Origin of the sequence: Pseudomonas pudica, assembly GCF_015680405.1 — a bacterium.
In the GTDB taxonomy this organism is placed as follows: domain Bacteria; phylum Pseudomonadota; class Gammaproteobacteria; order Pseudomonadales; family Pseudomonadaceae; genus Aquipseudomonas; species Aquipseudomonas pudica.
This window is the reverse complement of sequence record NZ_JADLJS010000039.1, coordinates 1-54,534: the sequence shown is the minus strand read 5'-3', so window position 1 is coordinate 54,534 and position 54,534 is coordinate 1. Positions and strand designations below refer to the sequence as shown.

Below are 54,534 nucleotides of genomic sequence, written 5' to 3'. Positions count from 1 at the left end.
GAGATGGCTGTGAGCTTGAATTGCTCTGTGTATTTGCCCATAGGTCCCCCAAGGGTTGGATTTTTTGTCCAACTTCTTGGGGGCAGTCCAGGTACGGCGCCGCATTTGAAGTCTGCGCGGCACCTGTGGGAGCGGCCTTGTGTCGCGAAAGGGCTGCGAAGCAGCCCCAAATTTGCAGATCAGCCGCGCGCGTCGCGGTCGCGCAGGCCCAGCAGATACAACACCCCATCCAGCCCCAGGGTAGAAATCGCCTGCTTGGCCGACTGGCGTACCAGCGGCTTGGCGCGGAACGCCACGCCAAGGCCTGCCAGCGACAGCATTGGCAGGTCGTTGGCGCCATCACCCACGGCAATGGTCTGCTCCAGCTGCAAGCCTTCTTCGCTGGCCAGCTTCTGCAGCAGCTCGGCCTTGCGCTGGGCATCGACGATCGGCTCCACAGCCACGCCGGTCACCTTGCCATCGACCACTTCCAGCTCATTGGCGAACACATAGTCGATGCCCAGGCGCGCCTGCACCTGACGGGCAAAATAAGTGAAGCCACCGGACAGGATCGCCGTCTTGTAACCCAGGCGCTTGAGCTCGGCAAACAGGTTCTCGGCGCCCTCGGTCAGGCGCAGCGACGCACCGATCTCGTCCAGCACGCCCACATCCAGGCCCTTGAGCAGGGCCATGCGCTCCTTGAAGCTGGCGCGGAAGTCCAGCTCGCCGCGCATGGCACGTTCGGTGATCGCGGCCACCTGCTCACCTACGCCAGCGGCCTTGGCCAGTTCGTCGATGACTTCGGCTTCGATCAGCGTCGAGTCCATGTCGAACACCGCCAGGCGGCGGTTGCGGCGGAACAGGTCGTCCTTCTGGAAGGCGATGTCGATGCTCAGCTCTTCAGCCAAGGCGAAGAAGTCGGCACGCAGCGCCTGGGCATCGCTCGGCACGCCGCGCACGGAAATCTCGATGGCCGCCTTGCCCTTGTCGGTATCGGCATCCAGCGCCACACGGGCCGACAGGCGCTCGATGCGCTCGATGGTCAGGCCGTACTGACTGATCACCGCACTCACCCGCTGCAGTTGCTCGGGGGTGATCTTGCGGCTGAGCAAGGTGACGATGTGGCGCGCCTCGCCGTGGCCATCGGCCCAGTGCTGGTAGTCCGCCTCGGAAATCGGTGTGTAGCGGGCCTGCAGGTTCAGTTCATGGGCCTTGGCCTGCACGCTCTGCAGCAGGGAGGTGGCCACTTCGTTGTCCGGGATATCGACCAGGATGCCGAACGACAAGGTACCGTGCATGACAGCCAGGCCAATGTCGAGGATGCTCACACCGCCCTGCAGCAGGACGCCGGTGATAGCCGCAGTGAGACCGGGACGATCCTCACCGGTGATGTTGATCAGGACGATTTCGCGCACAACCTGGCTCCGACTTCGATGAAAAATGCGCATTCTACCGATTTTCCGTGACCATCGGGCGCCAACGATACTTTGCCGACAAAACCCGGCTCGCTATACTGCCCCACACTTTCATGCCATTAAGAGCCGAGCTCAGTGAACCGGCCCACGCCCGTCAAAGCAGACAACTTCTTCCTGATGATCTATCGCGCCCTGAGTCAACGTCGCGTGCCATTGGCACTGCGCATCGCCTGCACCAACATTTTCCTGGTGGCGCTGGCGTTGGTGATCTACGCCTGCGTGATGGGCCTGCAGTTCAAGCAGGCCATGCACGAGCAGGCCGATGCCCTGGGCCAGAGCCTGACCACCCAGACCGCCACCTCGGCGACCGAGCTGCTGGTGGCCAACGACATCCTCAGCCTCAACGTGCTGCTCGGCAACCTGGTGAAAAACCCGCTGGTGGCCCATGCGGCGATCTACAGCGTGGACAACCGTATCCTCGCCGAGGCCGGCCAGCGCCCGCGCAACAGCCTGCTGGGCGAGGCCGAAGGCCTCTACCAGACCAAGATCACCTTCCAGGACGTGACCGCCGGGCAACTGCGCATCAGCCTGGACATGAGCCAGTTCCAGCAGCCGATGCTGATCAGCCTGCAGAGCATGGGCATCCTTGCCGCCATCCTGCTGGTGCTGGCACTGACCCTGAGCCTGCGCCAGGGCCGCTTCATCACCCTGCCGCTGCTGCAACTGCGGGTGTGGCTGCGCGACCCGCAACCCTATACCCCGGCCACCGACCGCCAGGACGAGATCGGCGACATCGCCCGCCAGCTGCACGCGCGCCTGGCCCCGCCGCCGCCACCTGAGCCGGAGCCTGAAGAAGACGACGACGAGCAATTCGACGACCTGCACGACGCCATCCCGGCAGCCAAGGCTGCACCGCGCGCCAAGCTTGCCGCTCAGGCAGACGAGGATGACGACGAAGCCTTCGCCGGGCTGCTGGACGACGAAAGCGCGCCCAAGGCCGCCGTGGTCGAATCCGACGAGCCGCAGTACAGCGCAGTGCTCGCCGTGCAGCTGGGTTCGCAGGAGCAGCTGCGTCGCCTGCCGCGCACGCGCCTGACCGAACTGACCGACCGCTACCGCGATTGCCTGGAGCACGCCGCCTCGCTCTACGACGGCGAAACTCACACACTCAACGACGGCAGCACCTTGGTGCTGTTCCACAGCCGCGACTGCGGCGAGGACTACCTGACCAACGCCATCTGCTGCGGCGAGTTGTTGCGCGCGCTGGGCCATGCCCTGCAGATCGAGGTGGCGGACAGCGGCATTACCCTGCAGTTGCAACTGGGCCTGGCCCTGGGCAACGACCTGCAAGGGCTGGAGCTGGTAGACCTGCTGATGGCCGAAAAGGCCCAGGACGCGTTGGCGCTGTCGCAGCACAGCCGCAACCTGTTGCTGGTGGAGCGGCAGATCAGCGATGACACGCTGATTCGCCAGCGCGCCCGCATTCGCCCGATTGCCAGCCCCGAAGGCGCCTGCTGCGTGGAGCGCCTGATGGAACCCTACCCGTCGATGCTGGAGCGACAGTTGGCGCGGATGCACGAACGCCGGGCCTGATACCGGGCTGGCCTCATCGCAGGTCAACCCGTTCCCACAGGGCCTGCACCAACCTGTGGGAGCGGGTTTACCCGCGAAGAGGCCAGCACAGACAGTACAAAAACAGCAGATACGAAAAAGCCCGCATCATTGCGGGCTTTTTCGTATCTGGCAGTTCGATCAGAACCGATAGACTTCCATATCGGTACGAATCGGTGCCGCCATCGGGATCTTGGATTTCTCCGGCGCCTTCTTCACCTGCACCGGCGCAGCCGGCTTTTTTGGCGACTCTTCGGCGATCGCTGGCTGGTTGGCCAACGGCTTGACCGCAGTGCTCAGCTGCTCGGCCAGCTTCTGCAGCAATTGGCCCTGGGCCTGCACCTGCGACGCCTCGCTGCCCGAATGTGGCTGCTCGAGATGAACGATGCGGTTGTCACGCACATGGCCACGGCGATCCAGCAGACGCCATTGAGCATCCAGAATGGCCGGCTGGTCCTTGCCCGAGTCCAGGCGAGTGATCGACAGCAGTACTTGTACATCCGGGTTGAAACCGGCCGCTGCCGGGGCCAGCACCACGCGCTGGCTGTCCAGGCGCCATGCGAGCTGGCGTACCAGGAGCTGGTCGATATCCGACGAAAGGCTGCCGGCCCAACGACCGTCGGTCGCCGAACTCAGGCTGCCATCGGCCTGACGCTGCAGAAATGTCTCACGTTGCAGGTAATCGGCAACCGATACCGGGCCGAGCACCACGGCCATGCCCGCGCTCTGCGAAGGCTGGCCAGGATCACCACTGTCGAGCTGGTACAGGGCAACCGGCTTGTGCATGGTGCACCCGCCAAGGCCCAGCAGGCCAGTCATCAACAGCGCAAATGGAAGGCGCAGAAATTTCATCATCCCATCCAGGCGGTCGCCAAAAGGCCAACCGCAGTGATACACATAGATTCAAACGGGCACACGGCCACGCCGGCACCGCAAGGGCCATATCATCCGCGAAATAACCGTCCGACTCCAGCATTTCTGCCCGGAACGACGCTGAAATTGCCGTTCCAGACATTAAAACCGTTTATGTCGGCACTTCCACCTGCAATCCATCGACCCGCTGGAACCCGCGTGGCAGCTTGCTGCCGCGCCGTCCGCGCTCGCCCTTGTAATGCTCCAGGTCATCCGCTTTCAGAGATAGGGTACGCTTGCCGGCTTGCAATACAAGTGTCGCACCATCGGCAATCACGGCCAGATCGGTAACAAATTCTTCACGGCTGGCTACCCGGTCGCCCGGCACCCCGATGATCTTGTTGCCCTTGCCCTTGCCCAACTGAGGCAGGTCGCTGACCTTGAACACCAGCAGACGGCCTTCGGTGGTCACCGCCGCCAGCCAGTCTTGCTCGCGGTTGGCCACCGGGCGCGGGGTCATGACCTTGGCACCGTTGGGCAGGCTGAGCAGGCCCTTGCCGGCCTTGTTCTTGGCCTGCAGGTCTTCACCTTTGACCACGAAGCCATAACCGGCGTCCGAGGCCACTACGTACAGCGCATCGTCGTCCGGCAACAGCACGCACTCGAAGGTGGCCCCCGGTGGTGGCGTCAGGCGGCCGGTCAGCGGTTCGCCCTGGCCGCGCGCCGATGGCAGGCTGTGAGCGGCCAGCGAGTAGCTGCGGCCAGTGGAGTCGATGAGCACGGCAAACTGGTTGGAGCGCCCGGCGGCGGCGGCCTTGAAGCCATCGCCGGCCTTGTACGACAGGCCGGTGGCATCGATGTCGTGGCCCTTGGCGCAGCGCACCCAGCCCTTTTCCGACAGCACCACGGTAACCGGCTCAGTCGGCATCAGCTCGTTTTCCGACAGCGCCTTGGCCTCGGCACGCTCGACGATAGGCGAGCGGCGGTCGTCGCCATAGGTTTCGGCATCCTTGATCAGCTCGCTACGAACCAGTTTGCGCAGCTTGGCATCGCTGCCCAGCAGGGCGAGCAGCTTGGCCTGCTCTTTCAGCAATTCATCCTGCTCGCCGCGGATCTTCATCTCTTCCAGGCGCGCCAGCTGCCGCAGGCGGGTCTCGAGAATGTAGTCGGCCTGGATCTCGGTCAGGTCGAATCGGGCGATCAGGGCCTGCTTTGGCTGGTCCTCGGTACGGATGATATGGATCACTTCATCCAGGTTGAGGAACGCGGTGAGCAAACCTTCCAACAGGTGCAGGCGCTTCTCCACCTTGTCCAGGCGGTGCTGCAGGCGGCGGCGGACGGTAGCGGTACGGAACTCCAGCCACTCCAGCAGCAGCGCGCGCAAGTTCTTCAGTTGTGGCCGGCCGTCCAGGCCGATGATGTTTACGTTGACCCGATAGCTGCTCTCCAGGTCAGTGGTGGCGAACAAGTGCTGCATCAGTTCATCGGCATCCACGCGGTTGGAGCGCGGGATGATGACGATGCGGCACGGGTTCTCGTGGTCCGACTCGTCACGCAGGTCGGCAACCATCGGCAGCTTCTTGGCCTGCATCTGCGCAGCGATCTGCTCCAGCACCTTGGCCCCGGAGACCTGGTGCGGCAGCGCGGTGACGACGATGTCGCCATCCTCGACGCGGTATACGGCGCGCATGCGGATGGAGCCGCGCCCGCTTTCGTACATCTTGAGGATTTCTGCCCGCGGCGTGACGATCTCGGCCTCAGTCGGGTAGTCCGGCCCCTGGATGTGCTCGCACAGCTGCTCGATGGTGGCCTTGGGCTCGTCGAGCAGACGCACACAGGCCGTGGCCACTTCACGCAGGTTGTGCGGCGGCACGTCGGTGGCCATGCCCACGGCGATACCAGTAGTGCCGTTGAGCAGAATGTTGGGCAGGCGCGCCGGCAGCACGGCCGGCTCCTGAAGGGTGCCGTCGAAGTTTGGCACCCAGTCCACGGTACCCTGACCGACTTCGCTGAGCAGCACTTCGGCGTAGCGCGAAAGGCGGGCTTCGGTATAACGCATGGCGGCGAAGGACTTCGGATCGTCCGGCGCACCCCAGTTGCCCTGGCCGTCGACCAGGGTATAGCGGTAGCTGAACGGCTGCGCCATCAGCACCATGGCCTCGTAGCAGGCCGAGTCGCCGTGGGGGTGGAACTTGCCGAGCACGTCACCGACGGTACGCGCGGACTTCTTGTGCTTGGCATCGGCATCGAGCCCCAACTCGCTCATGGCGTAGACGATGCGTCGCTGCACCGGCTTCAGGCCATCGCCGATGTGCGGCAAAGCGCGGTCCATGATCACGTACATGGAGTAGTTGAGGTAGGCCTGTTCGGTGAAGTCAGCCAGCGAGCGGCGTTCAACGCCGTCCAGGCTGAGTTCCAGTGAGTCGCTCATGCGGGCCTCGTCATTTCAGGTTCTGGCGCAGCAGCATGGTGCCGCCGCGCTGGGAAAATTCAAGTTGTTTCAGGGCACTCATGCCCAGCAATACGGTTTGCCCGTCCAGGCCCGGCACCACGATGGCGCGCACGTCGCGCAGGCGGATATCCCCCAGCTGCAGGCTGGCCAGGCGCGTGCGGTAGCCTTCTGTACGGCCGTTGGCGGTACTGAGCTGCACCGGGCTGCCGCGCTCCAGGCCAAGCTCGCGGCCCAACGCCTCGGGGATGGCCACGTCGGTGGCACCGGTGTCGAGCATGAAATGCACCATCTGGCCGTTGATCGCGCCATCCACCACGAAGTGGCCCTGGCCGTTGCCCAACAGGCGTACCTCGATGAAGCCTTCGCCATGCGACGACTGCACCTGGGCATTGGGGTTGCGCTGGCTGTCTTCCCACTGGCCAAAGAAACGCGTGGCGAGGAACAGTGCCGCCGCCCAGGCGACGATCATCAATACCTTGCCCGCCCGCTTGCCCGGTGCCTGGCTCATGGCTTGGCGCTCCATCCGCCTTCCGGCGCATCGAAGCGCCAGACGATCGGGCGTGCCTTGCCATCGGCGCGGGTGCCGTTGTTGTTGTCGACACCGATCCAGGCGCCCTTGGCATCGATCACCAGTGCCTCGGCCAGGCCGAACGGCTGTTGATAGCGGCGCGACTCGACCAGGGCATCGGCAGCGAACGACCAGCAGCGCTCGACCTTGCCACTGTCGGTATCCCGACGGCAGACCCGGTAGGCGTTACGTTCGAGGGTGAACAGCTTGCCTTCGAACCAGGCCAGGTCGGCGAAATCGCGCGACAGTGCCTGGGCATTGGGCATCTGCGCCGGCTGCATTTCGACGCCAGCCTCGCTCAACAGCACGCAGCTGCGGCCGCAGGTCCACACCGATTGCTGGCGCTCGATGGCCACCAGGCCCCGCCGCTCGCGCTCGGCGGCCAGCCACAGGCGGTCGCCCGCCGGGTTGATCGCCAGGCCTTCGAACAAGGCGTTGAAGTTCAGCAGCATGCCGCTGGCACGGGCCTGGCGAACCATGGCCGGGTCGATCTTCAACCAGTTTGCCTCGCCTTCCAGCGGCAGTTGCAGCACTGCGGCATGCGCCTCGCTGACCAGGTACAGGTTACCCGCCTGGTCACAGCTGATGCCTTCGAAATCCAGCTCGCCACCACGGATATATGACGCCGCCCAGTTACGCGACTTCAGGCCCCACGGCAGGCCACTTTCCGGCACTGCTGGCGGGGTGAAGGTGAGCGGCTGCGCGCGCCAGGTCGGGCTTTGCTGGTCGAAGCGGTAGATACGGTCGTCGTCGCGGTCGGACACGCCCCACAGCCCGCCCCGGCATTCCACCAGGCCAGACAGGTTGCCACCGCGCATGCCTTCGATCGGGTGCTCGGCGTTCAGCTTCAGCTCTGGCCAGTTGCCCGCCAGGCTCGGCAGGGAAACCAGCGCCAGGCAGGCAGCCAGAAGCCGCCGAATCAAACCATGACCTCGGCCAGGTTGCCTTTGGTTTCCAGCCAGCTCTTGCGGTCGCCCGCGCGCTTCTTGGCCAGCAGCTTGTCCATCAGCTCGCAGGTGGCCTGCACGTCGTCCAGGGTCAGCTGCACCAGGCGCCGGGTGTTCGGGTCCATGGTGGTCTCGCGCAGCTGTGGCGGGTTCATTTCACCCAGGCCCTTGAAGCGGGTGACCTGTGGTTTGCCGCGCTTCTTCTCGGCCACCAGGCGATCGAGGATACCGTCACGCTCGGCCTCGTCGAGGGCGTAGTAGATTTCCTTGCCCAGGTCGATGCGGTACAGCGGCGGCATGGCCACGTATACATGCCCGGCCTCGACCAGCGCACGGAAGTGCTGGACGAACAGCGCGCACAGCAGCGTGGCGATGTGCAGGCCGTCGGAGTCGGCGTCGGCGAGGATGCAGATCTTGCCGTAGCGCAGCTGCGCAAGGTCGGTGGCCCCCGGGTCGACGCCAATGGCCACAGCGATGTTGTGCACTTCCTGGCTGGCCAGAACTTCGCCACCGTCCACTTCCCAGGTGTTGAGGATCTTGCCACGCAGCGGCAGGATCGCCTGGAATTCCTTGTCGCGTGCCTGTTTGGCCGAGCCACCGGCGGAGTCACCCTCGACCAGGAACAGTTCGGCTCGCATCGGATCCTGCCCGGCGCAATCGGCCAGTTTGCCGGGGAGTGCCGGGCCTTGGGTGATGCGTTTGCGCTCGACCTTCTTGCTGGCCTTCAGGCGGCGCCCGGCGTTGCTGATGGCCAGCTCCGCCAGCTGCATGCCCAGCTCGGGGTGGGCGTTGAGCCACAGGCTGAAGGCGTCCTTGACCACGCCGGAAACGAAGGCAGCCGCCTCACGCGACGACAGGCGCTCCTTGGTCTGCCCGGAGAACTGCGGGTCCTGCATCTTCATCGACAGCACGAAGGTGATGCGCTCCCAGACGTCTTCCGGCGCCAGCTTCACGCCGCGCGGCAGCAGGTTGCGGAACTCGCAGAATTCGCGCATGGCATCCAGCAGCCCCTGGCGCAGGCCGTTGACGTGGGTGCCGCCCTGGGCGGTAGGGATCAGGTTGACGTAGCTTTCCTGGATGCTGTCGCCGCCTTCTGGCAGCCACAGCAAGGCCCAGTCCACCGCCTCCTTGTTACCGGCCAGGCTGCCGCAGAACGGCTCGTCGGGCAGGCGCTGGAACTCGTTGACCGAATCGACCAGGTAGGAGCGCAGGCCGTCCTCGTAGTGCCATTCGAACTTCTCGCCGGTGGCCTTGTCCTCGAAGCTGACCAGCAGGCCCGGGCACAGCACGGCCTTGGCCTTGAGCACGTGCTTGAGGCGGCTGATGGAGAACTTCGGCGAATCGAAGTACTTGGGGTCGGGGCTGAAGTACACGCTGGTACCGGTGTTGCGCTTGCCGACCGAGCCGACCACTTCCAGTTCGCTGGCCTTGAAGCCATCGGCGAAGGTCATCTGGTATTCGTTGCCGTCACGTTTGACACGCACGCGCACCTGGGTCGACAGGGCATTGACCACCGAGATGCCCACGCCGTGAAGGCCGCCGGAGAACTGGTAGTTCTTGTTGGAGAACTTGCCGCCTGCGTGCAGCTTGGTGAGGATCAGCTCTACCCCGGACACACCCTCTTCCGGGTGGATGTCCACCGGCATGCCGCGACCATCGTCGCTGACTTCCAGCGAGTGGTCGGCATGGAGGATGACCTGCACCGAACGGGCATGACCGGCCAGGGCTTCGTCGACACTGTTGTCGATGACTTCCTGGGCCAGATGGTTGGGGCGGCTGGTATCGGTGTACATGCCCGGCCGCTTGCGGACCGGGTCAAGGCCCGAGAGGACTTCGATGGCGTCTGCGTTATAGGCGCTAGCGCTGGGAGTGGCCATAGGGTCTCGTCGTCAGTCTGGTGAATGCAAAAAAGTCAAAATACAGAAAAATCGAGCGCTGCGTACTGCCCACGGGCAATGCCGGCGAAGGCCAGCAGAGCCGGCAGACGCTCGGCGAAGCCCTGGAAGCTGTGGTCGCCACCGGCCTGGATGCGCAGGGCGCAAGCACGGTAATAGCGCTCGGCGTGGCGATAGTCCAGGGTTTCATCGGCGGTCTGCAGCCACACTTGATAGCGGCTGGCGTCCACCGGGGCTGGTACTTCCAGCTCGGCCAGGGCCTGCACGTGATCGTGGGTCAGCTCCCAGGCCTCACCGGTGTAGTGATTGTGCTGGGTGCCCAGGTAGCCGTCGAAATGCTTGTGCGGTGTTACCGCCGGGTTCACCAGCAGGGCCTTGAGGCCGTGGCGCTCGGCCAGATAGGTGGCATAGTAGCCGCCGAGCGAACTGCCCACCAGCAATGGCGCGCCCAGTTCGGCGATGGCGGCTTCGAGCTGGGCGATGGCCTGCCGTGGGTGGTGGTGCAAAGCGGGCACCCGCAGTTGGGCCGACAGGCCCAGTTGCTGCATCACGGCCTCGAGCTGGCGCGCCTTGGTGGAAAGCGGCGAGCTGTTGAAGCCGTGGATATAGAGGATGGAACCCGACATGCTGCCCCCGGAATCTTTGGCTTCGCGCCCGGTGATATGGGCGCAGGGACGCGCAGTGTAGCGCGTTCGCCGGGTTTTGACGCAGTGTCACGGGTTTCGCAACAATTTCTTCACCGAAGTCGCAACCACAGTTCCCTGTAGGAGCGCGTCTGCAGCCGCAGCTCAATACCCCGGGCTATCGAAGTCGAGCTTCACTTCGAAATCCAGTGCCCGCTCCACCCCGGTCTCCAACCGCCCGTTGGCATGCAGGCGCAACCAGCGGTAGCCCGGCTGCTCCTCGCTCACCTGGAAATCCTCGCTGCGCGCAGCGAACTGGATACAGGTCGACGGCGTAGCCAGCAGGCGCAGGCCGTCGCGCACTTCATCCCATTCCTGATGCACATGCCCCCACAGCAGCGCCCGCACCTGTGGATAACCCTCGACGATATCGAACAGCGCCTGGGCATTGCGCAAGCCGATCGGCGCAATCCAGGCACAGCTGATATCCACCGGCTGATGGTGGAAGCACACCAGGCAATGCCGTTCACCCGCCTCTCGCAAGGCCGCTTCCAGCACTGCCAGCTGGTCATCCTCCAGCAGCCCGTGCGTTGCCCCGGGGACGGCCGTATTGAGCATGACGATGCGCCACGCACCGATATCGGTCACAGCCTGTACCAGCTCCGGCGCCACTTGCGCCATGACTCGGGCCTCGTCATGGTTGCCAGGCAACCAGCGGGTGGGCACGGCAAACGGCGCGGTCAGCTCACGGAACGCTTCATAGGATGCCACACTGGCGTCCTGGGACAGGTCGCCAGTGCACAGCAGCAGGTCGACAAGCGGCTGCTCCCGCCGCACCTGTGCCACTACATGGCGCAGGCTGTCACGGGTATTGAGGCCCAGCATGCTGCCGGCCGGGTCGGCGAACAGATGGGCATCGGTCAGTTGCACCACATGCACGAGGCGCGATTGGTCTGTCTGAGGCAACGGCCGTCTCCTGGAACGGATTCAGCGCGAATTATGGCTGCACAACGGGTGCGAGCAAACACCCACGAACGACCTGCGTCACACTTCAGCGAACGCTCGCCAGTTCGTGACCACAAGCCAGGCAGTGGCTCAGCCATTCACCGAGGAACAAGTTGAGCTGGGCCTTTTCGTCCGGCTGGTGCATGGCCTCGTTCGGATACGGGTAGATGCTGCGCAGGCGCCGGGTGTGTTCGGCACTGACCACTTCGGCCATGCGCGCATCGTGGTACACCTGCACTTCCAGGTGCGGCACCGGCAACCAAGGCAGGCTGTGCTCCTGGCGCACGTGCAGGGTGGTGGTGTACGGGCAGGCCAGCACCACGTCGAGTACCAGCACACCGAGCATCTGATCGCCCTGGGTCATGCCGATGCGGCGCGAGCTTTGGGTGGTGCGCATGTCTGGCAACAGGCGCATCAGCCGGGCGTAGTTGGCCTCGCAGGCTGCCTGCAGCCCGACCAGGTCGACCCGATAACGCTCGCGCAGCAGGTTCACTTCCACATACCTCGTACTTCATCACGGTTCAGCGCCAGCCATTGCAGGCCGATGATGGTCGCCGCGTTGCAGATGCGCCCGTCGCGCACCGCCTGCATGGCATCCTCGAACGACCACACGCGCACGCGAATATCTTCGCCCTCTTCTTCCAGGCCATGCAGGCCGCCCGCCCCTTCGCTGCTGCAGCGTCCGAGGAACAGATGAACGTATTCGTCACTGCCGCCGGGCGACGGGAAGTAACGGGTCATCGGCCACAGGGCGCTGAAAGCCAGGCCGGCCTCTTCTTCGGCTTCGCGATGGGCGACTTCCTCGGGTTGCTCGTCCTTGTCGATAAGCCCGGCCACCATCTCGATCAGCCAAGGGTTGTCGACCTTGTCCAGCGCCCCCACACGGAACTGCTCGATCAGCACCACTTCATCGCGCAACGGGTCGTACGGCAGCACGCACACCGCATCATGGCGCACGAACAGTTCGCGGCTGATCTCGCGGCCCATGCCCCCGGCAAACAATTCGTGGCGCAGGCGTAGCTTGTCGAGCTTGTAAAAGCCCTGGAAGCAGTTGGCCCGCTCGATGATTTCGAAGCCCTTGGGCACTGAGTTCAACGCGTCTGACATGGAAATCCTCATTACCTCGAATACCGCATCGCGCCATCCTACTCTGCACGCCTGCCGGTTTCATCCCTTTCCGGCAACCGTTCGCGCACTCGGGACAGCGCGCCTCGTCTCTGTTAGCTTAGTGGCGAACTGAAGGCCGCGCAGACGGTCAAAGGCCGACTTTTCCCTGTTCTGCAAGGATCCTCATGACACTTGTCAAACTGACGTCCGTGGCTGTGCTGGCCCTGGCCCTGGGTGCCTGCCAAAGCCTGTTCACGCCCAACTACCGGGCGCCGCTCGAGGTCAAGCGTGATGCCTGGGAGCATGTCAAACCCGGCTGCAGTGAAAGCGACTGCCCGCTGGTGAACATCGACATGATCCACTTCCCGGCGTTGCCCAAGCTTGATGGCATCGTCGAGAAACGCCTGCTGCAACTGACCGAAGACAACCAGCGCGGCAACGCACCGGCCACACTGCAAGCCTACGAGCAGCAGTACCTGGCCAGTGCCGATAAGCGCAACAGCAGCTACCTGCAGGCCAAGGTACGCGAGCAGCATGACGGACTGGTGATCATCGAACTGTCCAGCTACCTGGACAGCGGCGGCGCCCACGGCATGCCCGGGCGTGGTTTCATCAACTATTCGCGCAAGCTGGACAAGGTGCTGACCCTGCAGGACATGCTGGTGCCTGGCCAGGAAGACACCTTCTGGAAAACCGTCGAGGAATCACACCGCGCCTGGCTGATCAGCGTAGGCATGGACAAGGACGCCGAGTTCATCAAGACCTGGCCGTTCAAGCAGTCGCCGCACATCGCCCTGACGTACGGCGCGGTGGTGGTCAAGTACGAGGTCTACTCCATCGCGCCCTACTCCATGGGCCACGTGGAGTTGAAGATCCCGTACCCACGCCTGAATGGCGTGCTCAAGCCCGAGCTGTTTCCCGGCCGCGGCTGAAGCTCAACAGCCCGTGCAGTAGCCCTGCCAGCAGCAATGCCGGCAGGGTCGCACCCAGGTCGGGCGCTTGCGCGGCGATCAGATGGTACGCGGCAACGCCCACCGCCCAGGCCAGCAGTGCCTGCCAATGCAAGCCATGCACCTGTACTGGCAAGCGGCGGCGACGGATCACGTAATGGTCCATCAATACCACACCGAACAGCGGTGCAAACACCGAGCCGATCAGCAGCAGGAAATTCTCGTACTGTGCCAGTGGCGCCAGCAGGGCGATCAGGGTGCACAGCACGCCAATGGCCAGCGCCAGGTGCTCGACCTTCAGGCGCACCAGCACACCGGTGGAAACGGCCGCCGAATGAATGTCGGCAAAAGCCTTTTCCGACTCGTCCAGCAGAATCAGCAGCAGTGGAATGCCCATGCCGGCGCCCGCCAAGGCCAGCAGCAGGGCGTTGGCTTCGCCACTGCCGGCGAAGGCCAAGGTGTAGCCCACGCCCAGGCTCATCAGCCAGGTGTTGCCGATGAAGTAGCCCACCACCGTACCGCCGAATACATGTTTGCCGTTACGGGCAAAACGCGAATAGTCGGCGATCAGCGGCAACCAGGACAGCGGCATGGCGATGGCGATATCGAAGCCCACGGCCAGCGACATCGAACCGTCACCGGCACGGTTCCACAGTACGGCCAGGTCGGCCTTGGCGAACAGGTTCCAGGTCAGCCACAGGCAAGCGCCCAGCAGCAGCCAGATGCCCCAGGTGCGCAGCACCTTGCGCACGAACGCCAGCGGCCCACCGACCGCGAGCAAGGTGGCCAGGGCGCCGAAGCACAGGGTCCAGAGCACAGGGCTGTTCCAGGCGCTGGCTTCGCCGAACACCCGCGCGCCCAGAAGGCTGGCGGCATCGCGCATCACGATGATCTCGAACGCGCCCCAGCCCACCAGTTGCAGCAGGTTGAGCAGCGCCGGCAAGCGCGCGCCGTGGCCCCCCAGGCTCAGCTTGAGCGTGCCCATGGCCGACAGGCCGGTATCGCTGCCAATGACACCGGCAGCCCCCAGCAACAGCACACCCACACCGGTGCCCAGAGCGATGGCCAGCACTGCGCCGGCAAGGCCCAGGCCAGGGGCGAGCATGGCGCCGACCTGCAGCACCATCAGGCCGATGCCGAGGGAGAACCATAGCGAGAACAGGTCGCGGGCGCCGAAGATACGCTGGGCGATTGGGACCGGGTGGTCGGGGGAGAATTGGCTGGGTGATGTCATGGTTGGCGCTCGCCGGCAATGTTGTTGGTGTTCCTGGCGAGGACTGCGTCCTCGTATCGCGACACAAGGCCGCTCCCACAAAAACCGCGCTGGCCTCAAGCCTTGCGCAGTCCCTGTGGGAGCGGCCTTGCGTCGCGAAAGGGCCGCAAAGCGGCCCCAGCGGTCTTAGACTTTGTGATACAGCTGGCTGCCTTCCTGGCGGAACCGCTCGGCCTGCTCACGCATGCCTTGCTCGACCGTCACATCCACGGTTTCGATCTTGGCAGCGTATTCACGCACTTCCTGGGTAATCTTCATCGAGCAGAACTTCGGCCCGCACATCGAGCAGAAGTGCGCAACCTTGGCCGATTCCTTCGGCAGGGTCTCGTCGTGGTAGGCACGGGCAGTGTCCGGGTCCAGGCCGAGGTTGAACTGGTCTTCCCAACGGAACTCGAAGCGTGCCTTGGACAAGGCGTTGTCACGAATCTGCGCACCCGGGTGGCCCTTGGCAAGGTCGGCGGCATGAGCGGCGATCTTGTAGGTGATGATGCCGGTCTTCACGTCATCCTTGTTCGGCAGGCCCAGGTGCTCCTTGGGCGTGACGTAGCAGAGCATGGCGCAACCGAACCAGCCGATCATCGCCGCACCAATGCCCGAGGTGATGTGGTCGTAGCCAGGAGCGATATCGGTGGTCAGCGGGCCGAGGGTGTAGAACGGCGCCTCGTCGCAGCACTCCAGCTGCTTGTCCATGTTTTCCTTGATCAGCTGCATCGGCACGTGGCCCGGGCCTTCGATCATGCACTGAACATCGTGCTTCCAGGCGATCTTGGTCAGCTCGCCGAGGGTTTCCAGCTCACCGAACTGCGCGGCATCGTTGGCGTCGGCAATCGAGCCGGGACGCAGGCCGTCGCCCAGCGAGAAGCTGACGTCGTACGCCTTCATGATTTCGCAGATTTCGTCGAAGTGGGTGTACAGGAAGTTTTCCTTGTGGTGCGCCAGGCACCACTTGGCCATGATCGAGCCACCACGGCTGACGATACCGGTGACGCGCTTGGCAGTCAGCGGTACATAACGCAGCAGCACACCAGCGTGGATGGTGAAGTAGTCCACGCCCTGCTCGGCCTGCTCGATCAGGGTGTCGCGGAACAGCTCCCAGGTCAGGTCTTCGGCCACGCCGTTGACCTTTTCCAGGGCCTGGTAGATCGGCACGGTACCAATCGGCACCGGCGAGTTGCGGATGATCCACTCACGGGTTTCGTGAATGTGCTTGCCGGTGGACAGGTCCATGACCGTGTCCGAACCCCAGCGGATACCCCAGGTCAGCTTGGCCACTTCTTCCTCGATAGAGGAACCCAGGGCGCTGTTGCCGATGTTGCCGTTGATCTTCACCAGGAAGTTGCGGCCGATGATCATCGGTTCCAATTCCGGGTGGTTGATGTTGGCCGGGATGATCGCGCGACCACGGGCGATTTCCTGGCGAACGAACTCGGGGGTGATTTCTTTCGGGATGTTGGCCCCAAAGCTGTGACCGGCGTGCTGCTCGTCGAGCAGGCCGGCGGCGCGCGCCTCTTGCAGCTTCATGTTTTCGCGAATGGCCACGTATTCCATCTCGGCGGTGATGATGCCCTGACGGGCATAGTGCATCTGCGAGACGTTGGCGCCGGCCTTGGCACGGCGCGGGTTGCGCACGTGGGCGAAACGCAGCTTGGCCAGTTCGGCATCGTTCAGGCGCTGCTGGCCGAAGTGCGAGCTCAGGCCGGCCAGGCGCTCGGTGTCACCGCGTGCTTCGATCCACGCCGAACGCACATCGGCCAGGCCCTTGCGCACATCGATGACAACGTTGGGGTCGGTATACGGGCCGGAAGTGTCGTAGACCAGCACAGGGGCATTGGACTCGCCACCGAAATCGGTCGGGGTGTCGTCCAGGCTGATTTCACGCATGGGCACGCGGATGTCCGGGCGCGAGCCTTCGACATACACCTTGCGCGAACGCGGGAACGGTTGCACGGACTGCTGATCGACTTGTGCCGATTCGCTGAGGTTGATCGCTTTTTCTTGTTTGGTCATCACAGGCTCTCCAGACGGCTTCCTAGCAGTGGAATGTCGGGGTGAACCTGAAAGGCGCGGACGCACCCTTGATGGGTGCAGTGCCGGATATGAGGGTGCCTGAAGCTGCATGCAGCTGTGACATTCCCGGACCTGGCACAAGAGGCTCCACGGGAAGGCGAGCAATCTTGTTCCCTACGCAGGCGCTAACCTGATCAGGTTCAACGGGATCCGCAACTTTGCGATCTCAGCCTTTGCTTCAAGGCACCCCGACAAGAACATGCGCAGTCTAGACTGGAGTGGTCGGCAAAGCCAAGCGGGTAAATACGCGGATGATGAAAGGCACTCGAGCGATTGTTGCCGGGGGCGCATGGCACTACACTGGCCCGTCGATCGATACTCAACAGTTCAGTAATTAAATTTCGTACAAGGATTGCCTCTATGCTGCGCAAACTCTCACTGGCGATAGCCGTGTCTTGTGCGTCCAACGGAGTGGTCTGGGCAGCGGACGTGCCCCAAACAGTCAAGACCGACCTGGTCAGCGTCTACCAGGAAGCGGTCGACAATAACGCTGACCTGGCTGCAGCCCGCGCCGATTACGGCGCCCGCCGTGAAGTGGTACCACAGGCTCGCGCCGGGTTGCTGCCTAACCTTTCGGCCGGTGCCGAAATGCTGAACACCCGCACCAAGCTGGACGAACCATCGGCCACCAGCAACCGCAGCGGCAATACCTGGAGTGCGACCCTGGCGCAACCTATCTTCCGCGCTGACCGCTGGTTCCAGTTGCAGGCGGCCGAGGCGGTCAACGAACAGGCGGCGCTGGAGCTGTCGGCGACCGAGCAGAACCTGATCCTGCAAACCGCGCAGAATTACTTCGCCGTGCTCCGTGCCCAGGACAACCTGGCCGCGACCAAGGCCGAGGAAGCTGCCTTCAAGCGCCAGCTGGACCAGTCCAACGAACGATTCGACGTCGGCCTCTCCGACAAGACCGACGTGCTGCAATCCCAGGCCAGCTACGACACGGCGCGGGCCAACCGGATCATTGCCGAGCGCCAGGTACAGGATGCCTTCGAGGCCCTGGTAACCCTGACCAACCGGGAATACACGTCGATTCAAGGCGTGGTCCATACCTTGCCGGTGCAGGTCCCTACACCCAACGACGCCAAGGCCTGGGTCGAAACCGCCGGGCGCCAGAACCTCAACCTGCTGGCCACCAACCACGCGGTCGTCGCTGCCGAGGAAACCCTGCGCCAGCGCAAGGCCGGCCATGCGCCGACCCTGGACGCGGTTGCCAAGTATCAGAAGGGTGACAACGACAACTTCGGTTTCACCAACCCCGCACCGGCCCCCGTTTCGCGCTATAGCGGCGACGTCGAGCAGACCAGCATCGGCCTGCAGTTGAACATCCCGATCTACAGCGGCGGCCTGACCAGTTCGCAGGTGCGCGAGGCCTACCAGCGCCTGAGCCAGAGCGAACAGCAGCGTGAAAGCCTGCGCCGCCAGGTGGTGGAAAACACCCGCAACCTGCACCGCGCGGTAAACACCGACGTGGAACAGGTGCAGGCGCGCAAGCAGTCGATCATCTCCAACCAGAGCGCGCTGGAAGCCACCGAGATCGGCTACCAGGTGGGTACCCGCAATATCGTCGACGTGCTTGACGCCCAACGTCAGCTGTACACCTCGGTGCGCGACTACAACAACAGCCGCTATGACTACATCCTCGACAACCTGAGCCTGAAGCAGGCGGCCGGCACCTTGAGCCCGCAGGACCTGCAGGACCTCAAGCGGTACCTGAAGCCGGACTACAACCCGGACAAGGACTTCCTGCCGCCGGACCTGGCGGCTGCAGCGGCAAAGAACTTCGAGCGTCGCCCCTGATATAGGGGTGGATTTTCCGCAGGGTGGGTTTCTTTTGATGGCCTCATCGCCGGCAAGCCAGCTCCCACAGGTTCTCCACTGGCCTTAAGCCTTGTGCAGTACTGTGGGAGCCGGCTTGCCGGCGATGAGGCCAGAAAACCCAACACAGAACTCAGCGGATAAGTGCACCCAGGCCATCGAGCAAGCGCTGCAACGCGCCCTGGTTGGCCCGCATCACCGCCCTGCCCGCTTCGCCAATGCGCTGTGCATCCTGCGGCAATTCGACCAACCGCCGCACCGCTTCGGCCAGCCCGTCGGCATCGTCCACCTGCTGCAGTGCCCCTGCCTCGCGCAGCATCGCGCTGATTTCGAGGAAGTTGAACACATGCGGCCCCATCAGCACCGGCAAGGCCAGCGCCGCGGGTTCAAGCGGGTTGTGCCCGCCGGTCGCCACCAGGCTGCCGCCGACGAAGGCAATGTCGGCCAGGGCATAGAGGAACAGCAGTTCGCCCATGGTATCGCCGAGCAAGACGCGAGTCTGTGCATCGACCGGCGTGCCGGCAGAGCGGCGCACGGTGGTGAACTGTTCGCTGCACAGCGTATGCACCGCAGCGAATCGCTCGGGGTGGCGCGGCACCAGAATCAGCAGGGCATCACCATGCACCTGCAACAATTGCCGATGTGCCTGCAGGATCAACGCATCTTCACCTTCGTGGGTGCTGGCGGCGATCCACACCGGGCGCTGTGCAGCCCCCCACTGTTCACGCAATGCCCTGGCACGCGGCAACAGTTGATCATCGATCTTCAGGTCGAACTTGATCGAACCGGTGACCTGCACGCACTCCGGACGCGCGCCCAGGTCACGAAAACGCTGAGCCTCGGTTTCGGTCTGCACGGCAATCAGACTCATCTCGGCCAGCATCGGCCGGGTCAGCCTGGCAAAACGCCCATAGCCACGAGCCGAGCGCTCAGACAAGCGTGCGTTGGCCAGCGCTACCGGAATGCCACGCTTCGCACACTGGTGGATGTGGTTGGGCCACAGCTCGGTTTCCATGATGATGCCCAGCTTCGGCTGCACATGGTCGAGAAAGCGCCCTGCCGCCCAGGGCAGGTCGTAGGGCAGGTAGCAATGCTGCACGCGCGGTTCGTCGGCGAACATGGCGCGAATGCGCTCGGAACCGGTCGGGGTCATGCAGGTAAGCGTAATCGGCAATTCCGGGTAGGCCTTGAGCAAGGCACGCACCATCGGCGCCGCCGCAATGCTCTCGCCCACCGATACCGCGTGCACCCAGATGCCGCCGCGGCGCATGGCCGGCAGGCTGAAGCCAAAGCGCTCGCCAATGCGTTGACCATAGGCCGGTGCCTTGCGCGCGCGTAGATACAGGCGCAGCGCAACCAGCGGCAGGCCCAGGTGAAACAACAAGGTATAGAGAGTTCTGTTCATGGCCGCGGAGTTTACCCGATCGCGCGCAGGTGCACCGCAAAGCGCTCGGCCAGCCACTGCGCGGCAGGCCCCAGTGGCTCGTCGCGGCGCCAGGCCAGCTCCACCACCAAGGCCGGTGGCTGCCACTCGCTGTCCAGTTCGACCATGTGCGCCTGATAGGTCGGGTACTGCACCACGTGTCGCGGCAGCCAGGCCCAGCCCAGGCCGCGCATCAGCAGTTCGGCCATGGCATAGAAGCTGTCGGCGCGCCATACCTGCGGGCTGATCGCTTCGCCGCCTGGGTAGCCGCTTTGCTGCGGGGCAATCAGCAATTGACGGTGGCGCGCCAGCTGCTGCCGGGTAACCCGGCCTTCGCCGGCGAGCGGGTGGCCGACCGCGCACACGGTGACCATTTCCACACTGCCCAGGGCGCGCCGCTCCAGCGAGGCCGGGATGCTCTCGTGGTGGAAGAACAGGCCAAGATCGGCGCGCCGCTCCACCAGCTTGCGCGCCACATCGCCCTGGGCACCGCTGGCCAGCTGCACCTCCAGAAACGGGTAGCGGCTGGCCAGCTCGTCGAGGCTGTCGATGACCGGCTGGTAGGGCATGGCTTCGTCCTGGGCGACCCGCAACAAGGCCTCCTGCCCGCGCATCAGCGCCAACGCACGGCCATCCAGCCGCTCGCACTGGCGCAACAGTTCACGGGCATCTTCCAGCAGGGCGCTGCCGTTCTCGGTCAGCTTGGGTTGCCGGCCGCTGCTGCGCTCGAACAAGGTGACCCCCAGGTCGGTTTCGAGCAGGGCGATCGCGCTGCTGATCGCCGACTGGGCCTTGCGCTGTTCGCGGGCCACGGCAGAGAACGAGCGCAGCTCCGCAACGCGCAGGAAGGTACGTAGCTGTTCAAGATTCCACTGCTCGGCCATCGACCTATCTCCCCTGGTGATAGGTAATGACTTTACCCCATCCAGGCAACGTCTAGAATGCCCGACCAGTTACCGGAGGAACCCGCCATGAATGCCTACACCTACCTCGCCATCGCCATCTGCGCCGAAGTCATCGCCACCGCTTCCATGAAAGCGGTGAAAGGCTTGAGCACGCCCTTGCCGTTGCTGCTGATGGTAGTTGGTTATGGCATTGCTTTCTGGATGCTGACCTTGGTTGTGCGCAGCATTCCGGTGGGGATCGCCTATGCCATCTGGTCGGGGCTGGGTATTGTGCTGATCAGTGTGGCGGCGCTGGTGATCTATGGGCAGAAGCTGGACGTTCCGGCGATGCTGGGCATGGCCATGATTGTGGGTGGAGTGGTGGTGATTCAGCTGTTTTCGAAAACGGCTGGGCATTGAGGCAGCCCGTACGGGCCTCATCGCCGGCAAGCCAGCTCTCACAGAGTGAATACAGGCCGCTGGGTCAATGCCATCCTGTGGGAGCTGGCTTGCCGGCGATAGGGCCATCACAGGTATACCCTGTATACTTGCCAGCTGTCCCAGTCTTCGAGGTACCGCCATGCCATCCGCCATTTCCACTGACGTGCTGATCGTTGGCGCCGGAGTCGCAGGCCTCTGGCTCAATGCCCGCCTGCGCCGGCTGGGCTACTCGACAGTACTGGTGGAACGCGCCAGCCTTGGCGGCGAGCAGACCATCAAGTCCCAAGGCATCATCCATGGCGGCACCAAGTACGCCCTGCACGGTGCCCTGACCGGCGCCTCGGAAGCCATCGCCGACATGCCGCGACGCTGGCGCGAAGCCCTGAGCGGCAGCGGCGAGCTGGATCTGACCCGCACTCGCCTGCTGTCCGACGCTCACTACCTGTGGTCACCAGGCACCCTGGCCGGCAACCTCACCAGCTTCTTCGCCAGCAAGGCCGTGCGCGGCCGGGTCGACCAGGTGAAGGGTGAGCAACTGCCACCGGCGCTGCAGGACCGCGCCTTCAAGGGCAAGGTCTATCGCCTGGCCGAACTGGTCATCGATGTACCCAGCCTGCTGGCCAACCTGGCCGAACTGGCAGGCGACAGCCTGCTGGCTGGTGAGCGCATCGAGCCACTGCGCGAGGGCGCCGACCTGGTCGGCCTGCGCGTCGACGAGCGCGACATCCGCGCCCAGCGCATCGTGCTCAGCGCCGGCGCCGGCACCGAAGAGCTGCTGCATGCCCTGGGCCTCAACCAGCCAGCCATGCAGACACGCCCGCTGCACATGGTGATGGCCAAGGGTGCCAACCTGAAACCGCTTTACGCCCATTGCCTGGGTGGCGGGCCAAAGCCCCGGGTGACGGTTACCACCCACCCGGCCGCCGATGGCCAGTGGGTCTGGTACCTGGGCGGCGACCTGGCCGAGGCCGATGGTGTTGCCCGCGAACCGGCTGCGCAAATTGCCGCGGCACAGAAAGAAATCGCCAGCCTGCTGCCATGGGTCGACCAGAGCCAGGTGCGCTGGGCCACCCTGCGGGTCAACCGTGCGGAACCGGCGCAATCGGGCCTGGTCCGCCCGGATAACGCCTTCCTCGCCGACCAGCAACGCCTGCTGGTCGGCTGGCCGACCAAGCTGGCCCTGGCACCGGACTTCAGCGACCGGGTCATCAGCCACCTGGAGCGCGACGGTATCCGCCCACAGGCGCAAGCCGACCTGGCCGACCTGCCACGCCCACCGCTGGGCGTACCGGCCTGGGAGCAACTGCTGCCATGAGCCTACCAACCCTGCACGACTTCCATCGCCCCTTGGGCAGCACCGGCCTCAAGGTTTCGCCGCTGGGCCTGGGCACGGTCAAGCTGGGGCGCGACCAGGGCGTGAAGTACCCCACCGGCTTCACCATCCCCGGCGATGACGAAGCCCGCCTGCTGCTGGCCCAGGCCCGCGAGCTGGGTATCAACCTGATCGACACCGCCCCGGCCTACGGCCGCAGCGAAGAGCGCTTGGGCCCGCTGCTGCGCGGCCAGCGCGATGAATGGGTGATCGTCAGCAAGGTTGGCGAAGAATTCGACAATGGCCAATCGCACTTCGATTTCAGCGCCGCCCACACCCGCCGTTCGGTAGAGCGCAGCCTGCAGCGCCTGGAAACCGACCGCATCGAGCTGGTGCTGGTGCATTCCGACGGCAACGACCTGGCCATCCTCGAACAGCAGGAGGTCTACCAGACCCTTGCCGAGCTCAAGCAGGAGGGCAAGATCCTCGGCTTCGGCCTTTCCGGCAAGACCGTCGCCGGCGGCCTGAAGGCGCTGGAGCAAGGCGATTGCGCCATGGTCACCTACAACCTCAACGAACAGGCAGAACGCCCAGTGCTGGACTACGCTGCCGAACACGGCAAGGCCATCCTGGTGAAGAAGGCCCTGGCCAGCGGGCATATCTGTCTGGCCCCGGGCGTTGACCCGGTGCAGGCCAGCTTCGAGCTGCTGTTCGCCCACCCGGGCGTCAGCAGTGCTATCGTCGGCACCATCAATCCGTTGCACCTGGCCCACAACGTGGCCACCGTCGCCCGTATTCTGGGCCAGCATTGAGTTGCCCCAGGCCCACGGGCCCGGACTGACCCGACGCAAGGAGGAGCCTCGTGGCGCGAACGCTGATCCGCAAGAACCCGAGTAACTTCAAGACATTGCCGCTGCATGTCGAGGCCACGCCCGAAGGGCTGATCTACCAGAGCATCGGCATGCCGCTGAACTTCGCCCAGATCCAACAACGGCGCAAGGCCATCCAGCTGCCCGACGTGCAGCGCTTCGTGGTCGAACTGGCCAACCTGGGCGTGTCGGTGCGGCTGACCCTGCATTGGCAGAACCGCGATTACTGGGTGCTGGTACGTCAGCGCCGGCAAGACCGTGGTGATGTAGTACTGAAACTGATTTCCGGCTATGTGCCGGCGCAGGAGCTGAACCTGCCATTGCACACGGCCGTGCAGGAAGTGGCCGAGGAATGCCTGCTGGAAACCCCGGAAGGCTGGCTGGGTGGGCGCTTCAACGAAACCTGGTTGCCGGTGCCCTACGCTGCCGCCCTGCACTACCGCGAAACGCCGCATTTCGTGCTGGCCCCGGAGTCCGGTGCCGCCCGCCCGGTTCACTGCGGCAAGCTGATGCTGCTGGAACGACCACGGGCGTATGTGCACTTGCCAACCGCCTCATTGCAACTGATCTATGACATGCGTTTGCAGGTACCTCGGGACGCCAAGAAGCTCAGCCTGTTCCACGTTGATGAGCGGCTGGAGGGCGACCAACTGGTGGCGCGACTCAACCGCAAACGGCCAGACCTTTACCTGATGCCGTTGGAGGAAGGCCAGCCGCTGGCTGAGCTGTATACCCTGAAGAAGGATGAACTGGTGCCGGCGAGCACGCGCGGGCTCTACCTGGCCGAAAGTTTTGCACGGCAAGAGGGCTGGGTGGTCACGGACGAGCGGGTGCGCTGGAAGGATTGGGTGAAGCAGCAGGGGTTGGTGGAGAGCAAGCCGGTGCGGGCGTCACATCTGCAGCGGTTTGGAGACAAGGCGCGGGAACTGCTGGAGCGGGCGCGTACTTCACTACACAAGTAAGATTCCGAGGCCTGCGCCGCCCCTGCAGGAGCAGCCTTGTGCTGCGAAGAGGCCGGTAGAGCCAAAGAAACACTTTTGCCCTACCGGCCTCTTCGCAGCACAAGGCTGCTCCTACAGGTAATGAGGCAGCCTCAGAGGTTCGATCAGTTCTTGCGAATCTTCTCGACGATCGCCGTGGTCGAGCTGTTTTCGACCAGCCCCAGCACCTTCACGGTACCGCCATAGGCCTTGACGATATCGGCACCCACCACCTGGTCGATACCATAGTCGCCACCCTTGACCAGCACGTCCGGCTTGACCTGGCTCAGCAGGTTCTCCGGAGTGCCCTCGGGGAAGCTGATGACCCAGTCCACCGCCCCCAACCCGGCCAGTACGGCCATGCGCCGGTCGACGCTGTTGATGGGCCGGCCCGGGCCTTTCAGGCGGCTGACCGAGGCATCGTCGTTGACCGCGACGATCAGCCGATCGCCCTGGGCCCGCGCCTGCTCCAGATAGGTGACATGCCCGGCATGCAGGATGTCGAAGCAGCCGTTGGTGAAGACGATCTTCTCTTTGTGAGCCCGTGCGTCGTCGATGGCCAGCAGCAGTTGCTCAAGGCCCAGCACGCCGCGCTCGGAGCCTTCCTCACGCTGGATCGCCCGGCGCAGTTCGGGAGCACTGATCGCAGCCGTACCCAGCTTGCCAACCACGATGCCCGCCGCCAGGTTGGCCAGGGCCACCGCATGGGGCAGGTCCTCGCCGGCAGCGATGGCCGCGGCGAGGGTGGAGATGACGGTATCACCGGCACCGGTCACATCGAACACTTCACGGGCCCGTGCCGGCAGGTGCAGCGCCGGCTGGCCGCTGCGCAACAGGGTCATGCCGTGCTCGCCACGGGTCACCAGCAAGGCGCCCAGGTCCAAGTCTTGAAGCAGCTGCAAGCCCTTGGCGACCAGCTCGGCCTCATCGGCGCAACGGCCGACGATGGTCTCGAACTCGCTGAGGTTGGGAGTGATCAGGCTGGCGCCACGGTATATGGAAAAGTCCTTGCCCTTGGGGTCGGCCAGCACCGGAATGCCCTTGGCCCGCGCCGCCTGGATCAGGCTCTGGTGGTTTTTCAGTGCGCCCTTGCCGTAGTCGGAAAGGACCAGCACCTTGACGCCCTCGAGCAGGCTGTCGACCTCCGCACCCAGCGACAACGGGTCGGTGGCGAACGGTTCCTCGAAATCGATGCGCAGCAACTGCTGGTGACGGCTCATGACCCGCAGCTTGACGATGGTCGGCTGGTGCGCGATGCGCTGGAACACCGAGCGCACGCCTGCAGCCTGCAGGCTGTTGGCCAGGCTGTCGGCAGCCTCGTCCTGGCCAGTGACGCCAATCAGCGAAGCCGGTGCGCCCAGGGCGGCGATGTTCAAGGCAACGTTGGCCGCGCCGCCGGGGCGATCCTCGATCTGATCGACCTTGACCACCGGGACTGGCGCTTCAGGCGAGATACGCGAAGTACCGCCATGCCAGTAGCGGTCGAGCATGACATCGCCGACCACCAGTACCGGGGCTTGATCGAAACGCGGCATGGACAACTTCATGGGCAACCCATATGGAAATAATGAACAGGGGCAGGATATTAGCACAGGGTAGACGACGGCTTTATGGCCAGATCACCCCAGGAAAATTCCCGTGACAATGGGGGCCGCAATGGCCCCGATCAACGAGGGTTCAGGTGATATCGGCCTTGGCCGGCTCATCCAGCCCCATGGCATGCAGGCGGGCATAATGGCCATTGGCCGCAAGCAGCTCGGCATGGGTGCCGCGCTCGACAAGGCGCCCTTGGTCCATGACCAAGATCTGGTCGGCCTTTTCGATGGTCGACAGGCGGTGGGCGATCACCAGCGTTGTACGGCCCTGCATCACATGGTCCAGGGCAGCCTGGATATGCCGCTCGGACTCGGTATCCAGCGCCGAGGTGGCCTCGTCGAGGATCAGCAGAGGCGCGTTCTTCAGCAGTGCCCGGGCGATGGCCAGGCGCTGGCGCTGGCCGCCGGAGAGCAGCACGCCGTTTTCACCCACTTCGGTATCGAAGCCTTTTGGCAGCCGGTCGATGAACTCCTTGGCGTAGGCATCAGCCGCAGCGGCTTCTATGTCGGCGCGGGGGGCGCCGGCCAGGTCGCCATAGGCGATGTTGTTGGCCACGGTATCGTTGAACAGGGTGACATGCTGGGTCACCTGCGAAACATGGCGGCGCAGGTTGCGCAGGCGATAGTTCTCTATCTCCACGCCATCGAGCAGGATCTGTCCCTGGTCGTGGTGATAGAAGCGCGGGATAAGCGCTGCCAGAGTCGACTTGCCGCTGCCAGAGCGGCCGACCAGTGCAATCATCTGCCCTGGCTCGGCGACGAAGCTGATATCGCTCAGCACTTCACGCTCGGTACCTGGGTAGGTGAAGCTCAGGTTGCGCACTTCCAGGCGCCCTTCCACCCGCTCCTTCTCGACGGTACCGCTGTCCACTTCAGGTGCTTCGTCCAGTTGCTCGAAGATGCTCTCGGCACCGGCCAGGCCCTTCTGGATGGTCGAGCTGACTTCCGAAAGCTGACGAATCGGCTTTGGCAACAGGCCGGCGGCCGTAATGTAAGCCACCAGATCACCGGCAGTGGAATCACCGCGCAGGAACAGCACCAGGAACATCAGCGCGGCCATGGCGGTGTAGATCACCAGTTGCAGCATCGGCGTGTACAGCGAGCCGGTCTTGGTCATTTGCAGCTGCTTGTCGGTGTTGCTCTGGCTGGCCTTGCCGAAACGCTGCTCTTCGTAGGCCTCACCGCCAAAGCTGCGCACCACGCGGTAGCCCTGGATAGTTTCCGAGGCAACGTGGGTGACGTCGCCCATGGCCACCTGGATCTTCTTGCTCTGCTTGCGGAATTTCTTGCTGGCGACGCTGACCATCACTGCGATCACTGGCAGGATGGCGACCATCACCAGCGTCAGGTGCCAGTTCATCCACAGCAGGTAGCCGAACAGGAAAACCACGGTCAGGCCTTCTCGGATCACCACCTTGATCGCATCGGTGGCGGCACCGGTGACCATGGTCACGTTGAAGGTGATGCGCGAAATCAGGTGCCCGGAGTTGTGGTTGTCGAAGTAGCGGTTAGGCAGCACCAGCAGCTTGTTGAAGAGTTCCACACGCAGGTCGTGCACCAGGCACAGGGAAACCTTGGCCAGGAAATAGTTGCCGAGGAACGAACCCAGGCCCTGCCACGCGGCGATCAGGATGATCAGCAGCGGTACAGCCTGCAGCAGTTGCAGGTCGCGCAGGTAGGGGACGTTGGGGAACAACACTGCTTCAGGGTTGCTCAGCCCATCAACGAAATACTTCAGAATCCCGGCCAGCATCGGCTGGGTCGAAGCAAAGATCACGAAACCGATGATGCTCAGCAGGAAAATGCCGACATAGGGTTTCACATAGCTCAGCAGCCGGAAGTAGATCTTCAGGCTGGAGGTGTGTTCCGCCGGTCGCGGTGTTTCGGCCATTATCAAGCTCGCTGTTCAGGTTGAACCGGAAATTTTACCACAGGCATCATTTTCGGCACTCCCCCATGGCAGCAACATGGCCAGGCCCACTGGCAGCCAGCTGATGAACCATTCGGCACGTGGCGTACCGGTGAGGCTGGCGGCATCGAACTGCATGGCCAGGGTGGAGTACACCCAGAAACCGAGCAGGATCTTGCCGAACAACGTGCCACGTGCGCGGACGATTTCGCCGAAGGTGTACAGCCACACCATGACCCACAGCAGCATCCCGGGCAGGCCCATCTCCACTGCGATGTGAGTGAACATGTTGTGGGTGTGGTCGAAGTGCTTGCCCACTGCACTCACGTCGTAGGCAGCACCCAAACCAAGGCCGGTCCAGGGATGTGCGGCGATCATGTCGACTACGGCATGGAATATTTCCGGTCGGTAGGACGAGCCGCGCTTGGCGATCAGGTCGTAAACAAAATAGAAGGCCAGACAGGTGGCGATGGCCGCCAGCACGGCAAACACCCGGCTGTGGCGGTCACGGAACCACAACGGGGCCAGGATCACGGTGAGCACCAGGGCCAGGATTGCCCCACGGCTCTGGCTGAGCATGGCAAACAACCCCAAGCACACCAGCGCCACCAGCCACAACAACTGCAGGGCACGTTGCCGCGGCGGCTCGTAAAGCAGGAAAAGCACGGCTGCACCGATGACATAGGCACCCAGGATCGGGTGCGATATTTCGCCGATGCCCTCCAGGCGGGCCAGCAAAGGCATGCCCAGCACGCCGTAGAAATGGATGACCGAAACCATCGCGGCAACGGCCAGCAAGGCACTTCCGGCCAGCAGCAGCTGACGTATGCGGACCTGGCCAAGCTGGCCCAGCAGCGGGAACGCCAGCAGGAACACCAGGATGTAGAGCAGGCGCTTGGCCTCGCGCCCCGGGTTTTCCGCGGCCGACCAGACAAGACTGAGCCCGCTCCACGCCAGCAGCAACAACACACTCCCCCACAAGGCCGGCTGACGCCGCCAGGCCTGCACTATTACTTGCCTTGCGGACCACGCCATTACCAGCGTCGGCAACCACAGGAACAGCACCAGACCTTGTTGATAGACCTTGTTGCTCGGTGCCAGGGCGATAGCTGCCAGAAACCAGACCAGGCCAAACCCCAACCAGGCTCGCGCCCAGTTTTTTTGATACAACATCCTTTCCCCCGATGAATCAAAGACACCATCCAATGGTGCTACAACATTATTTTCGGCATTATTGCCGGTCATTCCGTTCGCCCGACGACAAGGCTCTATTCATGCAATGCTCCCGGCTCCCCCAGGTCGACTTCGATCAGCTGACAAAAGGCGCACAGGTGCTTGAGGCAGATAGCCATGGCGCCAAAGTCTACCTGCTCGCGGATGGTAATTTCCTCAAGGTTTTTCGTAGGAAGCGGCTGATTTCATCTGCACTGCTGCGCCCGTACTCACAGCGCTTCGTCGACAACGCCGCACGCCTTGCACAATTGGGCATCCCCACCCTGAAGGTTATCAGCCAGCACAAGCTCGACCTGCCAGGGCGTACCGCCGTGCTGTACCGCCCGCTGCCAGGGCGCACCTTGTTGCAGATGTCGCGCGATGAAGGTTTCAGCTGGGGGGCCTACCTGCCGCGCCTGATCGAACTGATCCGCCAACTGCATCGCAGCGGCGTGTACTTCCGCTCGTTGCACCTGGGTAATGTGGTGGTCACCCCCGACCAGCAGCTGGGCCTGATCGACGTGGCCGACATGCGCTTCCTGCGCCCGCCGCTGTCGGCGCGCATGATTCGGCGCAATGTGCAGCATATGGTGCGCTACATCGAGCGGGAGAACCTGGGCGACCGCTTCCCCCTTGCCGCCTTCGAGGCAGCCCTGCTGGCGCGCTGAGCGTCAACTGCGCAGCAGGCTCTGCGAGCCGCTGCAGAATGCCTGCCAGGCTTGCTCCGGGGCCAGCGCCTGGCGTTGCCGGGCGGCTACCGCCGGGGCACTGAGCGCCGCACATCGCTCGATAGCCTCGGCCCAGGCATTTTCATTGGCAATGGGCAGGTAGCCACCGGTGTCCTGCAACTGCTCGCGGAACACCTGCAGGTCGCTGCACACCACCGGCACGTCGGCCATGACCGCCTCCTGCACCACCAGCCCCAGGCCTTCGGAGCGCGAAGGCACCAATAGCCAGTCGAATGCCCGGTACAACTGCTGCAGGTCGTCGCGGTGACCGCTCAGGTGAACACGCCCGGCCAAGCCCAGCGCGTCGATACGAGCCTGCAGCACCGCACGCAGAGGCCCTTCGCCAATGATTGCCAATTGCAGGCCCGACTGGCGCGCACTGGCCTTGGCGAACGCCTCGATCAACATCTCGAAACCTTTGCTCTCCACCAGTCGCCCGACCGCGCCCAGCATGACCCCGGCCACCTGTTGCAACTGCAGGGCCTGCCTGGCCGCATCCCGGCTCAACAACGGCTCGGCGAACGCCAGCGGGTCAAGGGCCATGCGCAAGGTCTGCACCGGCCTGCCAAGATCGTGTTCGAGTGATGTGGCAAGCGTCTGCGAAACGGCGGCGATGCTCAGCCGCTCGGCCGGGAACATACGCAGCAGGCGAACGTCACCGGCACTCAGGCGCGTCTTGCCGTGAAACAGCACCTTGGCACGCAACTGCGGAACCTGCTGCAACAACGGCAACACCAATCGCGCCACACCGACACCATCGAGCAGCACGACTTCAGCCTGGGCCTCGTTCAGCGCCTTGCGCAAGCGCATACGCAACCATGGGCGCAACAGGCGCCAGAAGTGCCGCCCTTTCAGCGCCCGTGACGGCATATGCCACTCCCGGGTCGAGCCAAGCCCACAGCAGAGGCCGCTACCCAGCAGCAACCAGTTACTGATCCGGGCATCGGCACCCGCGTGCGACAGTACCTGCCGATGTACCTTGTGGATGGACATGTACGGCGTTCCACCCGCCCACATCATATTGACTATGTTCATGGGCCCTCTCCCGCTCATGTCAGGTGGGACAGCGACTTCATTGAACAAAAATGGTGATTCCCATGCCGATCACGACACCCGCCACCAGCGTCAATGCCAACTTTATCCGATCACGTCTACGACGTTTGGCCTTGCGCTCCACTTCGATGGGCAAGGTCACGTGATTACCAAATCCAGTGTGCAATACTGCATCACCCTCCAAGGTGACCGCTGTCAGGTTTAACTCAGCATAGCGTCGGGAAAGTGCCTTTTCTCCAGCATAGGCGGCAAATGGTGCGCAACGCTGGTAATCGCTCAAACGACGCAGCCCCGGGTTGAGCGAGAACGCCTGCCACTCGGCCTTGTCGGACAGCAGCGGGTAGCAAGGCACCCCGGCGATCACCTGGCGATCACCCAGACGGATGTAAGGGCTGTGGATGGCCAGGTCATGGGCATGACTGCGCAGCCACACCTGCAACAGGTCGGGGCTGACCTCCAGTATGGCCCGGGAGTCTTCGACGAAGCCCTGGCGATAGAAGTGCCAGTCGTCCTCGCAGTGAAAGATGTAGGGCGTCTTGACGTGGCTGTAGGCCAGGTCGATAGACGGAAGCTGGCCCAGTTTTGGCCGGTTGACGAACACCTTGCAGTGGGGTTTCCAGTGCTCAGGCACAGCGGCATGCACGGCATCGTCACCGGAGTCTTCGGTGATGAACACTTCGCGAATGGGCGCGGTATTGTAGCGATCGAAACTCTCAAGGGTATCTTTGAGCAGATCAAACCGCCCACAACTGGTCACGACGAGCGTGACGTCACTCTCATTTGAAAAGCGCACCGGACTCCCTCCGCATTGCGACTATCGACTTCAACGCCCTTTCCTCAGGCGCGAAAGTTCTTATGTTAGATGCCCAGCCTCAGGCGCAGCCGCTGCCATGCAGACAACGGCGGATGGGGCCTGAGCGCCGGGCGCATGTGGTCGACGATGCTACGTCCAACTGCGCCGAAACTGAAACGGGAAACCGCCAGGTGGCGGCCATTTTCTGCAATCTGCCGCGCCAGTTCAGGGTCCGCACGCAAAAGGCGGAGCTTCTCCTGAAGGGTCGGGATGCAGTCATAGAACACCACGTTGTGCATGTCCTGCAGGCCCAGCGCGCGGTTCTCTTCCTCGCCCTGGTCATACGCCAACAGCACACAGCCACAGGCCATGGCTTCGAAATTCTTGATCATGTATTCGCCCATGCCAACGTCGGCACTGACGAAGAAGCGGATCCGGTTGAGCGTATTGCAGTAGTCTTCACCCGACTTGGTCCGGGTGACCACCAGGTTCTCGACGCGGCCCAGCTCGTCCAGCAATGCCTTGCGGCCGCTGTAGGCCACGCTGTTGGTACTGCCGACGAAGGCCAGTTCGATATCGCGCTCACGCCCCTGGTCGGCCAGCAACTGCTCGTCGTAACCCTTGGGCACGAACACGGCGTCGAAACCTTCCTGGCGCAGGCGCTCGCTGACCATATAGCCGGAGCTGATCACCCGCGCCCAGGGCAACTTGCGGTAATGGGCGCTGAACTTGCCGGTGTACTTGCACGGGATGTAGTTCTGGTAGGCATCATGCTCGAGGATGACCAGGTTCGGCACGGTACGGATGAACGCCGCCTGACGGATTTCCTGCTTGAAACGCAGGAAGAAGACAATGCGGTCATAGCGCTCGACCTGCACTTCACGCTTGAAATAGCGGCGCAGGTTGCGCTGGTCTTCGCTGGTCAGCCAGCGCAGGTCGCACTCGCAGTTGGCCGCGACGCCATCGTACAGGCGATCAAGAATCGCCCGCTGTTCCTTCTGCACCAGAAATAGGACTTTCATTGCGTTCCTTGGGCGCTCTGCGCCATCGCGGTCAACCATGGGGGCGCGGCTACAACTCACGCCGCCAGAACAGTTCATGTCGGCGCACGGCCTTGCGGAAGAATTCGTTCTCGCCGTAAGGCGACGGCCGCCGCCCGGCCAGCCAGCGCTGCAACAAGCGACGCAGCCGGCGCTTGAACGGCGCCGGTGGCTGCAGGTCGTGCATCATGCCCAGGGCCATGGCCTTGTCGCGCTGGGTTGCCACGTCCAGTACCAGACTGCAAGGTGCCCACGCCTGAGCGGCGCTCAGCTGCGGTGGCAAGGCCACGCCATCACCACTGTCGCCCATCGGCCAGCGGTCGTTGTCGTGCAGGTGATTGGCGTAGCACAGCAGGGTTTGCGGCTGCCAGGCCAGGCCTTGCAAGGCTTCCAGCACCGCTGCCTGGGCACATATATGGTCGGGGTGCGGGTCGAGCTGCGGGTGCGGCATAACCAGCACCTCTGGCCTGGCCATTTCCAGCAAGGCCCGCAGATCGGCCAGCAGGTTGCGCCAGGTCGGCGCGCCATCGCCGTCGGCCGGCAGCGGGAATGGGTTGAACCGGCGGAAGACGCGAATGTCGGCGAGGTCGGCCTCGCGAGAAGCGGCCGGCTGGTCGGGCGCAGCCTGCATGGCAGGCAGTTGCAGGCAGAAGTAGCCCAGCTGCACGCAACGCGATTCCGCCACACCGGCCCAGCGTGGCACGGCGATACTGTCCCAGGCCCGCAGGCGGCCCTTAAGGCGTGCGGCTTCGGCCTTTGCCAGTCCCATCTTCTGATAGTGTTCGGCCTCGATCTCACCTGCGGTCAGCGTCACTACCCAGGTTTCGTCGGCCTGGCTGTAGAGCCCGTAAGCGGCCAGTTCGGCGTCATCGGCATGCGGCGCGATCACCATCACTCGACGCCGTTGCAGCTCGACCGCCGGGGTTATCCACAAGCGCGGCCGGCCCAACAGCCCACAATGCCGGCCACGCAGGCGCAACGCGCCTGCCTCCAGAGGTGCGGCGAGGCCGGTCAGATTGAGGAAGCGCACGCCATCGACGCCGCGCTCGAAGGTTTGCCGGTCGGCCTGCTCGCCAGCCACCAGCTCGACCTGCGGGTCGAGGAAGCGCCCCAGCCAGCTGCTTTTTACCCGCAGCTCGAGGATCAGGGTGTCGTTGCCCTGCAGCGTGCATTCAGCCTTGAGCAGGCCGCCGCTCAGGGTGGCAGGAACCTCCAGGGTCTGCTCGCCGAATTCGTACGCGTAGTCCTCGCCTGGCGCATAGAACAGGTGGTCGGCAAACCAGGCTTCATGGGCCGCCCACAGCAGCGGCAACAGCAGAAGTGGCAACCACCACCAGCTGAACACCCCTACGGTCACCAGCGCGGCCAGGCCCACCAGCAGGCCCAGGCGCTTGTTGCGCCGGTGGCGCTTGAGCAACTGCTGCTTGCGACTCACGCCTGATACACCGGTACGGGGTTGCACCAGCGGTCCTTGTACTCGCGGTCGGCACGGCCGAACGAGAACCGCAGCGGCTTGTTGCGCGCACGGGCGTCCTCCCAGGCGGCCTGGGTATTGAGGAAGCTCAGCACGCTGCCGGGACTGAAGGCTTTGGTTTCAGGGTCGACACCGCCATTGATGTACTCGACGCTGATCCATTCCGGCGCTTCGACACGGTATACCAGCTGGATGGCGATCGGCTTGCCGTCCAACAGCAGCACCGAGCCGATCAGCAGCTCGCGCAGGCGCTCCAACACCTCGGCCATGCGCTCGGCGCCGGTGGCAGGGAAGCCCCAGCGGCGACGGAACAGGTCGCAGTACATGCTGGCGATTTCCTGCGCGCTGAAGTCGCTGATCGGGCGCACCACACCGCCCGCCTCTTCCAGCAGGCGCAGTTCGCGGCGCTGGTTGTAGCGGAACTTCTTCGACAGGTCTTCGTGGGCGCGGGCCATGGCCAGCTGTTCCTTCTGTGCCTTGAGGCCACTGAAGCGGCCTTGGTTCAGTTCGGACAGGTAGCGCGCGGCATGGCGCAACGGCGCAGCGGCATCGGCGGCCGCCGCCAGGATGATTTCGGCGTTGCCCAGGTCGAACAGAGCCTTTTTCCCGGCACGCTTGAGCACATCCTTGGACAGCGCAAGGTGGCGCCCCCAGGTGGGGATGGCGGCCTTCAGCTCGCCGGCCTGGTGCCAGCCCAGATAACGCACCGGGATCTGTGCCAGGTCCGCCAACTGCTCGACCACCAAAGGATGAGTGGCGACACTGCCACCAAAGCGGGCCCATGCCTCGGCGTAGGCCTTGGCGTCGATAACTTGCCAACCGCGCTCACGGAAGGCCTGGATACGGTTGAGCATCAGGCCTGCCCCACCAGCACACGGACTTGCGGCAGCTGCCAGAAGGCCTCGCGCACCGCCTGGTCGGAAAAGCGTTCACGCAGGCGCTGCAGCATGTGCCCGGCACAGGCCTGGCGCTGCTGCCCATCGAGCATAGCCATGTGCTTCAGGCCCTGAGCCAGTTGCCCCGCATCACCCAGCGGAAACAGTACGCCAACACCCTCGACCACTTCACGGGCACCGCCACAGGCCGTGGCCAGTACCGGTACACCGGCCACCATGGCTTCGAGCAGGACCATGCCGAAGGGCTCATGGTCGGAGCTCAGCGCAAATACGTCGAACGCCTGGAAGTAACGGCGCGCATCCGGCACCTGGCCAAGGAAGTCCACTTGCCCGGCAATGCCCAGCTCGGCAGCCTGGGCCTTGAGCCTGGTTTCCAGGCGCCCCTTGCCGAGAATCGCCAGGCGAGCGCCGGCTGGCAGCCCCGGTAGGGCTTCGGCAAAGCCACGCAGCAGGGTGGCCTGGTCTTTGTCCGGGTGCAGGCGCCCTACGTTACCGACAATCCACGCCTGCGCATCCAGGCCCAAGGCCTGACGGGCCTCGGCGCGTGGCACCAGGGCCGCTTGCAGGGCGTCAATGTCGATGCGGTTGTACAGGGTCTGGATACGCTCTGCCGGCCACTGCGGCAAGCAGCGGCGCATGTCGTCACGCACTGCGTCCGACACGCCCAGCAAGCTCAGGCGCTTGCTGAACAGGTTGGCGAAGATGCGTCGCCCCTTGCGCTCGTAGTCACCGAAAGCGTGGTGCACGCCGATCACCGGCAAGCCGGTGCCCAGCAACGCCACGTAGATCGGCTTGAAGCGATGGGCAATGCAGAAGGCGAAATTGCGCTCGGCCGCGATCCGCCGCAATGCGCGGATGGCGCCGAGTTTCAGGCCGCGCACGGCCTTGGAGCTGAACTCCAGGAACAGCACCTCGTCCGACGCACAGCCAGCCGCTACCTGCGGGTCGGCAGCGCCGGTGAGGAACACCGTGGTGACCTGGTAGCCACGCCCATGGAACAGGCTGGCGTATTGACGGGCGCAGTCCAGGAACGGCCCGTCATAGCCATGGCAGAACTGCAGAATACGCGGCTCAGAGCGGCTGGTCATACGGGGCCGCGCCGTCCTTCACAACCAGGATGTCTTCCATGATCAGGTACTGCAGGTCCGAGCCGAAGAACATGTTCAAGGCGTCGGTCGGCGAGCAGATCATCGGTTCACCACGGCGGTTCAGCGAGGTGTTCAGCGACACGCCGTTGCCGGTCAGGTCTTCCAGCGCCTTCATCATGTCGTAGTAGCGCGGGTTGTACTCGCGCTTGAGCACCTGGGCACGCGAAGTGCCATCCTCGTGGACCACTTCCGGCACGCGGGTCTTCCACTCTTCAGCCACTTCGAAGGTAAAGGTCATGAATGGCGCCGGGTGGTCGACCTTGATCATTTGCGGGGCGACGGTGTCGAGCATCGACGGGCAGAAAGGTCTCCAGCGTTCGCGGAACTTGATCTGCTCGTTGATGCGGTCGGCTACGCCCGGCACGCTCGGGCAACCGATGATCGAACGGCCGCCCAGGGCACGAGGGCCGAACTCCATGCGGCCCTGGAACCAGGCCACCGGATTGCCGTCGACCATGATTTTGGCGATGCGCTGCGGCATGTCGTCGAGTTTTCGCCACTTCGGCGCGTTCGGGTGACGGGCACAGGCGGCAATCACATCTTCGTTGGAGTACGAAGGGCCGAGGTAGACGTGTTCCATCTTCTCGACCGGCACGCCACGGGCGTGGGAAACGTAGGCGGCAGCACCCACGGCGGTACCGGCGTCACCGGAGGCCGGCTGCACGAACAGCTCTTTCAGGTCTGGGCGGGCGATGATCTTCTGGTTGAGCTTGACGTTCAGCGCGCAACCGCCGGCAAAGGCCAGCTTGCCGGTTTCACGCAGGACGTCACCCAGGTAGTGATCGATCATCTGCAGAGCGATCTTCTCGAACAGCGCCTGCATGCTGGCCGCGTAATGGATGTACGGCTCGTCGGCGATGTCGCCTTCACGCTTGGGGCCCAGCCATTCGATCAGCTTCGGCGAGAAGTAGAAGCCCTTGCCCTTCTCTTTATAGCGGCGCAGGCCGATGACGTTGGCGTATTCGGTGTTGATCACCAGCTCGCCGTTTTCGAAGCTGGCCAGGCGCGAGAAGTCATACTTGCTCGCGTCGCCATACGGCGCCATGCCCATGACCTTGAACTCGCCATCGAGCATCTCGAAGCCGAGGAATTCGGTGATTGCGCCGTACAGACCGCCCAGCGAGTCAGGGTCGAAGAATTCCTTGATCTTGTGGATCTTGCCGTTTTCGCCGTAGCCAAAGAAGGTGGTGGCGTATTCGCCCTTGCCGTCAATGCCGAGGATTGCGGTTTTTTCCTTGAAGCCCGAGCAGTGGTAGGCACTGGAGGCGTGGGCCAGGTGGTGCTCGACCGGTTCGATCTTGACCTTTTTCGGGTCGAAGCCCAATTGCTCCAGGCACCAGACGATCTTCTTGCGGTAGCGCTTGTAGCGACGATTGCCCATCAGGATCGCGTCGAGGGCGCGGTCCGGGGCGTACCAGTAGCGCTTGGCATAGTGCCAGCGCGCCTTGCCGAACAGGCTGATCGGGGCGAACGGGATGGCTACCACGTCGACGTCGGATGGCTTGATGCCTGCCTGTTCCAGGCAGAACTTCGCCGACTCGTAGGGCATGCGGTTCTTCGCATGCTTGTCACGCACGAAGCGCTCTTCTTCGGCGGCGGCAATCAGTTTGCCGTCAATGTACAAGGCCGCGGAAGGGTCATGGCTAAGGGCGCCGGACAGGCCAAGAATCGTCAATGCCAAGGGATTAGCCTCTTCATTCGGTAGAAATGCGCCAGCGGCCTCTTGGGCGGGTGGCGGCTAAAGGGCGGGATTATAACGCAAACATGTGCGCAACGCGGCAACCTGTACTGGCCTCATCGCCGGCAAGCCAGCTCCCACAGGTACACCGCCGACCTTGAGGCCCGCGCTGTACCTGTGGGAGCTGGCTTGCCGGCGATGGGGCCGGTACAGGCAAGCAATATTATTCAGCGATCAGCCAGTCCATGCGGAAGCTGCCGGCGGTTTGCGCCAGCTCTTTGGCCAGCCATGGCAGCAGCTCATTGAGCTCTTCTTCCAGCCCCCAGGGCGGATTGGCGATGGCCAGACCTGAGCCGTTGAGCCCCTGCGGGCTGTCCTGGTGGTGCACATACAACTCGACCCGCAGCAGTTTCGGTGCGCCGGTGCTGGTCAGGTCCTGGTAGAAGCGGGCCAGCGAGCGCTGGTCCTTGATCGGGTACCAGATGGCCGCGACGGTCTGGCGCATGCGGCCGATCGCCTCTTTCATGGCGGTAGTGCAGCGCTTGAGTTCGTCAGCCTGTTCGAACGGTGGGTCGATCAGCATGATCGCGCGCTTCTCCTGCACCGGCAGCAAGGCCCGCGGCACGTGCCAGCCTTCGCCCAGGTGCACGACCACGCGCGGGTCTTTCTTCATGTTTTCCTTGAGAAGCGGCCCGTCTTCGGGATGCTTCTCGTTGAGCAGGGCACGGTCCTGCTGGCGCATCAGGCGGCGGGCCAGCTCGGGCGAACCGGGGTAGTAGCGCAGCTCGCCATCGGCATTCAGGCGCTTGATGATGCGCAGATAGTCGCCAGCCATGGCCGGCAGGTCATCGCGATTCCACAGGCGGGCGACACCTTCCAGGTACTCGCCGGTGCGGGTTGCCTGGTCGCCCTGCAGGTCGTAAAGGCCGAGCCCTGCATGGGTATCGATGTAGGCGAACGGCTGCTCCTTGCGCGACATCAGGGCGATGAGGCGGGTCAGCACGATATGTTTGAGGACGTCGGCGTGGTTGCCGGCGTGGAAGGCGTGACGATAGTTCATGGCAACTCCTGCGGGGGTGGCAAGTTTACCTTGCCTTGCAGGCGGAGTCAGGCCTGGCTGCTAATCGGCGGTGACCTCTTCGCGGGTAAACCCGCTCCCACAGGTACCTCACAGAACTTGAGTTCTGTGCAATCCCTGTGGGAGCGGGTTCACCCGCGAAGCAGGCGCCGCCGACTCAACGGGTATTACTTGTCAGCGTGATACGCCGCATCAGCAGTCTCGAAGCGCTTGACCATTGCCTGCGACGGGCTGCCCAGCTTGCTCACCACGATGATGGCGATGCTGGCGAACAGGAAGCCCGGGATGATTTCGTACAACCCAAGGGTGTCGAAGTTCTTCCACAGGATCACGGTCAGTGCGCCAACCACGATACCGGCCAGTGCGCCGTTACGGGTCATGCCTTTCCACAGTACCGAAATCAGCACCACCGGACCGAAAGCAGCACCGAAGCCGGCCCAGGCGTAAGCTACCAGGCCCAGCACGCGGTTTTCCGGGTTGGAGGCCATGGCGATGGCGATCAGGGCGACGGCCAGCACCATCAGGCGGCCGACCCACACCAGCTCGACCTGCGAAGCGCTCTTGCGCAGGAACGCCTTGTAGAAGTCTTCGGTCAGGGCGCTGGAGCACACCAGCAGCTGGCAGCTCAGGGTACTCATTACCGCCGCCAGGATGGCCGAAAGCAGCACACCGGCAACCCATGGGTTGAACAGGATCTTGGCCAGCTCGATGAACACCCGCTCGTGGTTCTCGCTGACCGGGCCTGCCAGGTCAGGATGCGCCGAGAAGTAGGCGATACCGAAGAAGCCCACGGCGCAGGTACCGACCAGGCAAAGGATCATCCAGGTCATGGAGATACGACGAGCGTTGGCGATCGACTTCACCGAGTCGGCAGCCATGAAACGCGCCAGGATGTGCGGCTGACCGAAGTAGCCCAGCCCCCAGCCCATCAGCGAGATGATGCCGATGAAGGTGGCGCCCTTGAACATGTCGAAGTGGGCCGGGTTGACCGCATCGATGGCAGCGAAGGTGGTATCGAAGCCGCCAGTGGAGATCAGCACGATCACCGGAGTGAGGATCAGCGCAAAGATCATCAGCGAAGCCTGCACGGTATCGGTCCAGCTCACCGCCAGGAAACCACCGATGAAGGTGTAGGCGATGGTCGCAGCAGCACCGGCCCACAGGGCCGTTTCGTACGACATGCCGAAGGTGCTCTCGAACAGACGAGCACCGGCAACGATGCCGGAGGCGCAGTAGATGGTGAAGAACACCAGGATCACGATGGCCGAGATGATCCGCAGCAGGCCGCTGTTGTCTTCGAAGCGGCTGGAGAAGTAGTCCGGCAGGGTCAGCGCATCGCCGTTGTGCTCGGTCTGCACGCGCAGACGACCAGCAACGAACAACCAGTTCAGGTAGGCGCCGACAGTCAGGCCGATGGCAATCCAGGCTTCGGACAAGCCGGAGAAGTAGATGGCGCCTGGCAGGCCCATCAGCAGCCAGCCACTCATGTCGGAAGCACCAGCGGAAAGCGCGGTGACCACGCTACCCAGGCTGCGGCCGCCGAGGATGTAGTCGGAAAGGTTATTGGTGGAGCGATAGGCGGCGAAGCCGATCAGCACCATTGCGGCGATATAGACCACGAAAGTGATCGTTAGAGGATTGCCCATGCGTGTGCCCTGGCGTTTGTTTTTATGTCATGCACAACCGCAGCCATGGCGGTTGCACCCAGGCCGCGAATCGTATGCAACAACGCAAAGTGGGTGCAACCATTTTTCATTTGCAAGTTGCACCTCTTCGTGCAAATTCCGACAAATCTGATTTTTTGCTCCTTTTTGGAGCAAAAAGCCCACTTTCAAGAATAAAACGCACCGAAGAGGACCCTTTCAAGGCTGTGGAAATGGTTGCCGGACGAGTTGCACCTTTTCCGTGAAAAATTCGGGTTGCACCTGGTTGCACCCGAATTGTCCTACAGCTACTCTTGGCGTCAGCTTAGGCCACAACCGTGGCAATAACGAGGATAAGAAATGGCGACGACCACCCTTGGGGTCAAACTCGATGACCCGACCCGTGAGCGACTCAAGGCAGCTGCGCAGTCGATTGACCGCACCCCGCACTGGTTGATCAAACAAGCGATCTTCAACTACCTGGAGAAGCTCGAGGGTGGTGCCACCCTTACCGAACTCAACGGCCATGCCAGCAACGTGGCCGACGACGCCGGCGAGATCCAACCCGACCACGGCCACCAGTGCTTCCTCGAGTTCGCCGAGAGCATCCTGCCGCAGTCGGTACTGCGCTCGGCGATCACCGCCGCCTACCGCCGCCCCGAACAGGAAGTGGTACCGATGCTGCTGGAGCAGGCGCGCCTGAGCGCCCCGCTGGCCGAAGCGACCAACAAGATGGCCGCCGGCATCGCCGAGAAACTGCGTAACCAGAAGAGCGCTGGCGGTCGTGCCGGCATCGTCCAGGGCCTGCTGCAGGAATTTTCGCTGTCGTCCCAGGAAGGCGTGGCGTTGATGTGCCTGGCCGAAGCCTTGCTGCGCATTCCCGACAAGGGCACCCGTGACGCACTGATCCGCGACAAGATCAGCACCGGCAACTGGCAACCACACCTGGGCAACAGCCCGTCGCTGTTCGTCAACGCCGCCACCTGGGGCCTGCTGCTGACCGGCAAGCTGGTGTCCACCCACAACGAATCCGGCCTCACCTCCTCCCTCACCCGCATCATCGGCAAGAGCGGCGAGCCGATGATCCGCAAAGGCGTCGACATGGCCATGCGCCTGATGGGCGAGCAGTTCGTCACCGGCGAAACCATCGCTGAAGCCTTGGCCAACGCCAGCCGCTTCGAGTCCAAGGGCTTCCGCTATTCCTACGACATGCTCGGCGAAGCCGCACTGACCGAGCACGACGCACAGAAGTACCTGGCGTCCTACGAGCAGGCCATCCACTCGATCGGCAAGGCCTCCCATGGCCGCGGCATCTATGAAGGCCCGGGCATCTCGATCAAGCTGTCGGCGTTGCACCCGCGCTACAGCCGCGCCCAGTACGAGCGCGTGATGGAAGAGCTGTACCCGCGCCTGCTGTCGCTGACCCTGCTGGCCAAGCAGTACGACATCGGCCTGAACATCGACGCCGAAGAAGCCGACCGCCTGGAGCTGTCGCTCGACCTGCTCGAGCGCCTGTGCTTCGAGCCTTCGCTGGCCGGCTGGAATGGCATCGGCTTCGTTATCCAGGCCTACCAGAAGCGCTGCCCGTATGTGATCGACTATGTCATCGACCTGGCCAAGCGCAGCCGCCACCGTCTGATGATCCGCCTGGTGAAAGGCGCCTACTGGGACAGCGAAATCAAGCGCGCCCAGGTTGAAGGCCTGGAAGGTTACCCGGTCTACACCCGCAAGGTTTACACCGACGTGTCCTATGTCGCCTGCGCCCGCAAGCTGCTGGCCGTGCCAGAGGCCATCTATCCGCAGTTTGCCACTCACAACGCCCACACCCTGTCGGCCATCTACCACATTGCCGGCCAGAACTATTACCCGGGCCAGTACGAGTTCCAGTGCTTGCACGGCATGGGCGAGCCGCTGTACGAGCAGGTGGTCGGCAAGATTTCCGAAGGCAAGCTGAACCGTCCGTGCCGCGTCTACGCACCGGTCGGTACCCACGAAACGCTGCTGGCCTATCTGGTGCGTCGCCTGCTGGAAAACGGCGCCAACACCTCCTTCGTCAACCGCATCGCCGACCACTCGATCTCCATCCAGGAACTGGTCGCCGACCCGGTCGCCAGTATCGAGCGCATGGGCACCCAGGAAGGCAGCATCGGCCTGCCGCACCCGCGCATCCCGCTGCCTCGTGAACTGTATGGCAGCGAGCGGGCCAACTCGGCCGGCATCGACATGGCCAACGAACACCGCCTGGCGTCGCTGTCCTGCGCCATGCTGGCGACCGCCCACAACGACTGGAAAGCCACACCGCTGCTGGCTTGCGCTGCCAGCGAAGGCACAGCCGCACCGGTGCTGAACCCGGCGGACCACCGCGACGTGGTCGGCCATGTTCAGGAAGCCACTGTCGCCGACGTCGACAACGCCATCCAGTGCGCACTGAATGCCGCACCGATTTGGCAGGCCACCCCGCCAGCCGAGCGTGCTGCCATTCTGGAGCGCACTGCTGACCTGATGGAGGCCGAAATCCAGCCGCTGATGGGCCTGCTCATCCGCGAAGCCGGCAAGACCTTCGCCAACGCCATCGCCGAAGTGCGTGAAGCCGTGGATTTCCTGCGCTACTACGCGGTGCAGGCACGCAATGACTTCAGCAACGACGCCCACCGCCCGCTGGGCCCTGTGGTGTGCATCAGCCCGTGGAACTTCCCGCTGGCGATCTTCACCGGCCAGGTAGCCGCAGCGCTCGCCGCCGGCAACCCGGTACTGGCCAAGCCGGCCGAGCAAACCCCGCTGATCGCCGCCCAGGCCGTGCGCCTGCTGCTGGAAGCCGGCATCCCTGAAGGCGTGCTGCAACTGCTGCCAGGCCGCGGTGAAACCGTCGGTGCCGGCCTGGTAGGTGACGAGCGCGTCAAGGGCGTGATGTTCACCGGCTCCACCGAAGTGGCCCGCCTGCTGCAGCGCAACGTAGCCGGCCGCCTGGACAACCAGGGTCGCCCGATCCCGCTGATCGCCGAAACCGGTGGCCAGAACGCGATGATCGTCGACTCCTCGGCACTGACCGAGCAGGTGGTGATCGATGTGGTGTCCTCGGCCTTCGACAGCGCCGGCCAGCGTTGCTCGGCATTGCGCGTGCTGTGCCTGCAGGAAGACTCCGCCGACCGCGTGATCGAAATGCTCAAGGGCGCCATGGCCGAAAGCCGCCTGGGCTGCCCGGACCGCCTCGCCGTGGACATTGGCCCTGTGATCGACGCCGAAGCCAAGGCCGGCATCGAGAAGCACATCCAGGGCATGCGCGAGAAAGGTCGCTCGGTCTACCAGGTGGCCATTGCCGATGCTGCCGAGCTCAAGCGCGGCACCTTCGTCATGCCGACCTTGATCGAACTGGAAAGCTTCGACGAGCTCAAGCGTGAAATCTTCGGCCCGGTGCTGCACGTGGTGCGCTACAACCGTCGCAACCTGGATCAGTTGATCGAGCAGATCAACAACTCCGGCTACGGCCTGACCCTCGGCGTGCACACCCGCATCGACGAGACCATCGCCAAGGTGGTGGAAACCGCCAACGCCGGCAACATGTACGTCAACCGCAACATCGTCGGTGCAGTGGTGGGCGTGCAGCCGTTCGGTGGTGAAGGCCTGTCCGGCACCGGCCCGAAAGCCGGCGGCCCGCTGTACCTGTACCGCCTGCTGTCGACCCGCCCGGCTGACGCGATTGGTCGCCACTTCCAGCAGCAGGACGGCGAAGGCAAGCCTGACCGCGCCCTGCACGAACAGCTGATCAAGCCGCTGCACGGGCTGAAGGCCTGGGCCGAGAGCAATCAACTGGCCGACCTGGCCGCGCTTTGCAGCCAGTTCGCAAGCCAGTCGCAGAGCGGCATAGCCCGCTTGCTGCCAGGCCCGACCGGCGAGCGTAACAGCTACACCATCCTGCCACGCGAGCACGTGCTGTGCCTGGCCGACAACGAAGCCGACCTGTTGGCGCAATTTGCCGCAGTGCTGGCCGTTGGCAGCTCGGCGCTATGGGCCGACAGCGAGCCGGGCAAGGCACTGCGCGCCCGCCTGCCGCGAGAGCTGCAGGCCAAGGTCAAGCTGGTGGCGGACTGGAACAAGGATGAAGTGGCATTCGACGCCGTGATCCACCATGGCGACTCGGATCAGCTGCGCGGCGTGTGCCAGCAGGTGGCCAAGCGTGCCGGGGCGATCGTGGGCGTGCACGGGCTGTCCAGCGGCGACCACCAGATTGCGCTGGAGCGCCTGGTGATCGAGCGGGCGGTAAGTGTGAACACTGCTGCTGCCGGTGGTAATGCCAGCTTGATGACCATTGGCTGAGGCTGAGGGTTGTTGAAGAAAAGGGAGAGCTTCGGCTCTCCTTTTTTATGGGCGTGTTCGCCACAAAATAATCTGCGCCTGTGCGATCGAGCGCCGCCCGCGCGGCGCTTCGCGGGGCAAGCCCGCGCCCTCATTTACTGTGCAAATCTTGAAGAATGTAACGGTCCTGTGGGAGCGGGTTCACCCGCGAAAGGGCCCGTTCAGGCGATATATCAATGAAGCCTTGTAGAGGGCATCTGCCCCAGCATTGGGTTGTCTGCAGGCAGGGTTCATTTTTTGCGGTGTTGCGGCAATCGTTCGAAATCAGGAAAGAGAGCCAAGGCCCTGCACCGATGCCCGCGCTTTCGCCAGAGCCACAATAGGCACCAGCCTTTCGCAGCCTCCGAAGTCAGCATCAGCCCAGTCCACACCCAGTTACTGATACTGGAAGCCAGCATCGGCAACAACAGGATTGTGGATATCGAAGGAACGATAAAAAAGATTCGAAAGGGGATCTGCACCATCGCCAAGTAGACAGCCAACCGGCAACGCATAAAAAACAACGCGCAGGTCGCTATCAACGAAAGCTGCAGAACCAGGCCTAGCCAGACGACTAGCTCCAGCCCTCCTCCCCAGATCTGCATGTTGCTCAATGCGTCCTCGAAATCCGTCCAGAAAGGTATGGCACCTCGCTCCATACTGCGCAAGACATGAAAGCAGATATAGAACGCGTCCATGCCTCCCCAAAACAGAAAAGCGATCGCATGCCAGCTCAAATTCGAGTTCTTCAATATGCTCCCTCTCCGAACCGCGCCGGTATACCGCGCTTTTTAGAAGCGGCCTTGCGCCGCGAAAGGGCCGCAAAGCGGCCACGGTAAATTCTGCGGCGACGCTGCTCAAACCATGGGAGATAGTATGATCAAAGCAAACAGCTGCGCTGCTGTAATTGCGGCAACCAGCAGCATCCACAACCAATTGGACAGCGTGAACCGGCTGTTGGCCACCCCCGCCTCATCCCACGAGCTGAAATTGACGCCTTTCTGCATGGGCATCAGGATGAACAACCAAGCTGCTTGAATGACTACGCCCGCAAAATAAGCCGCCCACGACTGATCATCCAGAATCACACTGGCAGCCACCGAGGCAGCACACATACCGTAATAGCCCAGCGTGAGCCCCATAATGGACCAAGGGTAGGTTCTGCCTGACTCGCGAATATGATCATTCACCCTTCTCAATAATGGGTAGATGAAGAACACTGCAAAAGCGCTTCGCCAGAATGGGCTGACCTTTTCTCCTGTTCTCGCTCCATGCAGCTTCCAGCTCTGATAAAAGCAATACAGCCAGTAAAAACCCAGGGTGAAGAAGGTCATTACGCCAAACTTCACGGGCGAAACTACGAAGAAGGGAAGTTGCTTGTCTTCGGAACCAGTCAAGTCGTTTTTGTGGACATCACTCATCAGAAAAGCCTCATTACGAATACCCAAGCGCACATTCAAGGCCAAATGGCATTCGATCCGCAGTAGTCCAGTTCCGCTCTGACTTGTGGGAAACGTCTCTACATTTTCCTGCGCCTGTTCCGGCCTTTTTCACGGGTAAAACCGCCCCTACAGGTGCAACGTTGATGGCTGGAGCTGCGCAGTACTTGTGGGAGCGGGTTTACCCGCGAAAGGGCCCGAACAGGCAAAACAACAACTGCCCCTCCGCGTGAGCTGTGCGACCAACCACCAGCATCCCGGCGTTCTCAACCCATATCACCCAAACCTATTAACCTCCCCCACCTAACTCTATCCGCCTAGACTCGCAGCATCCCGCCTCAGGACCGCGACCATGCCCGAGACCCTGCTCAGCCCCCGCAACCTCGCCTTCGAGCTCTACGAAGTCCTCGACGCCGAGGCCCTCGCCCAACGCCCACGCTTCGCCGACCACAGCCGCGAAACCTTCGATGCGGCGCTATCAACTGCCCGTACCATTGCCGAGAAGTTCTTCGCCCCGCACAACCGCAAGGCCGACGAAAACGAGCCGCGCTACGTGGACGGCCGCGCCGAACTGATCCCCGAAGTGAAACCCGCCGTCGACGCTTTTCTCGAAGCCGGCTTCCTCAACGCCAACCGCGACTTCGAAGTCGGCGGCATGCAGCTGCCAAGCCTGGTTTCGCAGGCCTGCTTCGCCCATTTTCAGGCGGCCAACGCCGGCACCACGGCCTACCCGTTCCTGACCATGGGCGCGGCCAACCTGATCGAGAGCTTCGGCAGCGATGAACAGAAACGCCTGTATCTGCAGCCGATGATCGAAGGCCGCTACTTCGGCACCATGGCCCTGACCGAACCCCACGCTGGCTCGTCACTGGCCGATATCCGCACCCGCGCCGAACCTGCCGGTGACGGCAGCTACCGGCTCAAGGGCAACAAGATTTTCATTTCCGGCGGCGATCACGAGTTGTCGGAAAACATCGTGCACATGGTGCTGGCCAAGCTGCCGGATGCGCCGCCCGGCGTGAAGGGCATCTCGCTGTTCATCGTGCCCAAGTACCTGGTCAGCGAAAATGGCAGCCGTGGCCCGCGCAACGATGTGCTGCTGGCCGGGCTCTTTCACAAGATGGGCTGGCGCGGTACCACCTCCACCGCGCTGAACTTCGGCGACAACGGCCGGTGCGTCGGCTACCTGGTCGGCCAGCCGCACCAGGGCCTGGCCTGCATGTTCCAGATGATGAACGAGGCACGCATCGGTGTCGGCATGGGCGCAGTGATGCTCGGTTACGCCGGCTACCTGTATTCGCTGGAGTACGCCCGCCAACGCCCGCAGGGTCGGTTGCCGGACAACAAAGACCCGCACAGCCCGGCGGTGCCGATCATCGAGCACAGCGATGTGAAACGCATGCTGCTGGCACAGAAGGCCTACGTGGAGGGCGCTTTCGACCTGGGCCTGTATGCCGCACGCCTGTTCGACGACACCCAGACTGCCAGCGACGACAGCGCCCGTAAGCAGGCGCAGGAGCTGCTCGACCTGCTGACCCCGATCGTCAAATCCTGGCCCTCGACGTTCTGCCTCAAGGCCAATGAACTGGCGATCCAGATCCTCGGCGGCCACGGCTACACCCGCGAATACCCGGTCGAACAGTATTACCGCGACAACCGCCTGAACCCGATCCATGAAGGCACCGAGGGCATCCAGTCGCTCGACCTGCTGGGCCGCAAGCTGGCGCAGAACAATGGCGCCGGCCTCAAGCAGTTGATCCGGTCGATCGCCGCGACCGGCGAGCGCGCCAGCCACCACCCGAACCTCGACCCGCTGCGCCAGCCGCTGGAGCAACTGGTCAACCGCCTGCAAAGTGTGACCCTGGCCTTGCTGGGTGACCTGGCACAGGGCAAAGTCGCCGGCGCCCTCGCCAACTCGGCCCTGTACCTCAAGGCCTTCGGCCACTGCGTGATCGGCTGGCGCTGGCTGGAACAGGCGATTCATGCCGAACTCGGCCTGCTCAAGGGCAACCCCGCCGACCGTGACTTCTACCTCGGCAAGCTACAGGCCGCGCGTTATTTCCTGACTTGGGAAGTACCTGGCTGCCATAATGAGCTGGCATTGCTCGAGGCGCGCGACGACACTTGCCTCACCATGCAGGACGAGTGGTTCTAAGGGGGAGCCACCGTGTACACGGAGGCTTCCACATGTTCGATGCCAGCGCCCTGCTGCGCCAGCGCTTTGCCGCGCTGCGCAGTACGGCCGAGTTGTTTTCCCTGCGCCATGTGAAACAGTCGCACCAGGCGCTGTCGGTTCGCCGCAACGTCGCGGAACCACCCTTCTTCAGCCAGGACGAGGGCGCCATGCTCACCGTGCGGGTGAATGGCGTGGAAGCCTATGCGGCCACCGCCGACCTGTCCCAGGCAGGCCTGCAGCGTGCGCTGGAGCAGGCCGAGGCGCTGGCCCGGCAAATCCTTCGGTACAACCTGCTGGACCTGCGCGAGCAACCGGTGACCAGCGCACGCCACGACCACATTTCGCCCAACTTCGACCAGCCCGTGCCCAACCTCGCCGACTGCCTCGGCCTGCTCGCTGCCGAATCGGCCAGCGTGCCCAAGGACAGCCGCCTGGTGGACTGGCAGGCCAGCCTGGGCCTCAGCCTGGTCGAGCAGACCTACCTGAACTCGGCCGGCGCCGAGTTGCGCCACGCCCAGCGCTTCCTGTTCCCAGGCCTGGGCGTGACCGCCAGCGACGGCCAGGATAGCCAGAGCCGCAGCCTGGGCCGCGACAACTTCGGCCAGCAGGGCGGCTTCGAGATCATCGAGCGCTGCGGCCTGCTCGGCGCGGCCCGCCGGGTGGCCGACGAAGCGCTACAGCTGCTGCTGGCACCGAACACCCCCAGCGGTCCGCGCGACCTGCTGTTGATGCCGGACCAGATGATGCTGCAGATCCACGAATCCATCGGCCACCCGTTGGAGATGGACCGCATCCTCGGCGACGAGCGCAACTACGCCGGCACCAGCTTCGTCAAAGCCAGCGACTTCGGCCACCTCCAATACGGCTCCAGCCTGCTGAACGTGACCTTCGACCCGACCATCGGCGAAGAGCTGGCCAGCTACAGCCATGACGACGACGGCACCCCGGCCAGCAAGCAGTTCCTGATCCGAAACGGCCTGCTGCTACGCCCGCTGGGTGGCGCGCTGTCGCAGTTCCGCTCCGGCCTGGATGGCGTGGCCAACAGCCGCGCCTGCGGCTGGAACCGTGCGCCGATCGACCGCATGGCCAACCTCAACATCGAGCCGGGCGACCAGAGCCTGGATCAGCTGGTGAAGGGCATCGAACACGGCATCCTGATGCGTACCAACCGCTCCTGGTCCATCGACGATGCACGCAACAAGTTCCAGTTCGGCTGTGAATGGGGGCAGTTGATCGAAAACGGCGAGCTCAAGGGCATCGTCAAGAACCCCAACTACCGCGGCATCTCCGCGCAGTTCTGGCGCAACCTGGCGGCGGTCGGCGACAGCAGTACCTTCCAGGTGCTGGGCACGCCCAACTGCGGCAAGGGCGAACCCAACCAGGTGGTGCGGGTCGGCCACGCCTCGCCGGCCTGCGTGTTCCGCCAGATCGACGTATTCGGAGGAGACGCCTGATGAAGCACGCTTTCGAAACCCTGGTCGGGGATGTGCGCAAAGCCCTGCAGACGGGCGAACAATTCACCCTCGGCTACAGCGCCGAACAGTCGCAATTCGTGCGCTTCAACCATGCCAAGGTACGCCAGGCCGGCGAGGTGACCCAGGCCAGCGCGCAACTGAAGCTGATCCACGATGGCCGACAGGCAGAGCAACAGGTGACCTTGAGCGGTGACACGCAACTGGATAGCCAGCGCCTGATCGCTGCCCTGGCGCAACTGCGCCAGACCTTGCCGCTGCTGGCTGTCGACCCCTATCTGCGCCTGGACGAAAATACCTGGAACAGCCACAGCCAGCAGGAGCAGGCGCTGCCCGAACTGAGCGACGTGCTGACCCTGCTCGAGCGTGAAGCCGGCGACCTGGACCTTGTCGGCATCTACGCCGCCGGCCCCATCTGCCGAGGCTTCGCCAGCTCGTTCGGGGCCTTCGGCTGGCATCAGGCCAACAGCTTCAACTTTGACTGGAGCCTGTTCCACCAGAACGGCGAGGCGGTGAAGGCCAACTACGCCGGGCAGGCCTGGAACGCTGACGACTTCACCGCACGCCTGCGCCAGGCGCGGGAGCAGCTGGGTTTCCTTGGCCGCCCGGCCGTCACGTTGAAACCTGGCAGCTACCGCGCCTACCTGGCCCCGGCGGCCATGGACGAAATAGCCGGCATGCTGTGCTGGGGCGGTTTTTCCGCACAGGCCCTGGCCACTGGCAACAGCGCCCTGCAGCGCCTGTACAACGGCGATGCGCGGCTGAGCCCGCTGGTAAGTTTCACCGAGCAGGTCAGCGGCTCGTTGAGCCCGGCGTTTTCCGATGAAGGCTCACCGCGCCTGGATGTGCCGTTGATCCAGCAAGGTGAGGCCGTGCAACGATTGATCAGCGCGCGCAGTGCGGCCGAGTTCGAGCTGCTGGCCAATGGCGCCGATAGTTACGAGTCGCCGTGTGCGTTGAGCCTGGCAGCAGGTAGCCTGCCGAACGAGCAGATTCTGGAGCGGCTCGGTACCGGGCTGTACATCAGCAACCTGTGGTACCTGAACTATTCCGACTTGCCGGCGGCACGCATGACCGGGCTGACCCGCTTCGCCACCTTCTGGGTGGAGAACGGGCAGATCCAGGGCCCGGTGAGCACCATGCGCTTCGATGACAGCCTGTACAGCTTGCTCGGCAGCCAGCTGGAAGACCTGACACGCGAGCGCGAGATGATCCTGTCGACCAGTACCTATGGACAGCGCAGTACCGGGTCGAGTCATTTGCCGGGGGCACTGGTCAAAGGCCTGACCCTGACATTGTGACTAGACTTACCGGCCCTTTCGCGGCTAAAGCCGCTCCCACAGGATCTCCACTGCCCTTGAATGTGGTGATATCCCTGTGGGAGCGGGTTCACCCGCGAAGAGGCCGGCACTGACAAACGAGGAAGTCATGCCCGAACGCACCCCGCTGGACCCTGTCACCGCCCGCTGGATCCCTTGGGTGGTGGCCATCGCCTTCTTCATGCAGTCCCTGGACGGCACCATCCTCAACACCGCGCTACCGGCCATGGCCCGCTCGCTGGCCGAAGACCCGCTGCGCATGCAGGGCGTGATCATCGCCTACATGCTCACCGTGGCCCTGCTGATCCCCGCCTCAGGCTGGATCGCCGACCGCTTCGGCACCAAGCGCATCTTCTTCAGCGCCATTCTGCTGTTCAGCTTCGGCTCGCTGCTGTGCGCCGCCGCCAACAGCCTCGGTTTCCTGATCTTTGCCCGTGTCGTGCAAGGGCTGGGCGGTGCGCTGATGCTGCCGGTCGGGCGGCTGGTGGTCCTGCGTGCCTACCCGCGCACCGAGCTGGTGCGCATAATGAGCTTCATCACCATCCCCGGCCTGCTCGGGCCGCTACTGGGCCCTACGGTTGGCGGCTGGTTGGTGGAAATACTGAGCTGGCACTGGATCTTCCTGCTCAACCTGCCGGTCGGCCTGATCGGCTGCTACGCCGTGTGGAAGTTCATCCCCGACCTGCACGGCGCCGAGCGCACCACGTTCGACGGCCCCGGGTTCCTGCTGTTTGGCGCAGCGATGGTATTGATCACCATCGCCATGGAAGGCCTGGGCGAACTGCACCTGCCGCACCTGCGGGTGATGTTGCTGCTGTTCGCCGGCATGGCCTGCCTGGCGGCCTACTGGCTGCGCGCCGGGCGCGACCCGGAGCCGCTGTTCTCGCCCAGCCTGTTCCGCGTGCGCACCTTCGCCATCGGCATCCTCGGCAACCTGTTCGCCCGTCTGGGCAGCGGCGCCCTGCCGTTCCTGGTGCCGTTGCTGCTGCAGGTGGCGCTGGGCTACTCGCCGGCCCAGGCTGGCATGAGCATGATCCCGCTGGCGGCGGCGGCGATGCTGGCCAAGTCCATTGCCCGGCCACTGATCGAACGTTTCGGCTACCGCATCATCCTCACCGGCAACACCCTGCTGCTGGGCCTGCTGCTGGCCAGCCTGGGGCTGGTGGACGAACAGACACCCTATTGGCTGTTGCTGGTGCAACTCGGTCTTCTGGGTGCAGTGAACTCCATGCAATTCACCGCGATGAACACCGTTACGCTCATCGACCTCGACGACGCCAGTGCCAGCAGCGGCAACAGCCTGCTGTCGGTGGTCGCGCAGTTGGCCCTGAGCCTCGGCGTGGCATGTGCGGGTGCCTTGCTAGGCGGCTTCACCGCGGCGGGCAGCGCCGAGGGTGTGGAAACCACCTTGGGCGCGTTCCAGCTGACATTCGTCACCATCGGCGTGATGGCCATGCTGGCGGCAGCGATCTTCCTGCAGCTGTCGCCGACGGACGGAAGGCGTGCCCGTCGTCCGGAACAACACATGGAGTCGTAGGGCGAATGGCCACGAGGCTGGTAGACTGTGCGGCATTTTTCGCTTCGCACCGCAGGCCCGCCTCGTGACCACCGAACCCACCGCCTTTGCCACCTTGCCGCTGTCCACTGCCATGCTGGCCAACCTGGACGCCCTCGGCTATGCCTCGATGACATCAATCCAGGCCCAGAGCCTGCCGGTCATTCTCAAGGGCCAGGACCTGATCGCCCAGGCCAAGACCGGCAGCGGCAAGACCGCCGCCTTCGGCATCGGCCTGCTCAACCCGATCAACCCGCGCTACTTCGGCTGCCAGGCGCTGGTGTTGTGCCCCACCCGCGAACTCGCCGACCAGGTGGCCAAGGAGCTGCGCCGCCTGGCCCGCGCCGAGGACAACATCAAGATCCTGACCCTGTGCGGCGGCGTTTCGCTGGGCCCGCAGATCGCTTCGCTGGAACACGGCGCGCACATCATCGTCGGTACCCCAGGGCGCATCCAGCAGCACCTGGACAAGGGCACCCTGGTGCTCGACGGGCTGAACACCCTGGTGCTGGACGAAGCCGACCGCATGCTCGACATGGGCTTCTTCGATGCCATCGCCAGCATCATCGGCAAGACCCCGTCGCGCCGCCAGACTCTGCTGTTCTCGGCCACCTACCCGGCGGGCATCAAGCAACTGGCCGCTGATTTCATGCGCAACCCGCAGCAGGTCAAGGTCGAGAGCCTTCACGCCGACAACCAGATCGAGCAGCGCTTCATCGAGATCGACCCGCAACAACGCCTCGAGGCCGTCACCCGCGTGCTCGGCCACTACCGCCCGCAGTCCTGCGTGGCATTCTGCTTCACCAAGCAGCAGTGCGAGGATGTGGTCGCCCACCTGGCCGCCAAGGGCATCGTGGCCCAGGCCCTGCATGGCGACCTGGAGCAGCGCGACCGCGACCAGGTGCTGACCATGTTCGCCAACCGCAGCACCTCGGTGCTGGTGGCTACCGACGTGGCCGCACGCGGCCTGGACATCGATGGCCTGGACATGGTCATCAACGTCGAACTGGCGCGGGACGCGGAAATCCATGTGCACCGTGTGGGCCGCACCGGTCGTGCCGGCGAAAAAGGCATCGCGGTCAGCCTGGTGGCACCGGCCGAAGGCCACCGCGCCCAGGCCATCGAAGACCTGCAGAAGAGCCCGCTGCGCTGGGACCAGCTGGACAGCCTGAAGCACAAAGGCGGCGAGCCGCTGCTGCCGCTGATGAGCACCTTGTGCATCGCCGCCGGGCGCAAGGACAAGCTGCGCCCGGGTGACATCCTCGGGGCGCTGACCGGTGATGCAGGCATCCCCGGCAAGCAGGTGGGCAAGATTGCGATCTTCGATTTCCAGGCGTTCGTCGCCGTGGAGCGACCGCTGGCCAAGCAGGCCATGCAGCGCTTGAACAGCGGCAAGATCAAGGGGCGCTCCCTGAAAGTCCGCATCGTCTGATGATTTTTGGGGCTGCTCTGCAGCCCAGCGCCGGCAAGCCAGCTCCCACACCGACCACGCTGCCCTCAAGGCCTGTGCAGTCCCTGTGGGAGCT

43 protein-coding genes and 1 riboswitch are annotated in these 54,534 nt (G+C 63.7%); of the genes, 15 read left to right on the top strand and 28 right to left on the bottom strand.

The annotated features are described in order from the left end of the window. Window positions 1-179: 179 nt before the first annotated feature. Window positions 180-1,394: a phosphoserine phosphatase SerB gene (gene serB / locus IRZ77_RS21495; RefSeq protein WP_181381631.1), complete on the bottom strand. Its 1,215-nt coding sequence runs from the start codon at window positions 1,392-1,394 to the stop codon at window positions 180-182. 135 nt (window positions 1,395-1,529) lie between these two features. Between serB and IRZ77_RS21490 the strand changes: the two genes are divergently transcribed. Beyond that, complete coding sequence (locus IRZ77_RS21490; protein ID WP_046613347.1) at window positions 1,530-2,987, top strand: AhpA/YtjB family protein; 1,458 nt, start codon at window positions 1,530-1,532, stop codon at window positions 2,985-2,987. A 159-nt stretch (window positions 2,988-3,146) separates the two neighbouring features. On the opposite strand, the gene IRZ77_RS21485 is transcribed toward IRZ77_RS21490, so the two are convergent. The 9 genes from IRZ77_RS21485 to IRZ77_RS21445 form a co-directional block, all read right to left on the bottom strand. Continuing rightward, on the bottom strand, window positions 3,147-3,857 hold the full coding sequence (locus IRZ77_RS21485; RefSeq protein WP_108480757.1) for a PqiC family protein: 711 nt from the start codon (window positions 3,855-3,857) through the stop codon (window positions 3,147-3,149). Between the two features lie 172 nt (window positions 3,858-4,029). Beyond that, window positions 4,030-6,288, bottom strand: coding sequence for a DNA topoisomerase IV subunit A (gene parC / locus IRZ77_RS21480; RefSeq protein WP_046613350.1), 2,259 nt, complete (start codon window positions 6,286-6,288; stop codon window positions 4,030-4,032). A gap of 10 nt (window positions 6,289-6,298) precedes the next feature. Next, entirely contained in the window at window positions 6,299-6,817 is a 519-nt protein-coding gene (locus IRZ77_RS21475) for a retropepsin-like aspartic protease family protein (RefSeq protein WP_046613351.1), read from the bottom strand. Further along, entirely contained in the window at window positions 6,814-7,800 is a 987-nt protein-coding gene (locus IRZ77_RS21470) for an esterase-like activity of phytase family protein (RefSeq protein ID WP_196174405.1), read from the bottom strand. The genes IRZ77_RS21475 and IRZ77_RS21470 overlap by 4 nt, the downstream gene beginning before the upstream one ends. Beyond that, entirely contained in the window at window positions 7,797-9,701 is a 1,905-nt protein-coding gene (gene parE, locus IRZ77_RS21465) for a DNA topoisomerase IV subunit B (protein WP_196174403.1), read from the bottom strand. Before parE ends, IRZ77_RS21470 begins: the two co-directional genes overlap by 4 nt. A gap of 35 nt (window positions 9,702-9,736) precedes the next feature. Then, window positions 9,737-10,345 carry a YqiA/YcfP family alpha/beta fold hydrolase gene (locus tag IRZ77_RS21460; protein WP_003258136.1) on the bottom strand — a complete coding sequence of 203 codons (609 nt, stop codon included), beginning with the start codon at window positions 10,343-10,345 and terminating at the stop codon, window positions 9,737-9,739. Window positions 10,346-10,507: 162 nt separating this feature from the next. Then, window positions 10,508-11,308: a 3',5'-cyclic-AMP phosphodiesterase gene (gene cpdA, locus IRZ77_RS21455; RefSeq protein WP_196174401.1), complete on the bottom strand. Its 801-nt coding sequence runs from the start codon at window positions 11,306-11,308 to the stop codon at window positions 10,508-10,510. An 85-nt stretch (window positions 11,309-11,393) separates the two neighbouring features. Beyond that, complete coding sequence (locus IRZ77_RS21450) at window positions 11,394-11,846, bottom strand: DUF1249 domain-containing protein (RefSeq protein WP_016501905.1); 453 nt, start codon at window positions 11,844-11,846, stop codon at window positions 11,394-11,396. Then, window positions 11,837-12,454 carry an NUDIX domain-containing protein gene (locus IRZ77_RS21445; protein WP_015272022.1) on the bottom strand — a complete coding sequence of 206 codons (618 nt, stop codon included), beginning with the start codon at window positions 12,452-12,454 and terminating at the stop codon, window positions 11,837-11,839. Before IRZ77_RS21445 ends, IRZ77_RS21450 begins: the two co-directional genes overlap by 10 nt. Before the next feature lie 185 nt (window positions 12,455-12,639). Between IRZ77_RS21445 and IRZ77_RS21440 the strand changes: the two genes are divergently transcribed. After that, window positions 12,640-13,386 carry an RsiV family protein gene (locus tag IRZ77_RS21440; protein WP_046613356.1) on the top strand — a complete coding sequence of 249 codons (747 nt, stop codon included), beginning with the start codon at window positions 12,640-12,642 and terminating at the stop codon, window positions 13,384-13,386. Here the strand turns inward: IRZ77_RS21440 and cytX are convergent. Both cytX and thiC read right to left on the bottom strand, forming a co-directional pair. Then, on the bottom strand, window positions 13,355-14,638 hold the full coding sequence (gene cytX / locus IRZ77_RS21435; protein WP_196174399.1) for a putative hydroxymethylpyrimidine transporter CytX: 1,284 nt from the start codon (window positions 14,636-14,638) through the stop codon (window positions 13,355-13,357). The genes IRZ77_RS21440 and cytX overlap by 32 nt on opposite strands. A gap of 165 nt (window positions 14,639-14,803) precedes the next feature. Beyond that, complete coding sequence (gene thiC / locus IRZ77_RS21430) at window positions 14,804-16,684, bottom strand: phosphomethylpyrimidine synthase ThiC (RefSeq protein ID WP_046613359.1); 1,881 nt, start codon at window positions 16,682-16,684, stop codon at window positions 14,804-14,806. A gap of 154 nt (window positions 16,685-16,838) precedes the next feature. Beyond that, a riboswitch (TPP riboswitch) is annotated at window positions 16,839-16,945 on the bottom strand. A gap of 159 nt (window positions 16,946-17,104) precedes the next feature. Between thiC and IRZ77_RS21425 the strand changes: the two genes are divergently transcribed. After that, window positions 17,105-18,541 (top strand): TolC family outer membrane protein, encoded by a 1,437-nt coding sequence (locus IRZ77_RS21425; protein WP_046613360.1) that lies wholly within the window; start codon window positions 17,105-17,107, stop codon window positions 18,539-18,541. A 151-nt stretch (window positions 18,542-18,692) separates the two neighbouring features. Here the strand turns inward: IRZ77_RS21425 and waaA are convergent, their stop codons facing one another. Together waaA and IRZ77_RS21415 are read right to left on the bottom strand one after the other, a co-directional pair. Next, window positions 18,693-19,964, bottom strand: a complete 1,272-nt coding sequence (waaA, locus tag IRZ77_RS21420; RefSeq protein WP_153671361.1) for a lipid IV(A) 3-deoxy-D-manno-octulosonic acid transferase — start codon at window positions 19,962-19,964, stop codon at window positions 18,693-18,695. Window positions 19,965-19,975: 11 nt separating this feature from the next. After that, window positions 19,976-20,866 carry a LysR family transcriptional regulator gene (locus IRZ77_RS21415; protein WP_153671362.1) on the bottom strand — a complete coding sequence of 297 codons (891 nt, stop codon included), beginning with the start codon at window positions 20,864-20,866 and terminating at the stop codon, window positions 19,976-19,978. An 87-nt stretch (window positions 20,867-20,953) separates the two neighbouring features. Here IRZ77_RS21415 and IRZ77_RS21410 point away from each other — a divergent pair, with 87 nt between their 5' ends. The 4 genes from IRZ77_RS21410 (at window position 20,954) to IRZ77_RS21395 (ending at window position 24,450) form a co-directional block, all read left to right on the top strand. Continuing rightward, window positions 20,954-21,286: a DMT family transporter gene (locus IRZ77_RS21410; RefSeq protein ID WP_008095055.1), complete on the top strand. Its 333-nt coding sequence runs from the start codon at window positions 20,954-20,956 to the stop codon at window positions 21,284-21,286. A 160-nt stretch (window positions 21,287-21,446) separates the two neighbouring features. Continuing rightward, the gene (locus IRZ77_RS21405) at window positions 21,447-22,622 is read left to right on the top strand and encodes an NAD(P)/FAD-dependent oxidoreductase (RefSeq protein WP_046613364.1); all 1,176 of its coding nucleotides are present in this window, start codon (window positions 21,447-21,449) and stop codon (window positions 22,620-22,622) included. Continuing rightward, complete coding sequence (locus tag IRZ77_RS21400; protein ID WP_108480764.1) at window positions 22,619-23,431, top strand: aldo/keto reductase; 813 nt, start codon at window positions 22,619-22,621, stop codon at window positions 23,429-23,431. The genes IRZ77_RS21405 and IRZ77_RS21400 overlap by 4 nt, the downstream gene beginning before the upstream one ends. Window positions 23,432-23,481: 50 nt before the next feature. Then, complete coding sequence (locus IRZ77_RS21395; protein WP_046613366.1) at window positions 23,482-24,450, top strand: hypothetical protein; 969 nt, start codon at window positions 23,482-23,484, stop codon at window positions 24,448-24,450. Between the two features lie 143 nt (window positions 24,451-24,593). Here IRZ77_RS21395 and hldE read toward each other — a convergent pair whose 3' ends face one another. From hldE to IRZ77_RS21380, 3 genes are all read right to left on the bottom strand, one after another. Next, the gene (gene hldE / locus IRZ77_RS21390; RefSeq protein ID WP_013974472.1) at window positions 24,594-26,015 is read right to left on the bottom strand and encodes a bifunctional D-glycero-beta-D-manno-heptose-7-phosphate kinase/D-glycero-beta-D-manno-heptose 1-phosphate adenylyltransferase HldE; all 1,422 of its coding nucleotides are present in this window, start codon (window positions 26,013-26,015) and stop codon (window positions 24,594-24,596) included. A 130-nt stretch (window positions 26,016-26,145) separates the two neighbouring features. Continuing rightward, the gene (gene msbA / locus IRZ77_RS21385; RefSeq protein WP_085599762.1) at window positions 26,146-27,954 is read right to left on the bottom strand and encodes a lipid A export permease/ATP-binding protein MsbA; all 1,809 of its coding nucleotides are present in this window, start codon (window positions 27,952-27,954) and stop codon (window positions 26,146-26,148) included. Between the two features lie 15 nt (window positions 27,955-27,969). Further along, on the bottom strand, window positions 27,970-29,145 hold the full coding sequence (locus IRZ77_RS21380) for an O-antigen ligase family protein (protein ID WP_085599764.1): 1,176 nt from the start codon (window positions 29,143-29,145) through the stop codon (window positions 27,970-27,972). Between the two features lie 101 nt (window positions 29,146-29,246). On the opposite strand from IRZ77_RS21380, the gene IRZ77_RS21375 reads away from it, so the two are divergent. Continuing rightward, complete coding sequence (locus IRZ77_RS21375) at window positions 29,247-29,852, top strand: serine/threonine-protein kinase (protein ID WP_108480765.1); 606 nt, start codon at window positions 29,247-29,249, stop codon at window positions 29,850-29,852. 3 nt (window positions 29,853-29,855) lie between these two features. Here IRZ77_RS21375 and IRZ77_RS21370 read toward each other — a convergent pair whose 3' ends face one another. From IRZ77_RS21370 to putP, 9 genes are all read right to left on the bottom strand, one after another. Beyond that, window positions 29,856-30,947 (bottom strand): glycosyltransferase, encoded by a 1,092-nt coding sequence (locus IRZ77_RS21370; RefSeq protein WP_046613371.1) that lies wholly within the window; start codon window positions 30,945-30,947, stop codon window positions 29,856-29,858. 37 nt (window positions 30,948-30,984) lie between these two features. Beyond that, window positions 30,985-31,758: a glycosyltransferase family 2 protein gene (locus IRZ77_RS21365; protein WP_108480766.1), complete on the bottom strand. Its 774-nt coding sequence runs from the start codon at window positions 31,756-31,758 to the stop codon at window positions 30,985-30,987. Between the two features lie 65 nt (window positions 31,759-31,823). Then, the gene (locus IRZ77_RS21360) at window positions 31,824-32,780 is read right to left on the bottom strand and encodes a glycosyltransferase family protein (RefSeq protein ID WP_046613374.1); all 957 of its coding nucleotides are present in this window, start codon (window positions 32,778-32,780) and stop codon (window positions 31,824-31,826) included. A 49-nt stretch (window positions 32,781-32,829) separates the two neighbouring features. Beyond that, the gene (locus IRZ77_RS21355) at window positions 32,830-34,233 is read right to left on the bottom strand and encodes a PIG-L deacetylase family protein (protein ID WP_085599770.1); all 1,404 of its coding nucleotides are present in this window, start codon (window positions 34,231-34,233) and stop codon (window positions 32,830-32,832) included. After that, window positions 34,230-35,126, bottom strand: a complete 897-nt coding sequence (locus tag IRZ77_RS21350; protein WP_196174397.1) for an antimicrobial resistance protein Mig-14 — start codon at window positions 35,124-35,126, stop codon at window positions 34,230-34,232. The genes IRZ77_RS21355 and IRZ77_RS21350 overlap by 4 nt, the downstream gene beginning before the upstream one ends. Further along, a complete protein-coding gene (locus IRZ77_RS21345; RefSeq protein ID WP_196174395.1) occupies window positions 35,126-36,256 on the bottom strand; it encodes a glycosyltransferase in 1,131 nt (376 codons plus the stop codon). The genes IRZ77_RS21350 and IRZ77_RS21345 overlap by 1 nt, the downstream gene beginning before the upstream one ends. Further along, the gene (locus IRZ77_RS21340; protein ID WP_013974482.1) at window positions 36,240-37,997 is read right to left on the bottom strand and encodes a carbamoyltransferase family protein; all 1,758 of its coding nucleotides are present in this window, start codon (window positions 37,995-37,997) and stop codon (window positions 36,240-36,242) included. The genes IRZ77_RS21345 and IRZ77_RS21340 overlap by 17 nt, the downstream gene beginning before the upstream one ends. A gap of 220 nt (window positions 37,998-38,217) precedes the next feature. Beyond that, window positions 38,218-39,054 carry a 23S rRNA (adenine(2030)-N(6))-methyltransferase RlmJ gene (locus IRZ77_RS21335; protein WP_085599775.1) on the bottom strand — a complete coding sequence of 279 codons (837 nt, stop codon included), beginning with the start codon at window positions 39,052-39,054 and terminating at the stop codon, window positions 38,218-38,220. 185 nt (window positions 39,055-39,239) lie between these two features. Further along, the gene (gene putP / locus IRZ77_RS21330; RefSeq protein WP_085599777.1) at window positions 39,240-40,718 is read right to left on the bottom strand and encodes a sodium/proline symporter PutP; all 1,479 of its coding nucleotides are present in this window, start codon (window positions 40,716-40,718) and stop codon (window positions 39,240-39,242) included. 74 nt (window positions 40,719-40,792) lie between these two features. Between putP and IRZ77_RS21325 the strand changes: the two genes are divergently transcribed. Together IRZ77_RS21325 and putA are read left to right on the top strand one after the other, a co-directional pair. After that, on the top strand, window positions 40,793-40,981 hold the full coding sequence (locus IRZ77_RS21325) for a hypothetical protein (protein WP_196174367.1): 189 nt from the start codon (window positions 40,793-40,795) through the stop codon (window positions 40,979-40,981). Between the two features lie 94 nt (window positions 40,982-41,075). After that, complete coding sequence (gene putA / locus IRZ77_RS21320) at window positions 41,076-45,029, top strand: trifunctional transcriptional regulator/proline dehydrogenase/L-glutamate gamma-semialdehyde dehydrogenase (protein WP_046613384.1); 3,954 nt, start codon at window positions 41,076-41,078, stop codon at window positions 45,027-45,029. A gap of 269 nt (window positions 45,030-45,298) precedes the next feature. Here the strand turns inward: putA and IRZ77_RS21315 are convergent, their stop codons facing one another. Then, on the bottom strand, window positions 45,299-45,799 hold the full coding sequence (locus IRZ77_RS21315; RefSeq protein ID WP_230386306.1) for a hypothetical protein: 501 nt from the start codon (window positions 45,797-45,799) through the stop codon (window positions 45,299-45,301). Window positions 45,800-45,904: 105 nt separating this feature from the next. Then, entirely contained in the window at window positions 45,905-46,468 is a 564-nt protein-coding gene (locus tag IRZ77_RS21310) for a hypothetical protein (protein WP_108480771.1), read from the bottom strand. A 370-nt stretch (window positions 46,469-46,838) separates the two neighbouring features. On the opposite strand from IRZ77_RS21310, the gene IRZ77_RS21305 reads away from it, so the two are divergent. The 5 genes from IRZ77_RS21305 (at window position 46,839) to dbpA (ending at window position 54,440) form a co-directional block, all read left to right on the top strand. Then, entirely contained in the window at window positions 46,839-48,641 is a 1,803-nt protein-coding gene (locus IRZ77_RS21305) for an acyl-CoA dehydrogenase (protein ID WP_108480772.1), read from the top strand. A 32-nt stretch (window positions 48,642-48,673) separates the two neighbouring features. Further along, window positions 48,674-50,116: a TldD/PmbA family protein gene (locus tag IRZ77_RS21300; protein ID WP_196174365.1), complete on the top strand. Its 1,443-nt coding sequence runs from the start codon at window positions 48,674-48,676 to the stop codon at window positions 50,114-50,116. Beyond that, on the top strand, window positions 50,116-51,435 hold the full coding sequence (locus IRZ77_RS21295) for a TldD/PmbA family protein (RefSeq protein WP_196174363.1): 1,320 nt from the start codon (window positions 50,116-50,118) through the stop codon (window positions 51,433-51,435). Before IRZ77_RS21300 ends, IRZ77_RS21295 begins: the two co-directional genes overlap by 1 nt. 127 nt (window positions 51,436-51,562) lie before the next feature. Next, window positions 51,563-52,990, top strand: coding sequence for a multidrug transporter subunit MdtD (mdtD, locus tag IRZ77_RS21290; protein ID WP_153671368.1), 1,428 nt, complete (start codon window positions 51,563-51,565; stop codon window positions 52,988-52,990). Window positions 52,991-53,102: 112 nt separating this feature from the next. Further along, window positions 53,103-54,440 (top strand): ATP-dependent RNA helicase DbpA, encoded by a 1,338-nt coding sequence (dbpA, locus tag IRZ77_RS21285; RefSeq protein ID WP_230385724.1) that lies wholly within the window; start codon window positions 53,103-53,105, stop codon window positions 54,438-54,440. The last annotated feature ends 94 nt before the right edge of the window (window positions 54,441-54,534 follow it).

What these genes read in the sequence shown, in the direction of transcription:
- IRZ77_RS21485 (WP_108480757.1), bottom strand. Translation starts at nt 3,857, where the DNA reads ATGAAATTTCTGCGCCTTCCATTTGCGCTGTTGATGACTGGCCTGCTG.
- parC (WP_046613350.1), bottom strand. Translation starts at nt 6,288, where the DNA reads ATGAGCGACTCACTGGAACTCAGCCTGGACGGCGTTGAACGCCGCTCG.
- IRZ77_RS21475 (WP_046613351.1), bottom strand. Translation starts at nt 6,817, where the DNA reads ATGAGCCAGGCACCGGGCAAGCGGGCGGGCAAGGTATTGATGATCGTC.
- parE (WP_196174403.1), bottom strand. Translation starts at nt 9,701, where the DNA reads ATGGCCACTCCCAGCGCTAGCGCCTATAACGCAGACGCCATCGAAGTC.
- IRZ77_RS21460 (WP_003258136.1), bottom strand. Translation starts at nt 10,345, where the DNA reads ATGTCGGGTTCCATCCTCTATATCCACGGCTTCAACAGCTCGCCGCTT.
- IRZ77_RS21445 (WP_015272022.1), bottom strand. Translation starts at nt 12,454, where the DNA reads ATGTCAGACGCGTTGAACTCAGTGCCCAAGGGCTTCGAAATCATCGAG.
- IRZ77_RS21440 (WP_046613356.1), top strand. Translation starts at nt 12,640, where the DNA reads ATGACACTTGTCAAACTGACGTCCGTGGCTGTGCTGGCCCTGGCCCTG.
- cytX (WP_196174399.1), bottom strand. Translation starts at nt 14,638, where the DNA reads ATGACATCACCCAGCCAATTCTCCCCCGACCACCCGGTCCCAATCGCC.
- thiC (WP_046613359.1), bottom strand. Translation starts at nt 16,684, where the DNA reads ATGACCAAACAAGAAAAAGCGATCAACCTCAGCGAATCGGCACAAGTC.
- IRZ77_RS21425 (WP_046613360.1), top strand. Translation starts at nt 17,105, where the DNA reads ATGCTGCGCAAACTCTCACTGGCGATAGCCGTGTCTTGTGCGTCCAAC.
- waaA (WP_153671361.1), bottom strand. Translation starts at nt 19,964, where the DNA reads ATGAACAGAACTCTCTATACCTTGTTGTTTCACCTGGGCCTGCCGCTG.
- IRZ77_RS21415 (WP_153671362.1), bottom strand. Translation starts at nt 20,866, where the DNA reads ATGGCCGAGCAGTGGAATCTTGAACAGCTACGTACCTTCCTGCGCGTT.
- IRZ77_RS21410 (WP_008095055.1), top strand. Translation starts at nt 20,954, where the DNA reads ATGAATGCCTACACCTACCTCGCCATCGCCATCTGCGCCGAAGTCATC.
- IRZ77_RS21405 (WP_046613364.1), top strand. Translation starts at nt 21,447, where the DNA reads ATGCCATCCGCCATTTCCACTGACGTGCTGATCGTTGGCGCCGGAGTC.
- IRZ77_RS21400 (WP_108480764.1), top strand. Translation starts at nt 22,619, where the DNA reads ATGAGCCTACCAACCCTGCACGACTTCCATCGCCCCTTGGGCAGCACC.
- hldE (WP_013974472.1), bottom strand. Translation starts at nt 26,015, where the DNA reads ATGAAGTTGTCCATGCCGCGTTTCGATCAAGCCCCGGTACTGGTGGTC.
- msbA (WP_085599762.1), bottom strand. Translation starts at nt 27,954, where the DNA reads ATGGCCGAAACACCGCGACCGGCGGAACACACCTCCAGCCTGAAGATC.
- IRZ77_RS21380 (WP_085599764.1), bottom strand. Translation starts at nt 29,145, where the DNA reads ATGTTGTATCAAAAAAACTGGGCGCGAGCCTGGTTGGGGTTTGGCCTG.
- IRZ77_RS21375 (WP_108480765.1), top strand. Translation starts at nt 29,247, where the DNA reads ATGCAATGCTCCCGGCTCCCCCAGGTCGACTTCGATCAGCTGACAAAA.
- IRZ77_RS21370 (WP_046613371.1), bottom strand. Translation starts at nt 30,947, where the DNA reads ATGAACATAGTCAATATGATGTGGGCGGGTGGAACGCCGTACATGTCC.
- IRZ77_RS21360 (WP_046613374.1), bottom strand. Translation starts at nt 32,780, where the DNA reads ATGAAAGTCCTATTTCTGGTGCAGAAGGAACAGCGGGCGATTCTTGAT.
- IRZ77_RS21350 (WP_196174397.1), bottom strand. Translation starts at nt 35,126, where the DNA reads ATGCTCAACCGTATCCAGGCCTTCCGTGAGCGCGGTTGGCAAGTTATC.
- IRZ77_RS21345 (WP_196174395.1), bottom strand. Translation starts at nt 36,256, where the DNA reads ATGACCAGCCGCTCTGAGCCGCGTATTCTGCAGTTCTGCCATGGCTAT.
- IRZ77_RS21335 (WP_085599775.1), bottom strand. Translation starts at nt 39,054, where the DNA reads ATGAACTATCGTCACGCCTTCCACGCCGGCAACCACGCCGACGTCCTC.
- putP (WP_085599777.1), bottom strand. Translation starts at nt 40,718, where the DNA reads ATGGGCAATCCTCTAACGATCACTTTCGTGGTCTATATCGCCGCAATG.
- IRZ77_RS21325 (WP_196174367.1), top strand. Translation starts at nt 40,793, where the DNA reads ATGCAACAACGCAAAGTGGGTGCAACCATTTTTCATTTGCAAGTTGCA.
- putA (WP_046613384.1), top strand. Translation starts at nt 41,076, where the DNA reads ATGGCGACGACCACCCTTGGGGTCAAACTCGATGACCCGACCCGTGAG.
- IRZ77_RS21310 (WP_108480771.1), bottom strand. Translation starts at nt 46,468, where the DNA reads ATGAGTGATGTCCACAAAAACGACTTGACTGGTTCCGAAGACAAGCAA.
- IRZ77_RS21305 (WP_108480772.1), top strand. Translation starts at nt 46,839, where the DNA reads ATGCCCGAGACCCTGCTCAGCCCCCGCAACCTCGCCTTCGAGCTCTAC.
- IRZ77_RS21300 (WP_196174365.1), top strand. Translation starts at nt 48,674, where the DNA reads ATGTTCGATGCCAGCGCCCTGCTGCGCCAGCGCTTTGCCGCGCTGCGC.
- IRZ77_RS21295 (WP_196174363.1), top strand. Translation starts at nt 50,116, where the DNA reads ATGAAGCACGCTTTCGAAACCCTGGTCGGGGATGTGCGCAAAGCCCTG.
- mdtD (WP_153671368.1), top strand. Translation starts at nt 51,563, where the DNA reads ATGCCCGAACGCACCCCGCTGGACCCTGTCACCGCCCGCTGGATCCCT.
- dbpA (WP_230385724.1), top strand. Translation starts at nt 53,103, where the DNA reads ATGCTGGCCAACCTGGACGCCCTCGGCTATGCCTCGATGACATCAATC.